This window comes from Streptacidiphilus sp. MAP12-33, from assembly GCF_041261265.1.
In the GTDB taxonomy this organism is placed as follows: Bacteria; Actinomycetota; Actinomycetes; order Streptomycetales; family Streptomycetaceae; genus Streptacidiphilus.
Genome location: NZ_JBGCCA010000009.1, coordinates 1 through 57,671, shown reverse-complemented (window position 1 = coordinate 57,671; position 57,671 = coordinate 1). Strand labels below are relative to the sequence as shown.

At 73.1% G+C, this 57,671-nt stretch carries 43 protein-coding genes and 1 pseudogene (1 of these 44 running past the window's edge); 16 read left to right on the top strand and 28 right to left on the bottom strand.

Annotation, left to right across the window (positions count from 1 at the left end; genetic code table 11):
* Nucleotides 1-1,057, top strand: partial view of a LacI family DNA-binding transcriptional regulator gene (locus ABH931_RS11445; RefSeq protein WP_370112257.1) — the 3' portion only. It extends 44 nt beyond the left edge of the window; only the last 1,057 of its 1,101 coding nucleotides appear in the window; its start codon lies beyond the left edge, outside the window; it ends in the stop codon at nucleotides 1,055-1,057.
* An 18-nt stretch (nucleotides 1,058-1,075) separates the two neighbouring features.
* Here ABH931_RS11445 and egtD read toward each other — a convergent pair whose 3' ends face one another.
* The 4 genes and pseudogenes from egtD to egtA form a co-directional block, all read right to left on the bottom strand.
* Nucleotides 1,076-2,065, bottom strand: a complete 990-nt coding sequence (gene egtD / locus ABH931_RS11440) for an L-histidine N(alpha)-methyltransferase (RefSeq protein ID WP_370112364.1) — start codon at nucleotides 2,063-2,065, stop codon at nucleotides 1,076-1,078.
* 171 nt (nucleotides 2,066-2,236) lie between these two features.
* A pseudogene (gene egtC, locus ABH931_RS11435) lies at nucleotides 2,237-2,998 on the bottom strand (ergothioneine biosynthesis protein EgtC); the annotation flags it as partial.
* Nucleotides 2,998-4,320 carry an ergothioneine biosynthesis protein EgtB gene (gene egtB, locus ABH931_RS11430; protein ID WP_370112363.1) on the bottom strand — a complete coding sequence of 441 codons (1,323 nt, stop codon included), beginning with the start codon at nucleotides 4,318-4,320 and terminating at the stop codon, nucleotides 2,998-3,000. The pseudogene egtC and the gene egtB, both read right to left, overlap by 1 nt.
* Nucleotides 4,321-4,874: 554 nt before the next feature.
* On the bottom strand, nucleotides 4,875-6,188 hold the full coding sequence (egtA, locus tag ABH931_RS11425; protein ID WP_370112256.1) for an ergothioneine biosynthesis glutamate--cysteine ligase EgtA: 1,314 nt from the start codon (nucleotides 6,186-6,188) through the stop codon (nucleotides 4,875-4,877).
* A 419-nt stretch (nucleotides 6,189-6,607) separates the two neighbouring features.
* Here egtA and ABH931_RS11420 point away from each other — a divergent pair, with 419 nt between their 5' ends.
* Together ABH931_RS11420 and ABH931_RS11415 are read left to right on the top strand one after the other, a co-directional pair.
* Nucleotides 6,608-6,931 (top strand): hypothetical protein, encoded by a 324-nt coding sequence (locus ABH931_RS11420; protein ID WP_370112255.1) that lies wholly within the window; start codon nucleotides 6,608-6,610, stop codon nucleotides 6,929-6,931.
* Nucleotides 6,932-7,005: 74 nt separating this feature from the next.
* Nucleotides 7,006-8,127: a DUF6745 domain-containing protein gene (locus ABH931_RS11415; RefSeq protein WP_370112254.1), complete on the top strand. Its 1,122-nt coding sequence runs from the start codon at nucleotides 7,006-7,008 to the stop codon at nucleotides 8,125-8,127.
* Between the two features lie 41 nt (nucleotides 8,128-8,168).
* Here the strand turns inward: ABH931_RS11415 and ABH931_RS11410 are convergent, their stop codons facing one another.
* Nucleotides 8,169-10,286: an alpha-galactosidase gene (locus tag ABH931_RS11410; RefSeq protein ID WP_370112253.1), complete on the bottom strand. Its 2,118-nt coding sequence runs from the start codon at nucleotides 10,284-10,286 to the stop codon at nucleotides 8,169-8,171.
* 154 nt (nucleotides 10,287-10,440) lie between these two features.
* Here ABH931_RS11410 and ABH931_RS11405 point away from each other — a divergent pair, with 154 nt between their 5' ends.
* Nucleotides 10,441-11,157 carry a hypothetical protein gene (locus tag ABH931_RS11405; RefSeq protein ID WP_370112252.1) on the top strand — a complete coding sequence of 239 codons (717 nt, stop codon included), beginning with the start codon at nucleotides 10,441-10,443 and terminating at the stop codon, nucleotides 11,155-11,157.
* 272 nt (nucleotides 11,158-11,429) lie between these two features.
* On the opposite strand, the gene ABH931_RS11400 is transcribed toward ABH931_RS11405, so the two are convergent.
* Together ABH931_RS11400 and ABH931_RS11395 are read right to left on the bottom strand one after the other, a co-directional pair.
* Nucleotides 11,430-12,113: a 4'-phosphopantetheinyl transferase superfamily protein gene (locus ABH931_RS11400; RefSeq protein WP_370112251.1), complete on the bottom strand. Its 684-nt coding sequence runs from the start codon at nucleotides 12,111-12,113 to the stop codon at nucleotides 11,430-11,432.
* Nucleotides 12,110-12,979, bottom strand: coding sequence for a RimK family alpha-L-glutamate ligase (locus ABH931_RS11395; RefSeq protein ID WP_370112250.1), 870 nt, complete (start codon nucleotides 12,977-12,979; stop codon nucleotides 12,110-12,112). The genes ABH931_RS11400 and ABH931_RS11395 overlap by 4 nt, the downstream gene beginning before the upstream one ends.
* Nucleotides 12,980-13,204: 225 nt before the next feature.
* Between ABH931_RS11395 and ABH931_RS11390 the strand changes: the two genes are divergently transcribed.
* A complete protein-coding gene (locus tag ABH931_RS11390; protein ID WP_370112249.1) occupies nucleotides 13,205-14,476 on the top strand; it encodes a glycosyl hydrolase family 8 in 1,272 nt (423 codons plus the stop codon).
* A 67-nt stretch (nucleotides 14,477-14,543) separates the two neighbouring features.
* Here ABH931_RS11390 and ABH931_RS11385 read toward each other — a convergent pair whose 3' ends face one another.
* The 3 genes from ABH931_RS11385 to ABH931_RS11375 all read right to left on the bottom strand — a co-directional run bounded on the left by ABH931_RS11385 (nucleotide 14,544) and on the right by ABH931_RS11375 (nucleotide 17,198).
* Nucleotides 14,544-15,038 (bottom strand): hypothetical protein, encoded by a 495-nt coding sequence (locus ABH931_RS11385; RefSeq protein ID WP_370112248.1) that lies wholly within the window; start codon nucleotides 15,036-15,038, stop codon nucleotides 14,544-14,546.
* 2 nt (nucleotides 15,039-15,040) lie between these two features.
* Complete coding sequence (locus ABH931_RS11380) at nucleotides 15,041-16,177, bottom strand: molybdopterin-dependent oxidoreductase (RefSeq protein ID WP_370112247.1); 1,137 nt, start codon at nucleotides 16,175-16,177, stop codon at nucleotides 15,041-15,043.
* A gap of 265 nt (nucleotides 16,178-16,442) precedes the next feature.
* Nucleotides 16,443-17,198: an AIM24 family protein gene (locus ABH931_RS11375; RefSeq protein WP_370112246.1), complete on the bottom strand. Its 756-nt coding sequence runs from the start codon at nucleotides 17,196-17,198 to the stop codon at nucleotides 16,443-16,445.
* A 246-nt stretch (nucleotides 17,199-17,444) separates the two neighbouring features.
* Here ABH931_RS11375 and ABH931_RS11370 point away from each other — a divergent pair, with 246 nt between their 5' ends.
* Complete coding sequence (locus tag ABH931_RS11370) at nucleotides 17,445-17,801, top strand: cupin domain-containing protein (RefSeq protein ID WP_370112245.1); 357 nt, start codon at nucleotides 17,445-17,447, stop codon at nucleotides 17,799-17,801.
* Here ABH931_RS11370 and ABH931_RS11365 read toward each other — a convergent pair.
* Nucleotides 17,773-18,174 carry an MmcQ/YjbR family DNA-binding protein gene (locus tag ABH931_RS11365; protein ID WP_370112244.1) on the bottom strand — a complete coding sequence of 134 codons (402 nt, stop codon included), beginning with the start codon at nucleotides 18,172-18,174 and terminating at the stop codon, nucleotides 17,773-17,775. The two genes, ABH931_RS11370 and ABH931_RS11365, sit on opposite strands and share 29 nt — an antisense overlap.
* 105 nt (nucleotides 18,175-18,279) lie before the next feature.
* Between ABH931_RS11365 and ABH931_RS11360 the strand changes: the two genes are divergently transcribed.
* Nucleotides 18,280-19,188, top strand: coding sequence for an SAM-dependent methyltransferase (locus tag ABH931_RS11360; RefSeq protein WP_370112243.1), 909 nt, complete (start codon nucleotides 18,280-18,282; stop codon nucleotides 19,186-19,188).
* A gap of 10 nt (nucleotides 19,189-19,198) precedes the next feature.
* Here the strand turns inward: ABH931_RS11360 and ABH931_RS11355 are convergent, their stop codons facing one another.
* The 3 genes from ABH931_RS11355 to ABH931_RS11345 form a co-directional block, all read right to left on the bottom strand.
* Nucleotides 19,199-19,579, bottom strand: coding sequence for an RNA-binding S4 domain-containing protein (locus tag ABH931_RS11355; RefSeq protein ID WP_370112242.1), 381 nt, complete (start codon nucleotides 19,577-19,579; stop codon nucleotides 19,199-19,201).
* A 251-nt stretch (nucleotides 19,580-19,830) separates the two neighbouring features.
* Nucleotides 19,831-20,535 (bottom strand): hypothetical protein, encoded by a 705-nt coding sequence (locus ABH931_RS11350; RefSeq protein WP_370112241.1) that lies wholly within the window; start codon nucleotides 20,533-20,535, stop codon nucleotides 19,831-19,833.
* Nucleotides 20,532-20,693 carry a hypothetical protein gene (locus tag ABH931_RS11345; protein WP_370112240.1) on the bottom strand — a complete coding sequence of 54 codons (162 nt, stop codon included), beginning with the start codon at nucleotides 20,691-20,693 and terminating at the stop codon, nucleotides 20,532-20,534. Before ABH931_RS11345 ends, ABH931_RS11350 begins: the two co-directional genes overlap by 4 nt.
* A gap of 404 nt (nucleotides 20,694-21,097) precedes the next feature.
* Between ABH931_RS11345 and ABH931_RS11340 the strand changes: the two genes are divergently transcribed.
* The gene (locus ABH931_RS11340) at nucleotides 21,098-21,730 is read left to right on the top strand and encodes a TetR/AcrR family transcriptional regulator (RefSeq protein WP_370112239.1); all 633 of its coding nucleotides are present in this window, start codon (nucleotides 21,098-21,100) and stop codon (nucleotides 21,728-21,730) included.
* A gap of 48 nt (nucleotides 21,731-21,778) precedes the next feature.
* On the opposite strand, the gene ABH931_RS11335 is transcribed toward ABH931_RS11340, so the two are convergent.
* The 4 genes from ABH931_RS11335 to ABH931_RS11320 are packed head-to-tail and all read right to left on the bottom strand — an operon-like array spanning nucleotide 21,779 to nucleotide 30,831.
* A complete protein-coding gene (locus tag ABH931_RS11335; RefSeq protein WP_370112238.1) occupies nucleotides 21,779-23,746 on the bottom strand; it encodes a M13 family metallopeptidase in 1,968 nt (655 codons plus the stop codon).
* 55 nt (nucleotides 23,747-23,801) lie between these two features.
* Nucleotides 23,802-27,044, bottom strand: a complete 3,243-nt coding sequence (locus ABH931_RS11330; protein ID WP_370112237.1) for an efflux RND transporter permease subunit — start codon at nucleotides 27,042-27,044, stop codon at nucleotides 23,802-23,804.
* Nucleotides 27,044-27,502, bottom strand: a complete 459-nt coding sequence (locus ABH931_RS11325; RefSeq protein ID WP_370112236.1) for a hypothetical protein — start codon at nucleotides 27,500-27,502, stop codon at nucleotides 27,044-27,046. Before ABH931_RS11325 ends, ABH931_RS11330 begins: the two co-directional genes overlap by 1 nt.
* Complete coding sequence (locus tag ABH931_RS11320) at nucleotides 27,502-30,831, bottom strand: efflux RND transporter permease subunit (protein ID WP_370112235.1); 3,330 nt, start codon at nucleotides 30,829-30,831, stop codon at nucleotides 27,502-27,504. Before ABH931_RS11320 ends, ABH931_RS11325 begins: the two co-directional genes overlap by 1 nt.
* Before the next feature lie 264 nt (nucleotides 30,832-31,095).
* On the opposite strand from ABH931_RS11320, the gene ABH931_RS11315 reads away from it, so the two are divergent.
* Complete coding sequence (locus tag ABH931_RS11315) at nucleotides 31,096-32,253, top strand: dihydrofolate reductase family protein (RefSeq protein ID WP_370112234.1); 1,158 nt, start codon at nucleotides 31,096-31,098, stop codon at nucleotides 32,251-32,253.
* 146 nt (nucleotides 32,254-32,399) lie between these two features.
* Here ABH931_RS11315 and ABH931_RS11310 read toward each other — a convergent pair whose 3' ends face one another.
* The 10 genes from ABH931_RS11310 to ABH931_RS11265 form a co-directional block, all read right to left on the bottom strand.
* A complete protein-coding gene (locus ABH931_RS11310) occupies nucleotides 32,400-32,801 on the bottom strand; it encodes a globin (RefSeq protein ID WP_370112233.1) in 402 nt (133 codons plus the stop codon).
* 26 nt (nucleotides 32,802-32,827) lie between these two features.
* A complete protein-coding gene (locus ABH931_RS11305) occupies nucleotides 32,828-33,895 on the bottom strand; it encodes an ABC transporter permease (RefSeq protein ID WP_370112362.1) in 1,068 nt (355 codons plus the stop codon).
* Nucleotides 33,896-33,908: 13 nt separating this feature from the next.
* Nucleotides 33,909-34,832: an ABC transporter ATP-binding protein gene (locus ABH931_RS11300; protein ID WP_370112232.1), complete on the bottom strand. Its 924-nt coding sequence runs from the start codon at nucleotides 34,830-34,832 to the stop codon at nucleotides 33,909-33,911.
* 57 nt (nucleotides 34,833-34,889) lie between these two features.
* Complete coding sequence (locus ABH931_RS11295; RefSeq protein ID WP_370112231.1) at nucleotides 34,890-36,083, bottom strand: FHA domain-containing protein; 1,194 nt, start codon at nucleotides 36,081-36,083, stop codon at nucleotides 34,890-34,892.
* Nucleotides 36,084-36,139: 56 nt separating this feature from the next.
* Nucleotides 36,140-37,498, bottom strand: coding sequence for a VWA domain-containing protein (locus ABH931_RS11290; RefSeq protein WP_370112230.1), 1,359 nt, complete (start codon nucleotides 37,496-37,498; stop codon nucleotides 36,140-36,142).
* 2 nt (nucleotides 37,499-37,500) lie between these two features.
* Nucleotides 37,501-39,036: a protein phosphatase 2C domain-containing protein gene (locus ABH931_RS11285; RefSeq protein WP_370112229.1), complete on the bottom strand. Its 1,536-nt coding sequence runs from the start codon at nucleotides 39,034-39,036 to the stop codon at nucleotides 37,501-37,503.
* Complete coding sequence (locus tag ABH931_RS11280) at nucleotides 39,033-41,681, bottom strand: tetratricopeptide repeat protein (protein WP_370112228.1); 2,649 nt, start codon at nucleotides 41,679-41,681, stop codon at nucleotides 39,033-39,035. The genes ABH931_RS11285 and ABH931_RS11280 overlap by 4 nt, the downstream gene beginning before the upstream one ends.
* Nucleotides 41,682-41,749: 68 nt before the next feature.
* Nucleotides 41,750-43,048, bottom strand: a complete 1,299-nt coding sequence (locus ABH931_RS11275; RefSeq protein ID WP_370112227.1) for a hypothetical protein — start codon at nucleotides 43,046-43,048, stop codon at nucleotides 41,750-41,752.
* Nucleotides 43,049-43,177: 129 nt separating this feature from the next.
* Entirely contained in the window at nucleotides 43,178-44,134 is a 957-nt protein-coding gene (locus ABH931_RS11270; protein ID WP_370112226.1) for a glutamate ABC transporter substrate-binding protein, read from the bottom strand.
* A 13-nt stretch (nucleotides 44,135-44,147) separates the two neighbouring features.
* Entirely contained in the window at nucleotides 44,148-45,503 is a 1,356-nt protein-coding gene (locus ABH931_RS11265) for a hypothetical protein (protein ID WP_370112225.1), read from the bottom strand.
* Nucleotides 45,504-45,805: 302 nt separating this feature from the next.
* Here ABH931_RS11265 and ABH931_RS11260 point away from each other — a divergent pair, with 302 nt between their 5' ends.
* The 7 genes from ABH931_RS11260 to ABH931_RS11230 form a co-directional block, all read left to right on the top strand.
* The gene (locus tag ABH931_RS11260) at nucleotides 45,806-46,246 is read left to right on the top strand and encodes a hypothetical protein (protein ID WP_370112224.1); all 441 of its coding nucleotides are present in this window, start codon (nucleotides 45,806-45,808) and stop codon (nucleotides 46,244-46,246) included.
* A gap of 56 nt (nucleotides 46,247-46,302) precedes the next feature.
* Nucleotides 46,303-47,292, top strand: coding sequence for a phosphate ABC transporter permease subunit PstC (gene pstC / locus ABH931_RS11255; RefSeq protein ID WP_370112223.1), 990 nt, complete (start codon nucleotides 46,303-46,305; stop codon nucleotides 47,290-47,292).
* A 269-nt stretch (nucleotides 47,293-47,561) separates the two neighbouring features.
* Nucleotides 47,562-50,495: a phosphate ABC transporter permease PstA gene (gene pstA, locus ABH931_RS11250; protein WP_370112222.1), complete on the top strand. Its 2,934-nt coding sequence runs from the start codon at nucleotides 47,562-47,564 to the stop codon at nucleotides 50,493-50,495.
* 44 nt (nucleotides 50,496-50,539) lie between these two features.
* Entirely contained in the window at nucleotides 50,540-53,272 is a 2,733-nt protein-coding gene (locus tag ABH931_RS11245; protein WP_370112221.1) for a hypothetical protein, read from the top strand.
* A 114-nt stretch (nucleotides 53,273-53,386) separates the two neighbouring features.
* A complete protein-coding gene (locus ABH931_RS11240) occupies nucleotides 53,387-54,373 on the top strand; it encodes a hypothetical protein (protein ID WP_370112220.1) in 987 nt (328 codons plus the stop codon).
* Between the two features lie 73 nt (nucleotides 54,374-54,446).
* A complete protein-coding gene (locus ABH931_RS11235; RefSeq protein ID WP_370112219.1) occupies nucleotides 54,447-56,051 on the top strand; it encodes an Ig-like domain repeat protein in 1,605 nt (534 codons plus the stop codon).
* A gap of 141 nt (nucleotides 56,052-56,192) precedes the next feature.
* A partial coding sequence (locus ABH931_RS11230) for a hypothetical protein (RefSeq protein ID WP_370112218.1) occupies nucleotides 56,193-57,671 on the top strand: 1,479 nt, incomplete at its 3' end.

Sequence of the window (57,671 nt, the reverse complement as noted above, 5' to 3'; positions counted from 1 at the left end):
GGCGAGCCCGAACGGCGCGGGAGGTTCCGGCGGTCCGCGGCGTCGGCGACGCGGCGGGGCGACGATCGAACACGTCGCGCGCGAGGCCGGGGTCTCCCGGCAGACGGTGTCCAACGTGCTCAACGCGCCCGAGCGGGTGCGCCCGGAGACGCTGGAGCGGGTCCGCGCGGTGATCGAGCGGCTCGGCTACCAGCCGGACCAGTCCGCGCGGTCGCTGCGCACCGGTGAGCGCCGCACGCTCGCCTACCTCGCGCCCGTGGACGATCCGCACGACCCCAACCCGCTGATGGGCGGCTTTCTGGAGGCGCTGGTCGACGCGGCCGGCGCGGCCGGGTACCGGGTGCTGCTGTTCCGGCCCCGGCCCGGAACGACCGACCCGACCGCCGCCGTCGACGAGTTGATCGCCGCGCGGCAGGTGGACGGCTTCGTGCTCGCCGACGTGCTGGCCGGCGACCTGCGGGTGCGGCATCTCACCTCGACCGGGCTGCCGTTCGCGGCCTTCGGCCGCACCGGGCCGGACATGCCACAGAGTTGGGTCGACATCGACAACGCGGCGGCGATGGACGCGGTGGCGGCGCACCTCGCCGAACGCGGGCACCGCCGCGTCGGCTACCTCGGGCCGTCCGACGACGCGGACCTGCCGTGGCTGGCCGAGCGGCGCAGGGGATTCCGGGAGGCCGCGGGGCGGCACGGCCTGGAGCTGGTCGCGGAGCCCGCCGAGGCGGGTCTCGCGGCGGCCGCCCGCGCGTTGCTCCGGGCTCCGGCGGGGCGGGTGACGGCCGTCGCCGCGGCGACGGACCTGTGCGCCCTGACGGCGTACGAGGCGGTGCGGGGTGCGGGGTTGGCGGTCGGCGCGGACATCGCGGTGGTCGGCTTCCACGACCTGCCGCTGTGCCGGGTGCTCCAACCGCCGCTCAGTTCCGTGCGGTTGCCGCTGCGCAGGCTCGCCTCCGAGCTGGTGGACGGCCTGCTCGCCCAGATCCGCGGCGGCGAGGCCCCGCCCTCCGGCGTGCTGCTGGCCGCCGAGCTGATCGTCCGCGCCAGCAGCACCACCTGACCCACCCCGGGGATCGGGTCAGCGGGTGGGGACGGCGAGGAGGAGGGCGAAGCGTTCGGCGTCGTCGGTCCACCAGTGGCGGACGGTGAAGCCGCCCGTGGCCAGTTCCTCGGTCAGGGACGCGCGGCGGAACTTGCAGGAGATCTCCGTGCGCAGGTGCTCGTCCGTCGCGAACTCCACGGAGAGGTCCAGGGCCGGTATCTTGACGGTCTGGTCCCGCAGTGAGCGCAGGTGCATCTCGATGCGCTCGTGCTCCTCGTTCCAGCGCGCGACGTGCGCGAAGGCGTCGGGGTCGAAGTCGGCGTCCAGCTCGCGGTTGAGGACGCCCAGCACGTTCTTGTCGAACTCCGCGGTCACGCCGAGGCTGTCGTCGTAGGCGCGGAGCAGGACCTCGCGATCCTTGACCAGGTCGGCGCCGAGCAGCAGCACGTCGTCCGCGCTGAGGGTGAGCCGCAACGCGCGGTAGAAGGCTTGCCGTTGCGCCTCGTCGAGGTTGCCGATGGTGCTGCCGAGGAAGGCGACCAGGCGCGGGCCCGGGGCGTCCGGCGGCAGGGTGAGGTCGGTCTCGAAGTCGGTGACGGTCGCGGCGACGCGCAGCCCCGGGTAGTCGCGGATCAGCGCGGCGCCCGCCTGCTCCAGCGCGCTGGGGCTGACGTCGAGCGGGGCGTAGCAGGAGAGCGTGCCCGCGGCGGTGAGCGCGTCGAGCAGCAGGCGGGTTTTGCGGGAGGAGCCGGAGCCGAGCTCGAAGAGGGTGCCGGCCCGGGTGAGGGCGGCGATCTCGGGCGCGCGGCGGGTCAGGATCTCCTGTTCGGCGCGGGTCGGGTAGTACTCGGCGAGATGGGTGATCCGCTCGAACAGCTCGCTGCCGTGCTCGTCGTAGAACCACTTGGGCGGCAGGGTCTTGGGATCGGCGGTGAGGCCGGAGACGACGTCGTGGCGCAGGGCCTTGGCCAGGTGGTCGGCCGGGAGCCGGTTGTCCAGGGTGAAGAGCTGTCGTTGCGTGATCATGGTGAGTCTCTCCGGTTCTGTTCCGCGGTCCTGCTCGTGGGCGGAACGAGGGGTGCGGGAAAGGCTGTCGGTCGACTGCTTCGGTGTTCGCGCCGGGGGACGCAGGCGGAGGATGCGGGCGCCCGCGCGGGTCGCGAGCACCAGGGAGTGGTCGGGGACCTCCTGCCACTCGCCGCCGGTGGACCCGGTGGACCCGGTGGACCCGGCGGACCCGGCGAGTTCGTCGTCGGGCTCGGAGGCGACGAGCACTCGGCCCGGCGCGCACCGGTACCAGAGGGTGTCGCCGAACCGGGTGGCCGCGATCGACGCACCGTCGGTGAGCAGCAGGTTGAGCCGGGCGTCCGGGCGGACCGACGCCACCTGCCGCACCAGCGCGGCCAGCGCGCCCCCGGCGGGTTCGCCCCGGCGCAGGCGGCGCACCAGCATGGCCCAGAGCAGCGCGGAGTCGCTGCGTGCCTCGAGTGCGAGCAGCGCGGCGCTGTCCAACGGCGCGTCGGCGCCCGGCGTGCCGGAGGCGGCGACGGCCGCCGGGAGGCGGGTCCAGTCGGGGATCACGCCGTTGTGACTGAACAGGTAGCGGCCGTCGCGGAACGGGGCGGCGGCCGCCTCGTCCTGCGTGGTGCCCGCCGTGGCGGAGCGCACGGCTGCGAGGATCGCGCCGCTGCGGACGGCGCGGGCGAGTTCGGGGAGGTTCGGGTCGGCCCAGATCGGCACCGCCCGCCGGTAGCGGGCGGGTTCGGGCGCCTCCTCGTCCTCCTCCCGGTCCGCGGGGACCGGCTCCGGGTACCAGCCGAGGCCGAAGCCGTCGGCGTTGACGGTGCCGTGGCGCTGGCGACGCGGTGACCAGGACTGCTCGTAGAGTCCCCGCGCGGGCCGCAGCACGACCTCGGCGAGCGGTACCACCGGCCCGAGATAGGTGAGATGACGGCACATCAGCGGCGTTCCTCGGGGTCGGCGTCACGGGCGGTGCGGAAGCCGCAGAAGATCTGGCGGCGGATCGGGTAGTCCCAGTTGCGGAAGGTGCCGCGGCAGGCCACCGGGTCGACGCCGAAGGCGCCGCCGCGCAACACCTTGTAGTCCGGGCCGAAGAAGACCTCCGAGTACTCCTTGTACGGGAACGCGGTGAACCCCGGGTGCGGCGCGAAGTCGCTCGAGGTCCACTCCCACACGTCCCCGATCAGCTGGCGCACGCCCAGCGGGGAGGCGCCGGCCGGGTGGCTGCCGACGGGGGAGGGCTGGAGGTGGCGCTGCCCGAGGTTGGCGAGTTCGGGGGTGGGGTCGGCGTCGCCCCACGGGTAGCGGCGGGAGCGGCCGGTGGCGGGGTCGTGACGGGCGGCCTTCTCCCACTCCGCCTCCGTCGGCAGGCGCCGTCCGGCCCAACGGGCGTAGGCGTCGGCCTCGTACCAGCACACGTGCAGCACCGGCTCGTCCAACGGAACCGGCTCGACGACGCCGAAGCGGCGGCGCAGCCAGCCGCCCTCGACCGCGTCGGGTGTCTCGGCGCGCCGCCAGAACAGTGGTGCGTGCAGGCCCGCCTGGACGCGGTGGGCCCAGCCCGCCGTGCTCCACCAGCGGGGTTCCTCGTAGCCGCCGTTGGCGATGAACGCCTGGTAGGCGCGGTTGCTGACGGGCACGGTGTCCAGCCAGAAGCCGGGGAGGTCGACGCGGTGGGCGGGGCGCTCGTTGTCGAGCGCCCAGGGCTCGTCGTCGGTGCCCATGGAGAAGGGGCCCGCGGGAATCCACGTCTCGGGGGGCAGGTCGGCGGCGTCGGCGGGTGCGGGGGTGGGGCGGGGCGCGGTGAGGACGGCGGGGCCGCGGCGGAGTTGGTGGGTGGCGAGCATGGTCTCGTCGTGTTGCTGCTCGTGCTGGGCGAGCATGCCGAAGACGAAGCCGTCGGCGAGCAGGGGGTCCGCGCTGTCGGGGTCGAACGGTGCGGCGTCCAGGACGCGGAGGGCGCGTTCGCGGACGGCGGCGAGGTAGCGGCGGGCGGGGTCCGGCGGGAGCAGCGGGAGCGCGGGGCGCTCGGCGCGCGGGTGCTGGAAGGCGTCGTACAGCGGGTCCAGGTCGGGGCGGATCGCGTCCTGGCCTCCGGCGGCGCGGACCAGCCAGATCTCCTCCTGGTTGCCGATGTGCGCCAGGTCCCAGACCAGGGGCGACATCAACCGCGAGTGCTGCGCGGCGAGTTCCTCGTCGTCGAGGCAGTCCGTCAATGCGAGCGTCCGCCGCCGCGCCCGCTCCAGCGCTTCCCGCGCCAGGGCGCGAAGCGCCTCGGTCGAGGGCCGCCCCCCGGCACCGTCCCCAGCGGGGCCGCCCGCACCGCCCTGCGCCTGCGGCGCGGCCGGGCGGGTGTGCTCGGGTGTCGAGTGGTTTTCGGTTCTGCCTGCGGCGGGGTCGGCCGCGCCGCCCTGCGCCTGCGGCGCCGCCGGGCGGGGTGTTTCGTGGTCGGGGTGGGCTCCCCTGGTGCTTGCGGTTGCGCCGAGGGCGGGGCTTCCGGTGGTGTCCTGTGTCTGTGGCGTGGTTGGGCGGGGTGTTTCGTGGTTGGGGTGGGCTCCCGTGGTGCTTGCGGTTGCGCCGAGGGCGGGGCTACTGGTGGTGTCCTGTGTCTGTGGCGTGGTTGGGCGGGGTGTTTCGTGGTTGGGGTGGGCTCCCGTGGTGCTTGCGGTTGCGCCGAGGGCGGGGCTTCCGGTGGTGTCCTGCGTCTGGGGCGCGGTTGGGTGGGGGGTGGGCCGGCTGGGGTGGCGCTCGGTCGGGCTTCCGGAGGTGGGGGTGGCCGGGGGGCGCGCGGGCTCGCTGGGGCGGGCGGTCGCGGTCATCGGGGGAGTCCTTCCGGATGGGCGGGGCGACCGGTGGTGCGGAGGTCGTCCAGGAGGTCGTCGGCGGGACATCGTTCGCGCGCGGTGTACTGCTCGGCGAAGGCGGTCACGGCGCCGCGTAGCGTCGCCGGGACGCCCGCGCGGCCGAGGGCCGCGTCTGCGGCCTCGAAGCAGGCCAGCGCGGCCTTGGCGAGCTCGGGGCTCGATGCGCCCAGGCGCGCGGCGCGGGACCATGCCGCGAGCGGCGGGAACGGCGAGGACGCGCGGCACAGCGGCTCGGTGGCCGTCCAGGCCGCCTCCGCCGCGCGCAGGTCGTCCAGCAGCACGGTGGTCACCAGTGCCGGGACCAGCCACCCGTCGCCGGGCTGCGCGTCGATCATGCGCAGCTCCAGCCAGCCGCGCGCGCGGACCGGCGGGAAGAGGGTGCTGAGGTGGTAGTCGAGGTCCTCGCGGGTGGCCGGGCGTTCCGCGACGCCACCGTCGAGCCAGGAGGCGAAGGTGTGGCCGGGCGGGGAGGTCCAGTCGGCGGGCGCGTCGCGCCGCAGGCAGAGCAGGCCCGCGTCGAGCGCGAAGCGTGCCCACGCGTCGCGGGGGTCGGCGTCCTGGGGCAGGCCCTGCGGGGGCCTGGTGCGGCTGGGGTCGAGGTGTTCCCACACGGCCTGGCGGGTGGACCGCCAGCCGGTGGGGCGGCCCTGCCACAGCGGGGAGTTGGCGAAGGCGGCGACCAGGACCGGGCCGAGCCGGTGCACCAGCTGCCAGCGGGCGCGGTAGCCGTCGAGCCCGCCGTTCTCGGTGCCGGCGTCCAGGTTGAGCTGTACGGCCGCGGTGGCGCGCATCATCATCCGGCCCCAGGGGCCGATGCGGTCGAGGTAGGCCTCCATGGCCGCGTAGCGCGGGTGGTCCAGCACGCGCGGCGGATCGCGGAAGGGGTCCAGGCCGTAGCCGGCCAGGTGGAGGCCGTGGCGGTCCAGGGCCTGCCGGACGAGCGCGAGGTCGGTCGCGGCGGTGGTGACGCACGCCAGGGGACCGGGCGCGCAGGGGGTGCTCAGTTCGAGCTGGCCGCCCGGCTCGCGCGTCAGCGCGGTCCCGCTGGGCAGCCGTCCGTCCGTTGCCGGGAGTGACGCGAGGGCCGCGTCCAGGCGTTCGGGCGGTACGGGTCGGCGCGGCTGCGTCCGGTCGAGGACCAGCCATTCGAGCTCGACGCCCGCGTTTCCCGGCGGTCCTGTCTTGAAGCACACGCCGTGGATGTGGCCTTCGGCCTGGTCGAGCGAGAGCTCGTCCTGTGCCTCGGTGTCGGACTCAGGTCCCACGGTTCACGCCTCCTTCCATGTCCACCTAACCCCTCGGCGGCAGGAGCGGCACGCCGAGCGCGTCCATCCTCCGTGGCCTGCGGAGGGCGCGACAGCGGTGTCTGAGCCAGTCGCGCGCCTGCGCACCGGCGGGGCGATTTCACCCGATTGGTCATCGAACATCGGTGCGACAAGGATGCGTCGTATACGGATGGGGGGATGGGGGATGGCCTGAAATCGACGTTTGTGATCAAGCGCGTGCAGGGATCTGGGCTGTTGCGAAGATCGGTCGAGGGGGCTGGGATGAACCATCCGGTTTGGCACGGTTCTCCCCGGCGCGTCGCTGTCAGTCCTTCGTACTACTGTTCGGTGCTACATGGTCGGTGCATGCCGACGCGAGGGATCGACAAGGGGGCTGGTCGATGTATCGCCAAGGAGATGTGCTCCTGGTGCGGGTGGCGGCGATCGCCGTCCCCGCGTCGGTGACTGCGCTGCCGCAGCAGTCGCGGGACGCACGCGGGCGGCTGGTGCTCGCGTCGGGCGAGGGCAGTGCCCCCGTGCACGCCGTCGCCGGGCCTGGTCGCCTGCTGTGTGGGGTGGGCGGCCGCGCGGAGGAGCCCGGGCAGGCCTGGCTGGAGCTCACGGCACCGGCGCTCCTGGAACACGAGCGGCACGCCCCGATCGAGCTGCCGGCCGGCTGGTACCGCGTGGTGCGCCGGCGCGGCTACCTGCCCGCGCCGCTCGGTGGATCCGCGGAGTTCTGAGGGCGGGCCGAGGGCTGCGGGGGCGCGGGCAAGTAGCCGCGCGGCGACAGGCTGAGGCGAGGAGGGAGACGGGGATGACGACGGAGCAGACGGAGCAGGACGTCTGGGTCGGGATCGGCACGCGGGTCGGGGTGACGGACCGGGCCGCCGCGGAGGCCGGCGTGCGGGCGGCGTACCGGCAGGCGGGGCTGCCGGAGCCGCGTGCGCTGGTGTGGTGCGCCTCGCCACTGGTCGGCACGGCGGCGGCGCTGCTGCTCACCACGGGCGCGGAGGGTCTCACCGGGCCCGAGGCCCGGTGGGCCGTCCCGGAGGCCAGGCGCCTGCTGGCGGCGCAGGACGTCCGGGCGGACCGCCCAGCCGGTGCGGTGAGCGTCAAGGAGGCCGTGCGGGTCAGGCCCTGGCGGCAGGCCAGGGAGCGGCTGGTCGCCCGGCTCGGGCGGGAGGCCTGGTCGGAGCGGTGGACGGTGGCCTCCGGGCAGAGCTGGCCACGTCTGGACGCGCTGGCCGGGCAGATCCGCGTAGCCGTCGCCGACGGGCTGGCCGGTCGCGGCGCGGCGAGCGAGGGCGCACGGCCGGCCGTGGGCCTGGCGCTGTTCGACGCGGTCCCGGGCCAGCAGGACGCGGTCCGGCTGGCCGGGCTCGCCGACGATCCGGGGCTGGCCGGGCCGGTGGCGATGGCCCGTTCGTCCGGCTGGTGGTGGCCCTACGCCGAGGTGGCGGTGCTGGCCGACCTCCCCGTCGTGCTCGACCGGGACGCGACGGGCCGACTGCACGGAGTCGACGGACCGGCTCTCGCCTACGGGGACGGTTTCGCCCTGCACGCCTGGCGCGGCACGGCCGTGCCCAGGTCGCTCTTCGAGCGCCTCGGCGCGCTGACCGTCGAGGACGTCCGCGCCGCGCCGAACGCGGAGCAGCGCCGGGTGCTGCTGGAGCACTTCGGCCCCGGCCGCTACCTCGCCGCGTCAGAGGAGGCGCAGCTCGTCCACCAGGACGGGACGGGTGTGTTGTGGCGGCTCGAACTCCCGGACGACGAGCCGCTGGTGGTGGTCGAGGTGACCGACCCGGTCCCGGAGCCCGACGGGACGCGGCGGGTCCGCTGGCTCCGGGTGCCGCCCAGCACGCGCAGCGCCCGGGAGGGTGTGGCCTGGACGTTCGGGATGCCCGCCGAGGCGTACCGGCCCAAGTACGAGACCTGACGCCCCGGCGGACGAGGAGGTGCGGGGGTGACGATCGAAGGTCAGGAGAGCAGGCTCCAGGACTGCCCCGGCGCCGCCGGGTCGGCACTGTTCGTCACCACGGTGCTGCCCGGGCTCGCGCCGCCCGAGGTGTCGAGCACGAGACCGGTGGCCACGTTCGTCACCGTCAGCGCGCCTGTCGCGGTGTTCTGGAGCACCCGCCACTCCTGCCACGGATTGCCCGCCGAGTAGTTGAGCAGGTAGGCGCTGTTCCCCGGCTGGGTGCCGGCCGCGAGGACGGTGTGGACGTGGGTGGCGGTGTCGCAGTTGTCGCTGATGCGGACCGTCCCGTCGGGGTTGCCGGTGAAGGTCCACATCTCCGAGGTGTGCGTCGGCCACCAGGTGTTGACGTCCGCGACCGAGGTGAGCGGCGAGCTGCAGGTGCCGGAGACCTCCAGGACCAACCCGCCGGTGCCGCCCGCGCCGAGCGCGTGGTACTTCCCGTCGCCGACGACGCTCGCCGGCACTGTGGTCGGCAGCGCGGAGAGCCGGTAGAGCGCCACACCGTGCGGCGGGACGGACGCGCTGATCGTGCCGCCGCCCGCAGCGGTGACCTCGCCGGTGGCGCCGGTCCACAGCTCCTTGGTGGCGTAGCCGGGGCCGGTGAGGCCGAGCGCGGAGAGGCTGGTGCTCACCGTCCGCGTGTTGGCCGGGTCCTGGTTGACCAGCAGTACCGCCGTGTCACCGTCGGCCAGTTGGCGCTGGAGCACGACGGGCGCGGTGGCGGAGTCCGGGGCCGCGCCGACGAGCGTGGCGGGCCTGCCGAGGCTGTCCTGGTCGATCGCGATCACGTCGCGGTTCTTGTAGAGGGTGAGCGCGGACGCCGGGATGCCGGTGGACCAGGTCGCGGTGCCGTCGGTCCGTACCGAGTCGGCGGCGGAGCGGAAGTCGGTGCCGGAGATGAGCGGCGCGGCCATCATCGACAGGATCGAGATCTCCGTCTGCGACTCGGTGTCGGTGAACGGTTTGTGGCAGGAGCAGGTGTCGGTGACTCCCCAGTCGCCGTAGGGGTCCTGCCAGCCGGCGAACATCATGTCCAGGTCGTTCCAGCTGCCCGGCCGGACCCCCGCGCGGTACTGGAGGGCCGTCTGCAACTGGCCCTGGTAGAGCACCCCGTCCAGCTCGCTGTCGCGGTCGCCGCCGATCCGGCAGAGGTTGGCGACCTGTCCGCACCACACACCGGTGGGCGCGTAGCCGGGGGCCTGGTCGGCGGGGGTGCTCGCGGCCTCGATGACCGGATCGGTGCGGGCCGGGTCGTTCGGGTCCTCGAGGTAGGGGATGCCGCTGTGGACCGGCTGCGCCGAGACGCTGAGGGTGACCCGGTTGGCTCTGCCCTGACCAGTCGTGGCGGCGTCGAGCGCCTTCTGGAAGGTCTGGACGCGGGCGTAGATGGACTCGGTGAGCTCCTTGCCCTCCCCCTGGGTGCCGTAGTTGTGCCCGTCGGGGCCGGTGATCGGCGGGCCGTAGGGGCAGTCGTCGTACTTGACGAAGTCGACGCCCCAGGAGACGAAGTCGGCTGCGTCGGTGGCCTCGTGGCCCAGGCTGCCCGGGTGGCCCTGGCAGGTGGTGTAGGTGTCGGTGGCGTAGAGGCCGAACTTCATGCCCTTGCTGTGGGCGTACCAGGCCAGGTACTGGATGCCGTTGACGGTCTGTCCGTTGACGGTCTGCGAGGGGAAGTTGTCCGGGTCCGGGATCAGGTGTCCCGAGGTCGGGTCGATGCCCGTCCCGTCGGTTCCGCTCACCGGGTTGCCCGCGGCGTCGTAGAGCTGGAGCGAGCCGTAGGCGTCCTTGACCAGGTCGGTGGTCTGCCCGCTGCGGTGCATCAGCGACCAGCCGTCGTCGATGGTCACCGTGTCGTAGCCGGCGGCGACCAGGCCGTTGGCGGACATGAAGTCGATGGTCTGCTGCACCTCCTGCTCGTTGGTGTCCGTCCCGAAGGTGTTCCAGGAGTTCCAGCCCATGGGCGGGGTGAGGGCGGTGCCGTTGTCGAGCGCGGCGGCGGGCGCGGCCGTGGCGAGGCCGAGCCCGGCCGCTGCGGCGGCCGAGCCGGTGGCGAGCAGGGCGAAGGCGAGGACGGCGCCGCCGAGCCGCGTTCTGTGGCGGGCGTGGGGTGCACGCATGGGGAGGGCTCCAGGAAGGAGTGGGTGGGTGGTGGGTGCTCGGATGTTCGGCGTGAGTGTAATTGCACATGCCACATGACACTAGGGTTGCGACGGAACCGCTTTCGGATGGCGTCCGTCCTATCGGCACACGACGCAGGATCGGAGCGGGGGCATGGAAAGTCGCAACGTCAGAGGCACGGCCGTCATGGCGGGTTGGCTGGTCGTCGCAGTGCTGGTCACGGGCTGCGGGGGTGTGTCGCACCCCGGCGGCGACAAGGTGGTGGTGAGCGGCAAGGGGGGCTCGACACCCCCACCGGTCGCGACGACGCGCGCCACGCCGCAGCAGGCGGCGCCGGGCGCGCCGGCGCCGGGTGGCCCGTGCCCGACTCCCGCCCAGTGGCGGAACCTCCCGGCGCCCACGCACATCGACGGCACCCCTGCCTCGACGCCCGAGGCGCAGGCACTCTCCCAGGCCGTCGGCGCGGCCGGCCGGGAGTCCGCGTTCCGCGACGTGTACGGCAGCCAGATCACCGACTTCCCCGCCGGGCATGTCGCCCTCTGCGTCACCGACCTGGCCGGCGGTCGTCGGCTCGGCGCGGAGGCGAAGCGGATCGACCCGCGGGTCGACCTCGGGCGCCTCGACCTCTACCTGGCCCGCTACTCCGCTGCGCGGCTCGAATCGGCGGTCCAGCGGCTGACGCCGCTGATGCCGAAGGGTGCGCTGGGCTTCCCGATCAACGGCTTGGGCAGCGGCGCGGACTCGTCCTCGGTCGAGGTCGACACGAACGCGGCGGGGATCGCCTCGGCGGCCTTCAGGCACTACCTGGAATCCCGCACGGGCGGCATCCCGGTCACCCTCGTCAACCAGGGCCCCGCGGTCGCGTTGTAGCCGCACCCCGCGCTCGGGCGCGCCGCGCAGCGCGCGCAGTCACCAGCGGGCGGATGCCCCTCACCGAGCGGAGCCCTTCCCGCAGGGTGGTGCCCCGCGCCCCGGTGGCCCTGGCTCCGGCGCGGCTGCGCGCCCCGCTGCGGCTGCGGAGCGGCAGCGCCGTCGTGCCCCTGCGCTGCCGAGCCCCTGCTTCGGCGTGAGCCGAGCCGCGCCGAGCTCCCCGTTCCGCCGCGCTCTCGCGGCCCTGCGCCGCTGCGGTTGCGTGTCCCTGGCTAGGCTGGGAGGGTGCCGTGCAGGGTGAAGGTGGCGCGTGGTCGGGCGAAGGCGAAGGCTGCCACGTGGGCCGGTCCGACCGGGAGGTCGGTGATGGTCCAGGCGTCGGGGTGGCGGGAGGGGTCGTCGCCGAGGTAGTCGCTGGCCGGGTCGCGGCCGAGGCCGGTGCCGAGGGCCTTGAGGTAGGACTCCTTGCGCGTCCACACCCGAGCGAAGGACGCGGGCGTGGGGCCGGCCAGGGAGGCGGCGAGCTCGGCCTGCTCGTCGGGGTGGAGGGACGTCATCGTCTCCCGCGCGGTCGCGGCGGAGGGGAGGGCCTCCACGTCCACGCCGACGGGCGTGGCGTCGGGGGCGAGGCCGATCAGGACCAGGCCGCCACCGTGGGAGAGGGAGAACGCGGGGGCGTCCCCCGGTGCCGCCAGGCGGGGACGGCCGTGGAGCTCGCCGCAGCACGGGCAGGGCTCGCGCTCGAAGCGCAGCTCCGCCGCCGGCAGGCCGGTCCGCGCGGACAGGACCGCGCGCAGCCCGGCGTGGGCCACCGTGTACAGGACGCGGTCCGCCGCCCGGAAGAATCGCCCGGCGCGCTCGCGCTCGGCCGCGTCGAGGACGTCGAGGTCGAGCTCCGGCTGCGGGATTCGGGCGTCCAGCAGCCACAGCTGGACCTCCGCCGGGGTGGCCGTCACGGCAGCAGCCCGGCGAGGTGGCGGGCGTAGCGGGCGGTCGCGCCCGGCGCGAAGGGGAGGAAGAGCTCGGGTTCGATCAGCTCCAGCTCCATCACGGCGGGACCGTCCGCGAGTTCGACCAGGTCGACGCGGCCGTAGGCGACGGGCGCCGGGGCGGCGGCCAACGCGGCACGCGCGACGGCGAGTTCGGCCGCCGAGGGGGTGTGCTCCTGGACCGTGCCGCCGTGGTGCTGGTGGATCCGGTACTCGCCGGAGGCCGGCACCTTGCGGACGGCGTGGCTGAACTCGGTCCCGAAGAAGACCAGCGAGGTCTCGCCCCGGGTCAGCACCGACTCCACGAGCGGCTGCAGCAGCGCGTCGCCGCCGCGCGTCAGCTCCGTCAGGTGCGCGGCGGTCTCCGGAGCGTCGACGGGGGAGCGGAGCGCGCCGCGTGCGCCCGCGGAGACGGCCGGCTTGGCGACGGTCTCGATGGCGCCGTGCCGGTCGCGGAACGCCGCCAGCGCCGCGTCGACCTCGGTCCGGTCCGCGCCGCGCGGCAGCAGGGTGGTGGGGATGACCGCTATGCCCTGCGCGCCGAGGGCGGGCAGGTAGCCCTTGTGGTGGTTCCAGGCGATGACCTCGGCCGGGTTGCGCAGCGTGGTCAGCTTGTCGGTCCGCCCGGCCCAGGCCAGGAACTCCTCCAGCCGGTCCCAGTAGTCCCAGGTGGTGCGCACCAGCGCCATGCCGTGCGTGCCCCAGTCCAGGGGCTCGTCCCACGGCTGGATCTCGGCGCTGACGCCGAGTGCCCGCAGCTCGGTCGCGAGCAGGTCGTTCTCGCTGGCCTCGCGCGGCATGGTGCGGCCGGTGAGCAGGACGATGTCGGACACGGGCAAGCCGCCTCTCGGTCGTGCGGGGGTCGGGTGCGCGGGAGGTTTCCCGGAGGTTCCCGGGGGCCCGGAATCGAGCCTAGCCGGTCCCCGATCCGGATGGATCTTGAGCCTGCCCCTTCTGCCGGGCAGCCGCCGACTCCACGGGTATTGACGCTCCGCCAGGCGGACGGGAGACTCCCAGAATCTGGTTAGGAAAGTTTCCTAACTTGGAAGGGAGTGTCGATGTCCCGTACTCCGCAACGCCTCGTGGCCGCCCTCGCCGCCACCGCCGCCCTCGCCGGGGGTGCCTTCGCCGTCGGCGGCAACGCGGTCGCCGCCGCCACGGCCACGCGCGCCGCCACGGCCGCGAAGCTGGCCTTCCCCCAGCACCAGACCTACCGGACCGGCGTGATGCCCTCGGCCTCCCAGGCCACGCGCGACGCGGCCGTCGAGAAGCAGTACGACTCGTGGAAGGCCACCTACCTGCACCACGGGTGCGCGAGTAACGAGTACTACGTCTCCACCAAGGGCGACGGGGACGCGACCAACAACGGTCCGGTCTCCGAGGGTCAGGGCTACGGCATGAACATCGTGCCGCTGATGGCCGGTTACGACGCCAACGCGCAGACCGAGTTCAACGGGCTGTGGCAGCTGGTCAAGGACCACAAGGACCAGTGGGGCCTGATGCAGTGGCAGTTGGACGGCAAGACCTGTAAGTACTACAGCTCCGGTACGCCGGACGCGGCCACCGACGGCGATCTGGACATCGGCTACGGCCTGGTCCTCGCCGACAAGCAGTGGGGAGGCTACACCGCCGACGCCAAGGCCTGGCTGGCCAGTGTCTACGCCCATGACGTGACCTCGGACGGCCACCTCAAGTGCGAGGACGACGGCCCGTCGACCGACACCCGCCCGTCCGACAACATGCTGGACCACCTGCGGGCCTTCGCCGCCTACGACACCGCGCACGACTGGACCAAGGTCGTGGACCGGATGCAGGCGGTGGTCGGCGAGTTCACCGCGGCGTACTCGTCGAGCGCCGGCCTGATGTCGGACTTCGTCATCCACGCGAACACCACCTCGCCCTCCCCGGCGCCCGCGAACTACCAGGAGGACCAGCCCGACAACATCGTCGGCTACAACTCCATCCGCGTCCCCTGGCATCTCGGCACCGACGCGCTGCTCTACGGTCCGACCACCGCGGCCGTCTCGCTGGGCGACGCCAAGAAGTGGTCCGCCTGCACCAAGAAGCTCGCCGGCGGAGACCCGGCCAAGGTGCAGCCGCACATCAAGCTCAACTGCGCCAACGGCAACGTCTCCGGCGACACACAGGCGGAGGAGGCCGGCGACTCGATCGGCCCGGCGGCGATGGCCGCGGGCGACCAGGCCTGGACCGACGCCATCTGGAAGCAGTTGCAGAGCAACCCGTTCGGTGACGGCTACTACGGCGAGACCATCAAGACGATCGTGATGATCGTGATGGCGGGCGACTACTGGAACCCCAGCCAGCACTGACGCGACGTCAGAACGGCGCTCCACCCGCGGCCCGGGTGGAGCGCCGTTCGCACCTGTGGCTTGCGCCTCAGTCCCGCAGGCGACGTCCGCGGACGGGACGGTGCCTCCACGATGCCAGGCTCCGCCGGACGAAGGCGGCCACCGCTCGCAGCGCGCCCGGCACGTGCGGCGCCGCCGCCATCACTGCGACGGCCACGGCCACGGCGGCCAGCAGCAGGAGGTAGTTGCGCAGGTAGGGCAGCGGCAGCAGGCTCGGGTTGCCGTGGTCGACGCCGGCGCGCAGCACGGCCGGCAGGCCCACCGCCGTCAGCGCCGCCACGACCACCAGCCCGCCGCGCAGCAGCGGCCGCCGGACCAGCGCGGTCCCCGCCAGCAGCACCAGCGGCAGCCAGAAGCCGTCGTGCAGCACCACCGCGCCCGCGCCCCAGACGAGCACGTCCAACGGGTCCCGGATATAGGGGTCGTGGAGCAGCCCGTAGACGCCGTAGCCGATACCGGCGATCCCGAGCAGGGCGAGCGCGGTGCGCAGCGTCCTGGCCGTCCTGGCCGTTCTGGCCGTCATTGTCACAGCACCTCCAGCCGGGAAACCCACTTGGTCTGCAGCACGCCGGGCCGGTTGGGCGCGATGATCCGCGCCGGATAGCCGTGGTCGGGGTGCAGCGCCTGGCCGTTGACGCGCAGCGCGAGCAGGGTGAGGGGGTCGCGCGCGTAGGTGTGGGGCATCGTCATCACGGCGTAGGGCCCGTTCCGCTCCAGGGAGGTCACCCGGACCAGCGCGCCGTGAGCGGCGCCCGCGCGGTCCAGCAGGTCCCGCAGCCGCACGCCGCCCCACCGGGCGGACGCGCTCCAGCCCTCGACGCAGGCGATCGGCAGGTCGACGTCGGTCTGGGGGAGCGCGAGCAGCTCCTCCATGGTGAGGCTGTACGGGCGCGGTCCGTCGACCCGCAACCGCCAGTCGGCGGGCGTCGTCACCGTCCCCGCCTGCGCGGCGGTGCGGTTGACCGGCAGCCCCTGCGGCCCGAGGTCGGGCCTGCGCGGCGCGAGCAGGTCCAGGGAGCGCAGCCACGGCACGGTCTGCCCCGCGGTCACCAGCGTCACCGCGCCGACGGCGGCCGCCACCGACCCCAGCAGCGCCCGCCGCCCCGGCAGTGCCGGCTTGGTGCGCCGCCAGTGCGCGGCGATCTCCGGCGCCTTGGCGGCGATGTGGAGCAGCAGTCCGCCGACGGCGATCCAGGCCAGCCAGAAGTGCGTCTGCCGGAAGGGGAACGGCCACGGGTACCACTGCAGGGTGTTGAGCAGTCCGGTGAAGAGCTCCAGCAGGAGCGCGGCGAGGAGGAGGGCGATGCCGAGGCGCTCGAGGGCGTGCCGGACGGTGCGGGCGGGCGGCCACGAGAACAGCCGCGGGTAGACCACCCACAGCTTGGCTCCCAGCAGCGGGATCGCGGCGATGCCGCTGATCACGTGCAGGCCCTGGGTGACACGGTAGCCCTGGACGGGCCGGCTCGGCAGGTGGTCGCGCAGCCAGGTCGGCGGCTGCTGGAGCAGGTGGCTGATCAGGCCGGTCACGAAGCAGATCAGGACGGCTGCGCCGAGCCACCGCCCGAGCACGACCGCGGTCCGCGGCTCGTGCAGGCGTGACCGGAAGGTCCCCTCCTTGAACGGCCCCCGCCGCAGGGCCTGCGGCGGCGCGGGCAACGTCACATCGAGGGGATTACGGAGGCGGAGGCGTCTCATGTCTCCATGAGACGCCCGCAAGCAGGGTCTGAAGCCGATCAACCCGGCTACGGAAGTCTTACGTCAGAGGGACGTTGCACTGACCTCGGGGCCGCGGGGAACTGCGCGGCAAGCCACTGGTGAGCGGACGGTCCGGGGTGCCCAGGGCCATCCGCACGCCAGTGGTTGTTCGCGCCCACGCGGCGGAGCCGCATATCGGCAGAGCCTCGCGCCCCTGAAGGCGCTGCGCGCCTTACCGCAGCATGCCGCCGATGAGGCCGCCGACGCCGGCGGCCTCGACGTTCTCGCCGGACTCGGCCGCGAGGTACGGGGCGAGGGAGTGGGCGAGGTTGGGGAGCGGCATGCTCTGCAGCCAGATCTGGCCCGGCCCGGTCAGGGCCACCAGCAGGAAGCCGTCCTGGCCGAAGATCTTGTTCGCGATGCCGGGGATCCGCGTCATCGAGAACTGGACCGACTGGTCGAACATGCCGACGTGGCCGGGGTGCGCCAGCATCGTCTGGCCCGGGGCCAGCGTGTAGGTGGTGAGCTCGCCGGAGAGCTCGATCCAGGCGCGGCCCTGACCCTCCAGCTTCTGGAGCAGGAAACCGTCGCCGCCCCACAGCCCGCCGCGGATGCTCTGCTGGAAGCCGACGGACGGGGTGATGCCCGGCGTCCCGGCCAGCCAGCCGTGGCGGTGGACCATGACGCTGCGGCCGGGGGTCAGGTCGATCGGCACGATGTGCCCCGGCACCTTGGACGCGAAGGCGACCAGGCCGGGTGCGCCCTGCGCCTGGTACTGCGTCAGGAACAGGCTGCCGCCCCCCATGACGCGCTTGATCGCGCCCATGAAGCCGCCGCCGTTGCCCGGGCCGCCGCCGGACATGGTCTGCGACATCTGGATGTTCCCGGACATCCACGACAGCTCGCCGTGCGGCGTCACCACGTACTCGCCCGGGCCCAGCTGCACCTCCAGCACCGGCATGGTGGTGCCCTTGATCTCAGCCTGCATGGCGGCTGCCCCCTCCAGATCTCGTCGGTTCTGTCCGCACCGTAGCGCTCCGCGCCAGGGCCGCAAAGCCAGGTCGGAGGACTGTTGCCGGACCGGGACGGGACGTGGACGCACGGCGGACGCTCGGATGGTTCGCGATCTGTCGGGCGGAGGGATTCCGGCCTTACAGCTTGCCCGTGGCTGTCCGGGCAGTGGATTTGGCAGCGTGGTGGCCCGACTGTCCCGATCCCCGAAGGAGCCACCGCCATGGCCATCGTCCTGCACCGCGCCGACCGAGCCGAGCTCGGTGCGTTCGCGCCCAAGCCGACCAGCACCACCGAGGGCCAGCAGGAGGCGCTGCACACGGTGTGGACGTCACCCGAAGGAGCGGAAGCCGGTGTGTGGGAGGCGACACCCGGACGGTTCACCGCCACCCGGGAGGGTTACCACGAGGTGTGCCAGATCCTCTCCGGGCGGGCGACCCTGACGCCGACCGGTGGCGAGCCGGTCGAGATCGGGCCGGGGGACCTGCTGGTGACGCCGGCCGGGTGGACCGGCGTCTGGGAGGTCCACGAGACGCTGCGCAAGACCTACCTCACGATCGATCTTCCTCACGAACTCTGAGCCCGGGCCAGTCGAGCAGCAGCTGCTGCTTGCGCGGCAGCGAGGCGACGACGAGGTCGTAGGAGTCCTCGACCATCTCCCGGACCAGCCGGTCCGGGAGGGACCCGTCCAGTAGGACGGTGTTCCAGTGCCGCTTGTTGAGGTGCCAGCCGCCGGTGATCGCCGGATGCTCCGCGCGCAACCGGACCGCCAGGTCCGGGTCGCACTTGAGGCTGACCCGCAGGGGTTCGGCGTCCAGCGCGGAGAGGGCGAAGACCTTGCCGCCGACCTTGAAGACGGACGTTTCCGGATTGAACGGGAACGTCTCCTCCGCGCCGTTGAAGTCCAGGCAGAAGGCATGGAGTTGAGGAGAGGTGAACGGTCCGTGATGCATGCCACCAGTCTGCCGCCTCACAGATAGCATGATTGGGATCTCCGGGATGACGGTATGTCACCCCGGAGCGGGGTTGCTGTTGGTTGCTGCTGGGGAGGGGCCGACGTGGCAGAGAACGCGGACATCGACGCGGAGTCGGAGTCGGAGTCGGGTTGGGACTGGGCCGAGGCGGAGGAGGGCGAGGCGGAGCCGCGCGCCGAACTGCGCACCGACGTCCCGCACCCGGCCCGGATGTACGACTACTACCTCGGCGGCAAGGACAACTTCCCGGCGGACCGGGCCGCGGCCGAGAAGGTGGTGGGGCTCGTCCCGACCGTCCTGGACGCGGCCCGCGCCAACCGCCGCTTCCTCGGCCGGGCCGTCCGGCACGCGAGCCGCCTGGGCATCCGGCAGTTCCTCGACATCGGCACCGGCATCCCGACCGCGGAGAACACCCACGAGGTGGCGCAGCGGATCGCCCCGGAGTCGCGGATCGTCTACGTCGACAACGACCCGATGGTCCTCACCCACGCCCGCGCGCTGCTCAGCAGCACGCCCGAGGGCCGGACCGCGTACGTGGACGCGGACTTCCACGAGCCGGACGCGATCCTGAACGCCCCGGTGGTCAAGGAGCTGATCGACTTCAGCAAGCCGGTCGCGGTACAGGTCGTCGCGCTGCTGCACTTCGTGCCGGACTCCGACGAGCCGTACGCGCTGCTGGACCGCTACAAGGCCGCCCTCGCACCGGGCAGCGTCCTGATCCTCTCGCACGGTACCGCCGACCACTCCGACGACGAGGACACCAAGAACGCGGTGACGGGCATCTACCAGGCGGCCGGCATCACGGTCGCCACCCGCAGCCACGACGAGATCCTGCGCTTCGCGACCGGCGCCGACGGGTGGGAGCTGATCGGTCCGGGCGCCGTGTCGATCCACGAGTGGCAGGCCGAGGAGGAACCGGTCGGCGAGGAGGACCAGCGCCTGACCCGGGCGCAGGTCGGCGGCTACGGCCTGATGGCGGTGAAGCGGGGCTGAGGCCCGGCGCTCAGAAGCCCCGCAGGCGCTCGGTCTCGCGACGGTCCCGCTTGGTCGGGCGCCCGGTGCCCCGGTCGCGGACCGGGACGGCGGGGGCGAGCTCGCGTGGGAGCGGGGGCGGACTGTTGTCGATCAGGCACTCGGCGGCGACGGGCGCGCCGACGCGCTTGGCGACGGTGCGCTGGACGATCACGATGCGTTCGCGTCCCTCCTGACGCAACCGCACCTCGTCCCCGGGCCGCACGAGCTGCGCGGGCTTGGCGCGCTCCCCGTTCACCCGCACGTGCCCGGCCCGGCAGGCGGTCCCGGCGGCGGACCGCGTCTTGGCCAACCGCACGGACCAGATCCACGCGTCGACGCGGACGGGTGCGGTGGGCAGTTCCTGGGCCATGCGCCTCACCCTACGCCTCGGGTCGGTTGCCCCCTCCTCAGGCGGCGCAGCCGCCAGCGGCGCGGGGCTCCGCGCGACAATCCCCCAGCCTTCGGCCGGGAGGTGCTCCTGAGGTGCCCCCTCCGGCGTGCGGATGGTCCTCACTGAACAGGGCCATCCGCACCGGGTGGCTGCTCGCGCCCACGCAGGGGGCACCTCCCGAAGGCTGGGGGAGGAGCCGCAATCAGCAGAGCCCGTGCCCCTGAGGGGCTTCAGCTCTCGCCCTGTCCCGTGAGGCGGCCGAGCTGGAGTTGGAACCAGTCCAGGCGCGCCTGCAGCAGCGCTGCCTCCGCCGCGAGTTGGGGAACGAGGGTGTCCGGGTCGGCGTTCGCCGGCGGGGTGTCCGCCGGGGCGCGAGGGGGCGGGGGAGCGAGGCGTTCGTCGCAGGTGGCGAGGGTGCCGGGGCCGGCCAGCGCCGCGTACGCGGCAAAGCGCAGGAGCGGGCGGTGCCCCGCGCAGACGGCGCACGTGCCGCTGATCGCGCGCCAGCCGAGAATGCCCTCGCCCGTGTCGAGGACCCCCTCGGACGCGCGGCCGCAGGCGCAGCGCGGGAAGCCGATCCGCCGGACCCGCTGCCGCTCGAAGCGCATGCCGCGTTCGTGGCGGAGGTAGACGCCCAGGACGGCCACGTCCAGGAGCACGGTGTCCCGGTACTCCGTCGCACAGCCGAGCTCGATCGCCGCGCCCGCCTCGTGCAGGCAGTAGAAACCGCACGCGCACCAGCGCGACGGCGGGCGGTGACGCCGCTCGTAGCCGCAGCGGGCATCGTCGAGCGGTCCGTAGACGATGTCCCCGCCGAGCGACACGCCTCGGAAGCCGAGGCGGGTGCCGTCGGCGGAGAGCATCGGCCGGGCGATCTTGTACCCGACCGGCGGTCGGTCCGGACGCTCCCGCTGGGCGCGCCGGAAGCCGCTCACCGCTGGGTGCTCGACCCCGCGGTCACCGGCTCCATCGGCGCCGGCCGTGCGGTGTCCGCTTCGACGGTGCCGGGCTCCGATACGGGACGTGGTTCCTCGACGCCGCCGTCGAGCACGTCCTCCGCGACGCCCTTGGCGACGAGCTTGCCCAACTTCATGACGACCCCCTCCTGTCCGTGACGCGGTGACGGTTCGCGTTCCCATGGTGACTCAGCGACGGCGTCGGCGGAAGAGGCCCCAGCGCTTCGACGGGTGGTTCCCCTCGGCGGGCTTCGCCGCCTCCGGCTCCTCGGCCGGCCGCTCGTCGCCGTGCCGGAAGGTTTCGGCGAGGCAGCGGCTGTCTCGGATCGGGCTCGGGTATGGAACCGAACTCGACCTCGGCGTTCGGGAAGAACAGCCGCAGCGTCAGCACCGCGCTGGGCGACTCCACCGCGGACGCGGCCACGGAGAGCCGTGTACGGACAGTCGGCTGCTGCCTCCGTGCGCCGCCCGCCGCCCGCCGCCCGACGCCCGTCGACCGCCGGTGGAGGCGGTCCGAGGCCGCGTGTCGCACAATGTGCGGGTGCCCAGTTCTCAGAAGACGAGTTCACAGAAGAGCAGTCAGTCCGCGTCCCCCGCCCGTCGGCGGGAGATCCTGGGGACCGCCGCGCGCGTCTTCGCCGAGCAGGGGTACAACGCCACGACCGTGCGGAAGATCGCGGACGAGGCCGGGCTGCTGGCCGGAAGCCTCTACTACCACTTCGACTCCAAGGAGTCGATGCTGGAGGAGATCCTGTCGGGCTTCCTGGACGAGCTGTGGGCCGGCTACGACGAGGTGCTGGCCGCCGGGCTGGGCCCGCGCGAGACGTTGGAGGCCCTGGTCACGGAGTCCTTCCGGGAGATCGACCGGCACCGTGACGCCGTGGCGATCTACCAGAAGGAGGCCCGCCAGCTCGCCGCCCAACCCCGCTTCGGGTTCCTCGCCGACTCCCAGCGGCGCTTCGAGCAGGTGTGGTTGGAGACCCTGGAACGCGGGGTCTCCAACCAGGACTTCCGTTCGGACCTGGACCTGCGCCTGGCCTACCGCTTCCTGCGCGACACCGTCTGGGTCGCCGCCTCCTGGTACCGCCCGGGCGGCGGGCACAGCCCGGAGCAGATCGCCCGCCAGTACCTGTCCATGGTCCTGGAGGGCATCGCCGCTCAGCCCCTGCCTTAGGGCCTGGGTCGGCCTGGGTCGGCCGGGGCGTCGCGGGGGCACTGCGGATCACCAGATGCGGACGCGCTCCTCCTCGGCCAGCCACAGGCCGTCGCCCTCGGCGGTGGCGAAGGCGCGGTGGAACTCGTCCAGGTTGCGGACGATGTTGGCGCGGAACTCGGCCGGGGCGTGCGGATCGATGGCGAGACGCTGCTCGGCCTGCTCCTTGCGGCACTTGAAGCGCCAGCAGTACGCCCAGTTCAGCAGGAGCGTGCGGGACTCCGCCGGGTCCAGACCATCCGTGCCGTTGGCGTCGAGGCCGCGGGAGATCCGGTAGGCCTTGTGGCCGATCGTCAGACCGCCCAGGTCGCCGATGTTCTCCCCGACCGTCAGCGCGCCGTTGACGTGCTGGCCGGGCAGGTCGCGCGGCGAGTAGGCGTCGTACTGGTCGATCAGCGCCTTGGACTTCTTCTCGAAGGCGGACTTGTCCTCCGCCGTCCACCAGTCGTTGAGGTTGCCCGCCCCGTCGTACTGCGCGCCCTGGTCGTCGAAGCCGTGCCCGATCTCGTGGCCGATGACCGCGCCGATGCCCCCGTAGTTCTCCGCCGGCTCGGCGCCGGGGGAGAAGAAGGGCTCCTGGAGGATGCCCGCCGGGAAGCAGATCTCGTTGGTGCCCGGGTTGTAGTAGGCGTTGACCGTCTGCGGCAGCATGAACCACTCGTCGCGGTCCACCGGCGCGCCGATCTTGGCCAGCTCGCGGTCGACGTCGAAGGCCGCCGCGGTGCGGGCGTTGCCCAGCAGGTCGCCGGCGTCGGCGTCGAGCGCGCTGTAGTCGCGGAACCGGACCGGGTACCCGATCTTGGGCCGGAAGGCGTCCAGCTTGAGGAAGGCCTGCTGCTTGGTCTCCTCCGTCATCCAGTCCAGTGCGGCGATGGAGTCGCGGTAGGCCGTCAGGAGGTGGGCGACCAGTTCGTCCATCATCGCCTTGGAGGCGGGAGGGAAGTGCCGGGCCACGTACTCCTCGCCGACCGCCTCGCCGATGGCCCGCTCCACGAAGGAGACCGCTCGCTTCCAGCGCGGACGCAGCTCCGGGGTGCCGGCCAGGGTGCGCTCGTGGAACTCGAAGTGGGCCCGGACGAAGGCGGCGGACAGGAACGGCGCGGCGGAGCTCAGCACCCGGGCCATGGCCCAGGAGCGCCACTGCTCGATCGGCACCTCGCCGAGCAGCCCGGACAGGTGCTCGAAGTAGGAGGGCTGCCGCACCAGTGCCTCGGCCAGCGTGCCTGCCGATCCCGCCTCGCCGCCGAGCGCGGCGACGTACCCGCTCCAGTCGAAGCCGGGGGCGAGCGTGGTGAGGCCGTCCCAGCCGGTGAGGTTGTAGGTCTTCTGCACGTCGCGGGTCGCGACCCGGTCCCAGTGGCCGGCCGCGAGCCGGGTCTCCAGCGCCAGCACGGCGGCGGCGCGCTCGGCCGGCTCGGGCGACTCGGCCAGCGTGAACAGTTCGGTGAGGTACGCGGCGTACCGCTCGCGGACCTCGGCGAACTTCTCCTCGCGGTAGTAGGACTCGTCGGGCATGCCGAGGCCGCCCTGGACCAGGTTGACCAGGTAGCGGTCGGAGTCGCGGTCGTCGGTGTTGACGTAGGCGCCGAAGAGCCCGGAGCCACCGGCGCGCTCGAAGCCGCCCAGGAAGGAGGCCAGCTCGCGCACGTCGCCGAGACCGGCCACGGCCTCCAGCTCCGAACGCACCGGGTCCAGGCCGCGGGCCTCGACCGCGGCCTCGTCCATGAAGGAGGAGTACAGCGCGGAGATCTTCCGGGCGTTCTCGCTGCGTGGCGTCGGCTCGCTCGCGAGCTCCTGGATGATCTCACGCACCTGTTGCTCGGACCGCTCGGCCAGTTCGGCGAACGGGCCCCAGCTGGACCGGTCGGAGGGGATCTCCGCGGTGTCCAGCCAGGTGCCGTTGACATGTCCGAAAAGGTCGTCCTGCGGTCGTGTGCCGGGGTTCATGCCGTTCTTGGCGCCGTCGAGAATGCTCATCCTCGGAGCGTACGGCAGAGCGACCCGCTGACATGCGGCGTTCGCCCGGGGCCGGTCAGGGCTGGATCCCGGCCGGCTCCACCGCCACCTCCGCCCCGTCGCCGCCCTGCTTGCGCCGGGAGAAGCGCAGGTAGAGCGAGGGCACCACGAAGAGCGTGAGCAGCGTGGAGCTGACCAGGCCGCCGAGGATGACGATCGCCAGCGGGTACTCGATCTCGCGCCCCGGCTGGTTGCCGACGATGACCAGCGGGACGAGCGCGAGCCCGGTCGCGAGCGAGGTCATCAGGATCGGGGCGAGACGTTCGCTCGCGCCGCGGATGACCAGGTCGGGGCCGAAGTCCATGCCCTCCTCGGTCTCCAGGTGCTGGCAGTGATTGATCATCAGGATCCCGTTTCTCGCGGCGATGCCGAAGACCGTGAAGAACCCCACCAGCGCCCCGATGGTGACTTGTGCCCCGCTGAACCAGATCGCGATCAGGCCGCCGACCAGCGCCATCGGCATCGTGACGAAGAGCAGCACCGCCAGCCGCCACGAGCCGAAGGCCAGCTGGAGCAGCAGCAGGATCGCCACGCCCGCCAGCAACGCCGTGGTCAGCAGGCTCTGCTGGGCCGACTGGCGCTCCTGGTACTCGCCCAGTAGCGCGTAGTGGGAGCCCTGTGGGACGTGGACGTTGGCGGCGAGCTTGGCCTGGATCTGCTGGACCACGCCCGACAGGTCCGCGTCGCCCGACACGTTAGCGCCGACGTCGATGTAGCGGGAGTTGTTCTCCCGGGTGATCAGGTAGGGGTCGGGGCCGAGGGTGACGTTCGCGACGTCGCTGAGCTTGATGTGGCCGCCGCTCGGGGTGTCCAGTGGCAGCGCCGCGATCGCGCCCGGGTCGGAGCGCACGGAGGGCATGCTCCACACGTAGACGCCGTAGACCTGGTTGTTCTCGAAGACGTTGCCCATCTCCGTGCCGGCCACCAGCGTCGCCGCCTGCCGGCGCACGTCGCCGGGCTTCAGCCCGTACTTGGCGGCCTTGTCGAGGTCCACCGTGACCTGGATCTGCGGGGTGTCGACGGAGAGGTCCATGTGCGGGTCGACGACGCCGTTCACGCCGGCGACCTGGCTCAGCACCGACTGGGCCGTGCTGCGCATCTGCGCCAGGTCCTGGCCGTAGACGCGGACGGTGATCGCCTGCTTGGACCCGCTGAGCACCTCCTCGATGCGCTCGTTGAGGTAGGTCTCCACGTCCCGGTACAGGCCCGGGTGGCTGTCGACGACCTCGCGGACCTTGGCGAGGGTCTTGTCGTAGTCGACGTTGTCGGCGATGTGGATCCACACCTCGGCCGCGTTGATGCCGACGATCTCCTCGCCCTGCGGGGCGCGCCCGATGTGCGCGCCGAAGTCCTCGACGCCGGGGATCTGCCGCAGTTCCGCGTCGAGCTGCGTGGTGGTGCGGATGACCTCCTGGTCGGAGGTGCCTGGGATGGCGTCCCAGTGGATCAGCAGGTCGCGCTGCTGGAACGTCGGGAAGAGCGACTGCCCGAGCTGGGGCGCGATCAGCGCCCCGCACAGCACGACGGCGGCGAAGACGGAGTAGGCCGCCGTCGGCCGGGCCACGATCCGGTTCAGGAACGCCGAGTACCAGCGGCGCAGCACCCGGACCAGCGGCGACTGGAACCGCTTGAGCGGCGCCCGCCGCAGCAGGATCAGGGTCAGTGCCGGGGTGACGGTGAGCGCCACCGCCATCGAGGCGATGATCGCCAGCGTGTACGCGAAGGCGAGCGGGCGGAAGAAGGCCGCCGTCAGGCCGTTGAGCAGGAAGACCGGCACCGCGGCGGCGACGATGATCAGCGTCGCGTAGACGATCGGGCTGCGGACCTCCAGCGAGGCGCCGAGGATGATCCGGGCCGTGGACCGGGTCGACTTCTCGCCGTCCGCGCCGGTGCGGCGGGCGATGCGCAGACGCCGCAGGATGTTCTCCACGTCGATGATCGCGTCGTCGACGACCGCGCCCAGCGCGATGATCAGACCGGCCAGCACCATGGTGTTGACGGTCGTGTTGAGCGCCCGCAGCACCAGCACCGCCGCCGTCAGCGACAGCGGGATGCTGACCAGGCTGATCAGCGCCACCCGCCACTCGAAGAGGAACAGCACCAGGATCACCACGACCAGCAGGAAGCCGAGCAGCAGTGAGTCCAGGAGGTTGTGGATCGAGTCGTCGATGAAGTCGGCCGGCCGGAAGATGTGGGTGTCGAAGGCGACGCCTGTCAGGCCCGGTTGCATGGCTTTGAGCGCGTCGTCGACCTGTGAGGTGATCTTGAGCGTGTTGCCCCAGGGCAGCTTCTCGACGACCAGCAGGATGCCCGGCTTGCCGTTGATGATCGCGTCGCCGATGAGCGGCTGGTAGCCCGAGACGACGTTGCCGATCTGGCCCAGTGTCACCTTCTTGCCCTGCGCGGCCTGGTCCTCCAGCGGGATCTTCGCGAGGTCGGCCGGGCTCTGCACGGACAGCTGGTGCGCGACGGAGAGCCGCTGGTCGCCCAGCCCCGGTGCCGCGCCGCCGTCCAGGAACCCGCCCGCGCCGACGACGGCGCCGTTGGAGAACTGCAGCGCGCCGGAGTCCAGGGCGTCGGCGGTGGTGCGTTCCACGTTGTCGAGGGTGACCTGCTGCGCGGCCATCTTCTTCGGGTCCACCTGGACCTGGAAGGCCTCCGGCCGCTGGTCCCAGATCGACACGTCCGCGACGCCGTCGACGTGCAGCAGACGCGGCTTGATCGTCCAGTAGGCCAGCTGCGACAGGTCCTGCGGCGTCAGCGGCTTGCCGTTCGGGCCGTTGCCGCTGGCGGTCATGCCGATCTGGACCACCCGCGCCGTCGCGGAGACCGGCGCGAGCATGACGGGCGGGCTCGCCCAGCGCGGCAGCGTCGGCCGGACGGTCGCCAGGCGCTCCTGCACCAGCTGACGGGCGTGGAGCAGGTTGGTGTTCGGGGAGAAGACCATGACGATGGAGGAGAGCTGCGGCACCGAGGTGGAGCGCATCTGGGTGAGCCCCGGCATGCCGTTCATCGCGAGTTCGAGCGGGACGGTGACCAGCTGTTCCACGTCCGAGGTGGACAGGCCCAGGCTCTCGGTCTGGATCTCCACCTGCGGCGGGGCGAACTCCGGGAACACGTCCACGGGCGTGTTGCGGACGGTGGCGATACCGATCGTCATCATCGCGACGGCGGCCGCGACCACGAGGAACCTGAAGTTGAGGCTCCACGACACGATCGACCGCATCACCCCGCCGCGGCCGTGCGGCTGAGCGCGCATCACTCTTCCCCCACTCCGTACTCGGTGCCGAGGAGCTCGGCCGCGCCGACCACGACGACGGGCGTGCCCGCGGCCGGTCCCGCGCTGAGGGCGACGGTGTCGCCGGTGTACCGCGCGATGGTCACCGCGTGGCGGGTGTACGCGTGCCCGCCGTCCGGGACGTACACCCAGGGGACCCCCTCCGGGTCGTAGATGATCGCGGTGATCGGCACGTCCGTCTCCCCGCCCGTCCCCGGGAGGGAGACCACCGTCCGCAGGCGCACGCGCTGTTCCGCGAGCGGGGTCAGCACGACGGTCTGGACGTGCCCGTACCCGGGGAGGGTCGCCGTCGCGCTGGGCAGCGGCCGCAGCGTCGCCGGCGTGTAGGCGGCGGGGGTCTGGTCCTTGGGCCCGCAGGCCGTGAGCGAGGCGGTGGCCAGGGCGGCGACCAGTACGGCGAGCACCCGTACCCGCGACATCAGGCTGCGCCTTCCTCGGGGTCGGTCGCTGACGCGGGCGAGCTGCCGTGCAGCCCCTCAGGGGCGCGAGAACCACCGGCGTCCGGATGGCCCTGCTCGTGCGGCGCGCCACCCTCATCGGTGGCTTGTCGCGCCCCGCCGCGCAGCGGCTGACCGGCAGAACCTCGCGCCCCTGGGGGTACCGCCAGCGGCACGGCCTCGTCCTCCTCCGAGGGCCCGCGGCCGGCGAACGCGGGGAGCAGGAAGAGCGTGACGACCGTGGCCGTCACCGCGCCGCCGATCAGGACGAAGGAGAGCGGACGGACCAGCTCCAGGCCGGCGATGTCACCGCGCACGGTGAACGGCGCGACCAGCAGGATCAGGCCGATCGCCGAGGCCGTCACCGGGAAGGCCGCCTCCCGGGCCGCCACCCCGGCCGCGCCCGCGTGGCCGGAGAGCTCCAGCTCGCGGGTGCGTCGCAGCACCCGCAGGCCGCCGCGCACCGCGAGCGCCAGCACACCGAGGAAGCCGATCAGCTCGCCCGCGCTGATCTCGCGGCCCGCCGCGAACGCGGTGAGCGCGCCGCCGGCCAGCGAGAGCGGGAGCGTCACCAGCAGCAGTCCGGCCCGCGGCCAGCTGCGCAGTGCCGCCTGGAACAGCAGCAGGGTGCCGATCGCGCAGCCGATCGCGACCAGGATGATCTGCAGCGCGGTGCTCTGCTGGTCGGCGATGCCGCTGGAGACCTCGGCGTGGTAGCCCTCCGGGAGGGTGACCTGACGGACCGCAGCCTGGACCTTGGCGACCGCGGTGTCCGCGTCGATGCCGTGGAGCGAGGCGGTGATGTCGAGGTAGCGCGAGGCCTGGTCGTGGTCGATCTCGGTCGGCGAGGGCGCGATGGTGACGGTGGCGACGTCCTTCAGCGGGACCTGGCCGCCGCTCGGGGTGTCCAGCAGCAGGTTCTCGATGTCGCCCAGGTTGGCGCGGACCGTCGGCACGCTCCACACGGCGACGTCGAAGATCTGCTGCTGCTGGTAGTAGCTGCCGACGGGGATGCCGGAGATCAGCACGGCCGTGTCGCGCCGCACGTCACCGGGCTTGAGGCCGTAGTTCGCGGCCTTGTCCACGTTCGTGTCGATCAGGATGGAGGGTTCCTGCACGGGCTCGTGCACCGTGGCGCCGCTGACGCCGTGGATGCCGTCGACGACGGCCTTGAGCTTGTCCGCGTTCGCGGTCAGCGCTGTCCAGTCGGTGCCGTAGAGACGGACCGTCAGGGGAGAGCTGTTGCCCGGCGAGGTGTCCGACTGGGGTGCCTGGGCGAGGGCCGTCTGCGCGTACGTCAGGAGCTGGTGTCTCAGGGCGGGGTAATGGGTGAGCACCTGGCCGATCGCCGCCTTGGTCCTGCCGAGGTCGGCCTTGCCGGAGACGGTGAGCCAGGTCTGCGCGGCGTCCACGCTGACGATCTGGTCGCCCAGCAGGGCCTGGCCGATGTCGCTGGCCACGCCCGTCACGCCGGGGACGGCGCGCAGCTCGGCGCCCGCGGCCTCGGTGGTCTGCCGCATCGCGGGCAGCGAGGTGCCGGGTGCGGCGTTCCACTGGACGACGAGGTTGCGGTCCTGCGGGGTCGGGATCAGGCTGTCGCTGCCGAACTGCGGGACGATCGCCAGCGCGGCCAGCCCGAGGACGGCGGCCAGCGCGAACGCGGGGGCGCGGCGGCGGGCGAAGAGCGGGGCGAGGCGGTCGTAGGCGCCCTCGATCCAGCGGGCCACCGGCGGCACCGTCCGGCCCTCGGGGGCGCGGCGCAGCAGCAGGAGCGAGAGCGCGGGGGTGACCGTCAGTGCGACGGCGGCCGCGGCGACCATGGTGAGCACGTAGGTGAAGAGCATCGGCCGGGTCAGCTGGCCGTTGCTGCCGGGCACCATCAGCAGCGGCACGGCGGCCAGCAGCAGCACGGCCAGTGCCCAGCCGAGGGGGCGTCGCACGCCCAGCAGGGCGTCGGTGATCGCCACCGCGCGGCCCTCGCGACGGGCCCCGGGGGAGTCGTCCTCGCCCGGTGGCGCCAGGTCGAGCCCGCGTTGGACCGCGGTGACCGCGGAGACCGCGTCGTCCACGACGACGGCCAGCGCCACGGCGAGTCCGGCGAGGGTGAACCAGCTGAACGTCGCGTCGCGCAGCTCCAGCACCCAGGCGGCGGTGACCAGCGGCAGCGCGATCGCGACCAGACCGACGAGGGCGACCCGCCAGGAGCGCCAGGCCAGCCCGAACCAGAGGACCAGCAGCACCAGGCCGGCCAGTGCGGCCCAGCCGAGGTTGCTCATCGCGGAGTCGAGGTAGGTCGCGGGCCGGTAGACGTCGGTGTTCACCTTGACGCCCTGCAGGCCCGGGGCGAGCTCGGCCATGGCCGCCCGGACGCCCTTGTCCACCGCGAGGGCGTTGGCGCCGGGGAACTTCTCCACGACCATCAGGAAGCCGGTGCCGTCGGCGGACTGCGAGGTCAGCACCGCGTCGCCGCGCAGCGCCGGGTGGTCCTCGACGACCTTTGCCACGTCGCCCAGCCTGAGCTTGCTGACGCCGGTGTCGACCTCCATCGGGACCTTGGCCAGGTCCTCGGGCGTCTTGATCGGCAGGATGTGCTGCACCGAGATGCGCTGGTTGGGGGTGTCGATGAAGCCGTCCGCGCCGGGGGTGGAGGCCTCGACGAAGGTGAGCGGCGAGGTCCACATCGCGTCACCGGTGGTGTTGATCACCTGGGACAGCGTCACGCCCTTGGCCCGCAGCTTGGCGGGGTCCACCAGCACCTGGAGCTGCTGGTCGCGCTGGCCCCAGATGGTGACGTTGGCGACGCCGGGAACGGCCAGCAGCCGCGGCCGGATCCGCCAGCGGGCCAGCGTGGACAGGTCGATCGGGCTGATCGTGGAGGAGGAGATGCCGACCATCAGGCCGCGGTCCTCGGCGGACAGCGGCTGCACCATGACCGGCGGCGTGCCGACGTTGACGACGGCCGGGCCCTGGTTGACGCGCTCCTGCACCAGCTGGCGCGCGCTGTAGATGTCGGTGCCGGGCTTGAAGGTCAGCTCGATGTCGGAGAGCCCCGGCAGTGAGCGCGAGCGCAGGTGGTCCAGGAAGGCGACGCCGTTGAGCTCGTCCTCCATGGGCACGGTGATCAGCTGCTCCACCTCGGTGGCGGAGAGCCCGAGCGCCTCGGTCTGCACCTGCACCTGGGGCGGCAGGAACTCGGGCAGGGTGTCCACGGCCGCGTCGCGCAGCGACCAGATGCCGAGCCCGGCCACCACCAGGGCGGCCACCACGATGACGGCGGCGAGACGCAGGCAGGATGCGATGAGCCAACGCACGAGACGTTCCCCCGTTTCTTCGTTCCCCCACGGCGGCAGCCACTGACGGCATGTCAGGGATGGCGGATGCCGTGTTCTCTCCCCCGGTACGAAAGTCGTCTAACGCAACTACCCACGTTCGGCCGAGCACACTCGGTTCCCATGTGCTTGCGGAGCGTGGTCCCCTAGTTCGTGAAGATGACGTGAAGTGAGTGTGTCATCACGTTCAGTTTCCTGCCAAGACTGCGGGGCATATCGGGACGGCAACGATGGTTGGACCTGTTCATGACCCCTGAACCGCCGCCCACCCGACCGTTCGTGCTGATCAGCGCGGCGATGTCCGTCGACGGGCACATCGACGACACCTCCCCGGAGCGGCTGCTGCTCTCCTGCGCCGAGGACTTCGACCGGGTTGACGCGCTGCGGGCGGAGTGCGACGCGATCCTCGTCGGCGCCGGGACGCTGCGGGCGGACGATCCGCGTCTGGAGGTCCGCGGCGCCGCGCGCCGCGAGGCCCGCGTCGCGCGTGGCCTGCCGGAGCACCTGCTCAAGGTGGTCCTCGCCGGACATGGCGGCCTCAGCGCCGAGCTGCGGCTGTGGCACAGTGGCGGCCCGAAGCTCGTCCTCGCGCCGGACGCGGCGGTTCCCGGGTTGCGGGCCGAGTTGGGGGCGCTCGCGGAGGTCGTGGGCACCGGCGTGGAGCTCGATCCGGCACGCGCCCTCGACGCGCTGGCCGCGCGGGGCGTGCGCCGGCTCATGGTCGAGGGCGGGGGCGCCATCCAGTCCCTCTTCCTGACGGCGGGTCTGGTTGACGAGATTCAGCTGGCCGTGGCCCCGTTCTTCGTCGGTGAGGCCGCGGCCCCCCGCTTCGCCCCGGCCGTCGGCAAGCCGTTCCCGCAGGACGCCGCGCACCGCATGACGCTGCTGGGGGCGGAGCCCCTCGGCGACATGGTCGTGCTGCGCTACGCCGCGCGCCGCGCGGACGCGTCACGGGTCACGGCGGCCGACCTCGGCTGGATGCGCGTCGCGATCGACCTCTCCCGCCAGTGCCCGCCGTCGGAGTCCGCGTACTCGGTCGGCGCGGTCGTCGTCGCCGCCGACGGCACCGAGATCGCGCGCGGCTTCTCGCGCGAGAGCGGGGACGACAAGGTCCACGCGGAGGAGTCCGCCCTGGGGAAGATCGACCTCGCCGATCCCCGCCTTCGCACGGCCACCATCTACTCGACTCTGGAGCCCTGCTCGGTCCGCGCCTCCCGCCCCTCGCCGTGCGCCGAGCTCATCCGCTCCGCCGGCATCGGCCGCGTGGTGCTGGCCTGGCGCGAGCCGGCCCTGTTCGTGGCGGACTGTCAGGGCGTCGAACTGCTGGAGCAGTCGGGCGCGACGGTTGTCGAGACCCCGACCCTCGCCGAGGAGGCGAGGGCGGTCAACGCGCATCTGGTCTAGTCGGCGGTTCTGCTCCCCGGCGTCACCGCCGGCCGCGCTGGGCCGCCTTGATGCCGACACCTACCAGGGCGGCCCCAGCCGACGGCCGGCGCGCAGCCGAGGTCGAGCCTGGCGAGTGTCGCCCACGGCGGCATCCTGGCGGTGGATCAGTCGGAGTTGATCATGCTCTGGGCGGCGTAGACGAGGTAGTTCCACAACTCGGCCTCGTGCTCAGGCTCCAGATCGAGCGAGTCCACCGCGTCGCGCATGTGGCGCAGCCAGGCGTCGTGGGCGGCGCGGTCGACCTTGAACGGGGCGTGGCGCATGCGCAGGCGCGGGTGGCCGCGCTCGTCGCTGTAGGTGCGGGGGCCGCCCCAGTACTGCATGAGGAAGAGCGCGAGGCGCTCCTCGGCCGGGCCGAGGTCCTCCTCGGGGTACATGGGGCGCAGCAGCGGGTCCGCGGCCACGCCCTCGTAGAAGCGGTGGACCAGGCGGCGGAAGGTCGGCTCGCCGCCGACCTGCTGGTAAAAGGTCTCGGTCTGCAGGGTTCCTCGCTTGATCTGGTCCACGCGTCCATCCTCTCAGACCGCGGAAGTCACGCGTCGTCCCACCGGAAAAGCCGGAGCGAGACCGCGCAGAGCAGCACCGCCGCGGCCAGCAGCCCGCCGATCGTCGGCAACGCCGCGCCGACGCCCTTGCCCCGGCTCAGCACGTCCTGCATCGCCACCGAGAGGTGGTGCAGCGGCATGACCTGGGCGACCGACTGCACCCAGCCCGGGGCGAAGTCGAGCGGGAAGAACGAGCCGGACAGGAAGGCCATCGGCAGCACGATCAGCTGGGCCGCGCTCTGCGCCGCGTTCTCGGTCCTGGCGAAGGAGCCCGCCAGCAGGCCGATGGACATGAAGCAGAGCGAGCCGCTCAGGACCAGCGGCACGGCCAGCCACCACTCCCCGGTGAGCTTCAGCCCGTAGTACGGCAGCGTCGCGACACCCAGGAAGACGGCCGTCTGCACCAGCGCGACCAGGAGCGTCACCGCCGTCGGCGCGGCGATCACCGCCGCCAGGCTGACGGGCGCGAGCCGCAGCCGGCGCAGGATGCGCTTGCGGCGCCAGGCGACGAGGGTGAGGGCCGCCGAGAAGGTGCCGGAGGTGGCGATCGCCCAGCCCAGCAGACCGGGCGTCAGGTACTGGATCGGCTTGGTGGAGCGGTCCTCGACCTGCGCGGTGGTCAGCGTCCAGGCGGGCGGACGGCCGGTCGCGTCCTGGTTGGCCTGCTGGACCACCGCGTCGACCAGGCCCTGGACCGTCGCCGCGCGGGTGGCGTCCCCGGCGGAGAAGTGGAGCACCAGCTGACCGGAGGCGGTCTGCTGCAGGGCGCCGTCGTCGGTGCCGTCGCGGACCTTGCCGAGCGCGTCGGCCAGGTTGTCGTCGCGTTTGACCGTCAGGCTCTGGCCGAGCTGGGCCCGCTGCGCCGCGGTCATCGAGTCGAGGACGCGGACCGGGCCCACCTGCAGCACGGTCGAGTGCGCCGCCGAGCCGGACTTGAACAGCACGCCGAACAGCAGCAGGAACATCAGCGGGAAGAGCACGGTGAAGAACAGCCAGGTGCGGTCCCGCGCGTTGCTGACCAGCAGCGACCGGGAGAGCGAGAAGAAGGCCTTCATTCCCTGCACCTCTTTATTCTCGGTAGGCCCGTCCGGTCAGGTGCAGGAAGACGTCCTCGAGGGTGCCGCCGCGGGCCTGGAGGCCGTGGAGCGCGCCGCGCTCGCCGAGCAGGGCCAGGACGGGGGCGGGGGAGCGCGTGGCGAGGACGAGGGAGACGCCGTCGTCGGAGACCTCCACCTCCTCGTCCAGGGCCGCGCTGGCCTCCGCCGCGCTCAGCGCGCCCGAGGGGACGCTGATCCGGGTGGGCGCGTCCAGCTCGCGGATCAGCGTGGCGGGCGGGCCGGTGCGCAGCAGCCTGCCGTGGTCCATGACCGCGACGCGGTCGCAGAGGATCTCGGCCTCGTCGAGGTAGTGCGTGGTCAGCACGACGGTGCGGCCGTCGGCGTTGATCTCGCGCAGCAGGTCCCACAGGTTCCGGCGGGCTTGCGGGTCCAGGCCCGTCGTCGGCTCGTCCAGGAAGACCAGCTCCGGCTCGTGGACCAGCGCGCAGGCGATGGACAGGCGCTGGGCCTGGCCGCCGGAGAGCTTCTCCGCCTGGGTGCCGGCGAACTCGGTCAGCCCCACACGGGCCAGCATCTCCTCGGCCCGGCGCGTGCCGACACCGTAGAGGGAGGCGAAGGCGGCCAGCTGTTCACGGGCCGTCAGCCGTTCGAAGAAGGCGGAGGCCTGCAACTGGACGCCGATCCGCGGCAGCAGCCGCGGGTTGCGCGGCCACGGGCGCTCGCCCAACAGCGTGGCGGTGCCCTCGTCGGGCTCGCGCAGGCCCTCCAGGATCTCCAGGGTGGTGGTCTTGCCGGCCCCGTTCGGGCCGAGCAGGCCGAAGAACTCGCCGCGTCGGACGGTGAGCGAGACCCCGTCGACGGCCTGCACCGCGCCGTAGCGCTTGCGCAGGCCGTCAGCCGTGATCGCCGCCTCGTCGTCCCCTGTCACCGTCACGTTGTCCCCCGTTCGGTGGTCGGGTATGCCAGAGGTGCTGCTGTGCCGCTGTGTGACTCAGGCGCAGTGCACCGTGATGGTGGTCCACGCGCCGACGTGGATCCGGTCGCCGTTGTTGAGCTGGACCGGGGTGTGCACCGGGATCGGGTCCGGGCTGCCGTTCAGCGTGGTGCCGTTGGCGGAGTCGCGGTCCTCGACCACCCAGCTGCCGTCGGGCTGCTCGCGGAGCAGCGCGTGCTCGTGCGAGACGCCCGGGTCCTCCGGGGCGATCGACAGGTCGATCTCCGGGAGGGTGCCGCGCTGCTGGCTGCGGCGGCCGATGCGGAGCTCCCGCTGACCGGTCATCGGGACCCGGCGCTCGGGGGAGTAGGGGGGGAAGTAGAGCCCTGAGGCGTCCGGGCCGCTGCGGGACATGATGTCCTGGAAGTAGTCGCGGTCGGCGGCGATCACGGCGATCCAGGTGCCCCGGTAGGCGGGCGCGGCGGGCTGCTGCGGCTGCCCGCCGGAGCCGGAGGACGGACCGAAGGGGTCCATGCCGCCGAGGCCGGGGTTCGCGCCGGGCATCCCGCCCGGGCCGCCCTGCGACGGCGGGGCGAGGACGTACTCGGTGTTGCCGCCGTTGGTGTCCCCGGTGATGTAGGAGCCGTAGCCGCCGCCGTTGGTCACCGGCCCCGGAACGGGTGCGGAGACCGGTGCGGACACCGGCCCGGACGCGGGCTCACCCGGGTACGCGCCCGCGCCGGGGAACGGCTGCGGCGCGAACTGCGGGTCGGGTTGCGGCTGACCGGGCTGCGGCTGACCGGGGTATGCGCCGGCGCCGGGGAAGGGCTGCGGGGCGAACTGCGGGTCGGGCTGCGGCTGACCCGGCTGGCCCTGCGGCTGGCCGGGGAACCCCTGCCCGGGGAACGGCTGCGGCGCGAACTGGGGGTCGGGCTGCGGCTGACCGGGCTGCGGCTGACCGGGGTATGCGCCGGCGCCGGGGAACGGTGGCGGGCCAGGGTTCGGGGTCGGCTGCGGCGCAGCCCCCTGCGGTGCCAGGTCCCAGTCGTACCCGCATTCCTCGCAGTACCGGCCCGTGCGCGGTGTCGCGCAGATCGGACAGACCGGCAGACCGGCGGTCGGCGCCGCCGGAGCGTGCGCAGGCTGCCACGGCTGGGCCGGCGCCGGCGCCGGCTGCCCGGACATGGGCGTCCCGCAGTAGTCGCAGTAGTCGGTGGTCTGCGAGGTGTGGCCGTTCGGGCAGATCGGCATCGTGGCAAGCCCCCCTCGGGCAAGCTAAGTGGCGTTCGGCAGCGGAGCGGACTCCGCTACTTCTTCACCCGGACAGTCTTGGTCGATCGGGTTTCGAGTGTCATCGAATCCTCCTCGCTCACGTTCTTACGGAAGCGAACGGTACCTTCCTTCGCGTCGACCACGTCGACCACCTTCGACAGCAGCTTGAAGGTGTCCTCGTTGCCGGACTCGGCCGCGAGCTGAACGGCCTTGCCCAGCTTGGCCGTCGCCGCGTCGAGGTCGCCGCGGCGGTGGGCGTCGAGGCCCTCCTGGATGGCGCCCGCGAGCTCCGCCTGGCCGGTGTAGTGCGCGACCTGCGGGTTGATCTTGGTCGAGGCGTTCAGGTCGTCCGTCCACACGGCCTTGACCAGACCCTGCGAGAGCACCTCGGTGGTCCCGTCCGGTTGCGGCACGACCAGGCTGATCCGCCCGGCCAGCATCTCGTCGCCGACGCCCGCCGGGGGCACCTCGATGCAGACGTGGTAGTCGCGGCTCTCGTCGCCCCAGGAGCCGGTCGGGTAGTCGCCGGCGCGCGGGCCCGCGTCGACCCGGCGGCCGCTGAGGTCCTCGACGACGGGGGCGACCTGCTTGACGAACTTGACCGAGGCGTTGGCAGGCGTCCAGACGCGCAGCGCGACGTCGGCGACGGCCTTGCCCATGGCCTTCTCCATCATCGCCCGGAAGTCCTCGGCGAGGCCCGAGGGGTCGGCGACGATGTCGACGGAGCCCAGCAGCGCGGACGAGATCCGGCGCAGCTCGGCGACCTCCCAGTCGGTCCCGACGCCGCGGCAGTCCGTGGTGAAGCGGCCCTGGACGCGGTCGAGGGTGTGCTGGAGCTGCTCGGGGCGCTCGTGCTCGTTGCGGCCGTCGGTCAGCAGGATCGCGTGGCGGATGGAGATGTCAGGCCGGGTGGAGAAGATCTGGTCGGCCTTGGTCAGCCAGGTGCCGATGGCGGTGCCGCCGCCCGGGGTGAGGCGGCGCAGCGACTGCTTGGCCTCCTCGCGGGTGCCGGGGGAGGAGATCGCCAGCTGCCCGGCGCCCGGGTAGACCTCCTTGGCCTCGTGCGTGCCCGCGACCACGGCGAACGCGACGCCGTCGCGGACGGAGTCGATCGCGACGGCCGTGGCCTCACGGGCATTGCGGATCTTGGTGGGCGGGTAGTCCATCGAGCCGGAGCAGTCCACCGCGATGACCACGGCCGCGTCCGGGCCGTCCGCCATGCCGCCGTAGCCGCCCGCGTACGCGGACGGGCTGGGCAGCGCGGCACTGGTGCCACCGCCGGTCGCGGTGACCGTGACGATCGCGTTGACCTCGTTCGCGCCCTGCGCGAGGTACGCGTTCTGGAAGATGTCGACCGAGAACTGCGGGAAGTTGGACTTGGTGAGCTTGGCCATGGTCAGCTCTCCCCCTCGCGTAGCTGAATGGTGGGTGAATCGAGGCCCTGGTCGTCGAGGGCCTGGCCCACGAGCGTGGGCGGGTGGTCCGGCAGCGCGGGCTCGGGCGGCTCGACCGGCAGGAGGGCCACGGTCACGTTGTCGTGCCCGCCCCGGTCGCAGGCGTAGCGGGCGAGCGCCTGGGCGGCCTGGAGCGGCTTGGTCCGGGCGTCGGCGGGGACCACCGCGGCCAGGTCGGCGGCGCCCTCGGCGTAGTTCCACAGGCCGTCACTGCAGATCAGCACGGTGCCCGGGGTGGTCGGGACGAAGCTGGTGAGGTGCGGCTCGACCTCGATCGCGTCCGCGCCGAGCCAGCCGGTGATCGCGTGCGCGCGGGGGTCGGCGAAGGCCTCCGCCTCGGACATCAGGCCCGCCTCGACCATCCGGGTCGCCCAGGAGTCGTCCACGGTCAGGCGCTGGGAGCCGGAGCGCTCGTCGGGGAACCAGTAGGCGCGGCTGTCGCCGACCCAGCCGATGGTCACCCGGCCCTCCGTCAGCACCGCGCTGACGATGGTGCAGGCCGGCGCGTTCCGGCTGGGCTCGCGCTCGAACTCGTCCGCGAGCTCGTCGACGCGCTGCGCGGCGACCATGATCGCGTTGGTCATCGCCGCCTCCGGCTCCTCGCCGGCCTCCAGTGCCTCCAGCAGCGCCTCGCTGGCGCTGTCGGCGGCCGCCTGGGACGCGTCGTCGGGACGCGTCGCGGAGGAGACGCCGTCGCAGACGACGGCGACGACGGCGGGGACGCCGTCGGGCCGGGAGGTCGCGGCGACGGCGAACGCGTCCTCGTTCCGGTGGTGCCGGTGCCCGCGGTCGCTCACGCCGCAGACGCCGTTGAGTGCCCGCTCCTGATGGTCCCGCGGCCGCGGCTGCGCCAACCCGCACACCTCGCAGTAGCCGTCGGTGTCGATCCGCTGCGCCCCGCAGCCGACGCAGACGCGGCTGTCGCCGCTGGGCACCCCGCTCCAGGGGTCGGCCCCGGCGGGCGTCTCCGTCTCGGTCGCCAGCACGGGCGCGGCCAGCACGAAGTCGCCCGTGGCACCGGACGGCACGGGCGCGACCGCCGCGGAACCGAGGGGGTGGTCGTCGGCCCCGCCGAAGGCGGGGAGCTCGACGGTGGGTGCCTCCGTGCTCGCGCCGACGCCCGCGGCTGCGCCGGGCGTGCCGGCCCTGGAGGCTGTGCCTGCGGCGACATGCCCGGCGGAGCCGAACGGAGCCCCGCCGGGCATGGCTGCGCCGAAGGCCGGGCCGCCGTGGGTCCCGGCTGCGCCGGGCGTGCCCGTGGCGAGGGCGTGGCTCGGGAGCGCTCCGGCGGCGTGGCCGCCGAACGACGCGTCCCCGGCGACCGCGGCGGAGCCGTCGGGCGCCGTCGCCGGGTCCGCGCCAAAGGCGCGGGCTGCCGTGAGGTCGATGCCGCATTCCTCGCAGTAGCGGTCCGACTCGGCGATCGGCTGGGCGCAGTTGGGGCAGGAGAGGGTCAGTTGGTCCATGCGCTCGGTCACACCCACGTCCTCGGGCGCGTGCGGTTGGCCCGCTCCACCCATGCGATCCGTTGTTCCGGGGTTTCGGCCAGTCGGGCCAGCTTGCGGTACGAGTCCTCCAGCGCGAAGCGCAGGGCGCGCTCCTCCGCCGGGCGGCCCAGCAGGGTCAGCGGGGCCGAGGAGGCCGCCGGGCCGGAGGCGTCCTGGCGGCCGGCCAGGACCCAGCCCAGGGCCTTGCCGAGCACCTCGACGGAGAGCTCCTCGCGCCGTCGCGCGTCCAGGCCGAGGCCGCCCAACTGCTGCGAGGCCGCGTCCAGGTCGAAGCGCAGCGGCTCCTGCGGGGACCGCTCGCGCAGCCGCGCCCGCACCGAAGCGACGCGCGCCGCGACGTAGTGGGTGGACGCCTCGGGCACCGACTCCAGTGCGGCCACCGAGCCCGGACGGTCGCCGGAGGCGAGCAGCACCCGGGCCAGGCCGAACGCCGCGCTCACGTAGGAGCGGTCGGTCGTCCACACCAGGCGGTAGAACTCCGCCGCGTCCTCGCGGGTGCCCAGCGCCTCCGCGCAGACGCCGAGCGCCAGCTTGGGCGCGGCCTCGCCGGGGAACGCGTCGTAGACCGCGTCGAAGGACTCCGCCGCGGCGCGCAGCGCGGCGGCCGGGTCGGCGCCGCCGGGCATCGCGGAGTCGGCCAGAGCGGCCAGGCCCCGGTACCAGACGACCCGCCAGTCGTCCGGCGCGTCCGTGCCGAGCTCGATCAGCGCCGCGTGGACGGCGCCCTGGTCGCCCTTCTCGATCAGCGCCCGCAGGCCGCGCAGCCGCAGCTCGACGGAGTTGACCGGCGCCGCGCCGAGGGCGGTCAGCACCTCGTCGGGGGCGGTCGCCATCAGGGAGGCGAGGAAGCCCGCGTTGGGGTCGCCCGGGTCGATCCGCGGGACCGGCAGGGCCAGCGCCGCGGCGCGGGTGTCCAGCGGCAGCATCCGGGGCGCGAGGACGCCACCCGGCAGGGCGATCGTCGCGTTGCCGGGCGTCGGCAGGGCCGCCTGCTTCTTGCGCCCACCGCGCGTCGACGCCGGCGGCTCCTCCAGCTCGGCGTGGAGCAACTCGGTGTCCACGACCCGGAGCTCGGGGCCGAACAGGGTGGAGAGCGCCGGACGCGCCTTGCCGTCCTGGAGCGCCAGCACCTCTCGCAGTACGCCGTGGAGCTGCTCGGCCATCTCCTGCGCGGAGGAGAAGCGACGGCCCGCGTCCTGGTCGGTGGCCCGGACCAGCAGCCGGTAGTAGGACTCGTAGCGGTCGAAGACCTCGACCTCCTCCGGGCCGGGCAGCGAGTCCCGGTAGACCGTGGAGAAGCCCTGGAAGTCGAAGCTCATCACCGCGAGCGCGCGGGCCACGGTGTAGAGGTCGGACGCGGGGGAGACGCCCTCGGCCGCGACCTCGGGGGCCTGGTAGCCGATGGTGCCGTAGATCGCGCCGTCGTCGTCCTGGCGGCGCACCGCGCCCATGTCGATGATCTTGAGCTGGTCCTCCGACTGGATCACGTTGTCCAGCTTGAAGTCGCAGTAGATCAGGCCGCGCTGGTGCAGGTAGCCGAGAGCCGGCAGGGCCTCCAGCGCGTAGGCGATGGCCTGCTCGACCGGCAGCGGCTCACGTCGGCCGTCGGGCAGCCGGCGCGCGTCGGCGATGTCCTTGAGGGACTTGCCGCCGACGTAGTCCATGACGATGTAGCCGTCCCGGGTGCCCTTGCGCGGGTCCGGGTGCTCGACGAAGTTGATGATGCGGACGATGTTGGGGTGGTCGACCTCGGCCAGGTAGCGGCGCTCGGCGATGGCGACGGCCAGCGCCTCCTCGTCGCCGGTGTCCAGCAGGCCCTTCAGCACGATCCACTTGTCGTTGACGCGCCGGTCGATGCCGAGGTAGATCCAGCCCAGACCGCCGTGCGCGAGGCAGCCGACCACCTCGTACTGGCCGCCGACCACGTCGCCGGGGAAGAGCTTGGGCGTGAACGAGTAGGCCGTGCCGCACTTGGTGCAGAATCCCTCGCTGCGGCCCGGGACGCCGTTCTTGGAACGCCCGACCGGTGACTCGCAGCTGCTGCAGTAGCGCTTGCGCTCGGCCACCTCGGGGTTGGCGAGCACCTTGGTGCGAGGGTCCTCCTTGGGGATCGGCGGCACCGTGACCAGGCCCGCGCCGAGCGCGCCGCGCTGGCTGCGGGTGGTGCTGCGGGTGCTGCGCACCGAGACCGAGCTGCTGCGGCCGGTCCGCGAGGAACGCGAACGCCCCGACATGGTGCGGGCGCTGCGGGAGGTCGAGCCGGTGCGGGTGGACCTCGAGGTCGAACCGCTGCCGCCGTTGCCGCCACCGCCCTGCGCCGGGACGGAGACTGCCAGCGGTGCGAGTCCGCACTCGGTGCAGTATCCGTCCGCGTCGATCACGCCGGTGCCGGTGCAGTCCGGACGCACGCAGGGCGCGCCCGGTCCGGTCGGTGCGGCCGTGACCGTCGCCGTGGCGCTCCCGGGCTGACCGCCCACCTGTCCTGTGCCGGTTCCTGCGGACGGTGCAGCCCCGAGCGGTGCGAGCCCGCACTCGGTGCAGTACCCGTCCGCGTCGATGACTCCTGTGCCGGTGCAGTCCGGCCGTGTGCACGGTACCGCGTTCATCCCCGCCATCCCCCTGCGGCCGGAGCCGCAAAAGTCGTCAGTTGCTGTGCCTTCATGATGCTTCCCCCCGATGACGCTCAGGCACCGTAGGGCCGTCCGTCGACCGGACCGGCGGTGTGCTGTTGCTGGACCGCCCGTAGACCCTGCTGGTAGCGCTGGACCGCGTAGTCCGCGGCGCGCAGGTCGCAGGGGGCACTCCAGAGCATCCGCCGGGCCTGGTCGTACCGCTCGATCAGTTCCGGATCCTCGGCGACGCGGAGTCGCGCCGCCATGGCCTTGTACGCGTCCAGACGCCCCCGCAGTTCCGCGCGGACCGCCAGCGGTGCGGTCACCGCGGTCAGCGACTCCCGTGCCCGCTCCAACTCCCGCTCGGACGCGGCCTCCAGGGTGTCCAGCAGCGGGCCGAGCTGCGACCACAGGCCGTGCCGGCGCAGCTGCTCGGCCTGGGCGAGCCGCTCGCGCATCGCGCTCGCGGGCCCGGGTACGGTCGGCACCTCGGTGGCGGCGATCTTCGCCAGCACCTCGCCGCGGGCCCGGCGGGCCTCGGCCAGGGTGGCGTCGGCGCGGGCCAGTGTCTCGCCCACCCGGTCCATCCGCTCGTCCGCGTCGTCGCGCAGCCGCACCAGATCGGTGAGTTCGAGCCGGATGTCCTCCACCGCGCGCTCGGCGCGATCGTAGCGGCCGGTCTCCACCGAGCCGCCCGCCGGAGCGCGGCCGGGCGCCGGAGCGCCGATCGGACGCGGGGTCCAGAAGCCGAGCGGATCGGTGACGACCTCGTTGCGCAGCGAGGCCAGTTCCTTGCCGAGTTCCTCCAGCGCGTCCCCGGCGGGGTGTTCGCCGGGCAGCACGCCGACCGAGCGGGCCAGCGCCTGCACCCGGCCGAGCTCGGCCAGCAGCAGGTCGATCCGGGCCGGCAGCGCCGACCAGACCGCGTCCGCCGCGGAGGAGACCTCCATGATCCGGCCGTACCACTCGTTCATCCGGTCGACCAGCTCGCGCAGGCTCACCTGCTCGCTGAGCCGCGCCCCGCCGGTGAGCGAGGGCACGCCGCCCGGCAGCTGGCTGCCGGCGACGGTGACGCCCTTGCCGCGCAGCAGCTCGGTCAGCTCGATCAGGTCGGACTGGGTGGGCCTGGTGCGGCGCGAGCGCACCGCGCGGGCGGCGGCCAGCGCCTCGGAGTAGGTGTCGAACAGGGTCCACATCAGCTGCAGGCCGGGCTCGGCGGCCGACCAGCGCTCGGCGGTCAGGCCGCTCAGGTGGGCGCCCTCGAGCAGGCGTCGGCCCGGGTGGTCCTGCAAGGCCAGCAGGGAGGATTCGACGGCCTCGCGCTCGTCACCGAGCCCTTTGAGGGTGCGGTCCACCTCCTCGCGGGTCATCACGGGACCGTACGGTCCGGTCAACGCCATGCTTGCCTGTCTCCCTGGTGGTCGTGCCGGTCGTCAGATTGTCAGAACCGGATCCGAAGGGGCACTTCGGGGCCGGACCTTGTTGCAACCTTGACGCGGTCAGCCGGTGTAGTGCGCGGCGGGCGGGGTGGCCTCGTGTCCGGTGTAGGACTTGAGCCAGGTGTCATAGCTCTGCTGCCAGCCGCCGTTGGCGATGTAGGACTGCAGCACCGCGTTGATCCGGGCGACCAGGTCGCGCGAGCCGAGCTTGACCGCGACCGCGTAGTACTCGGTGTCCAGCTGGCCGGGCACGATCTGCAGCGAGTGGTCCTGCGCGTGCTGACTGACGGCCAGTGCGCCGTCGGTGATGGTCGCGTCGACCTGGCCGAGCTGCATGAGCACCAGGCAGTCCAGCTGGTTGGCGACCGGAACCTCCTGGGCCTTGTAGGGGGTGGCCTGCAGCGTGCTCTCGGCCGTCGAGCCGGTGGCCGTGCAGATCCGCTTGCCCTTGATGCTGTCGTTCAGGCCGCTGACCTGGGAGCCGTGCGGCACCAGGATCTGCTGGCCGGTGGTGAAGTAGTCCGCGGAGAAGGACACCTGCTTCTCGCGCGCGCAGCTGTGCGTGAAGGTGCGCACCACGACGTCGACCAGGCCGCTCTGCAGCGCGGGGATGCGCTGGTCGGTGGGGACGGCGAGGAGCTGCACCTTGTTCGGGTCGCCGAGGATGGCGGCGGCGAGCGCGTGCACCAGGTCGATGTCGAAGCCCTGGATGGCCCCGTTGTCCGGGTCGCGCGAGCCCCACAGGTAGCTGTTGGTGTCGATGCCCGCGACCAGCTTGCCGCGCGCGATGATCCGCTGGACGTCCAGGCCGGAGTCGGAGGTGCTCGGCGAGGCGGTGGCCAGTTCGTCGCACTTGGGCGCGTCGGCCGGCGCGCGGTCGATCCGCACCTGGGACTGCCGCGCGCCCGCGTCGTTCGGCGCGGCGGCGGAGCTGCCGGCGAAGGCGAACCCGCCGAGCATCAGTGCAGACGTCACCGCCCACACGCCGGGGCGCCGCAACCAGTTGGTGGTCTTCATCTCTGCTCTCCCCCTACCGGTACTCGGCCACACGCCGGTTGACGCCCATGACCACGCCCGCCGCGGCGAGTACCGCCAGCACGCCCGCGCCCGGCGCGAGCAGGGAGGTGGCGCCGCGGCCGCTGTCGGCGAGGCTGCGGAACTGGTCCTGCTCGTGCGCGGCCGCCGTGTCGAGGCTGCCCTTGAGCGAGGTGAAGGCCGCGTCGATGGTGCCGGTGCCGCTGCCGATGGTGTCGCTCAGGGCGGTGTCGTAGTTGCCGTTCTGGTTGGCGTCGTGGGCCGTGTCGTGCCGGGACTGCCAGTCGTGCCAGGACGTGAGCGCGGCGCTCATCGACTGCTGCGCCGTCGCGTCGCCGGAGGTCGTGGACTGCGCCTGTGCGAGCCGGCCGCTCAGGGTCGTCTTGTCCTGGTCCCAGGCGGTCTCGTAGGCGGTGGTCGAGCCGCGGGCCACCAGGTTGAGGTTCTCGGCGGCGCGGCACTTCAGCGCCTCGATCTCCGCCTGGTTGAGCACCTGGAGCGGAGTGGCGCCCTTGCTGTCGCTGTCCGCGAGGTAGGAGGAGGCGACGGCCTGCCCGACCCCCAGCCAGAGCAGCGCCACCGTCGCACCGAGGGTGGCGAGCACCAGGCCGGGGTTGAAGACGCGGTTGGTCTCGCGGAAGAGCCGGACCTGCGCGCGGACCAGCGCGGCCAGCAGCACCAGGCCGAGACCGAGCGCGGCCCAGGGCAGCGAGCGGGCGTCGGCGTAGTCGCTGTGCAGCCGGGCGGTCTCCGCGGTGTAGAGGTTCTGCGCCTCGCCGAGCATCTGGGTCTGCATCTGCGCGGAGGCGTAGCGCAGGTAGGCGCCGCCGAGCGGGTAACCCTGGCGGTCGTCGGCCTTGGCTGTCTCCACCAGGCCCGCGTAGACCGGCAGCTGGGCGTTGAGCTCGGTGATCCACTGCTGGCCCGGGTCACCCGCGCCGCTCTGTGCGGCGGCCTTGGTCAGCAGCTGCGACGCGGTCGCGATGTCGCCGGTGTACTGCGCGCGCACGGCCGCCGTCTCCGCGCCGGCCTGGAGGAAGGCGGTGGCCGCGGTGGTGTCCGCGTCGGCGAGGGAGCGGAAGATCTGCGCGGCGTCGTCGCTCAGCGGCTGGCTGTGGTTGACCACGTTGTCCGCGGCGGAGGAGCGCGAGCTCACCTGCCAGACCGTCAGTACACCGAAGAGCAGCGCGAGCAGCGCCAGCAGGGCGGCTCCGGTCTGCAGGCGGCGCGGCGGCGTGCCCGTCAGCGCGGCGGTCAGGCCGCCGCCGCGGCGGGCCGCGACCTGCGGCCCGGCCGGTCCTGGTACGTCCGGTCGCGTCGGCGCCGGTCGCGTCGTGGCCGGTGTGGCCATGCTGTGCGCCCCCTTCCCCCTGTGGCATTCGTCGGGAGAAGTATGGCCGTCCCGGAGGGCAGGTCACACCCAAGATGCGTCGATCTTGAGGATTCGCGGCAGAGCTGTGACACATCGGGCCGGATCGATCGTGTCCGGAATTGGCGAGGCGTGTACACAACTCTCCGACATCTATGACATTCCTCGTTCACCTCATTCATGTCCGGCGTTCCTGGCTCCGATTCTGTGAATCCGTCTGGAGGCTCGACCGTCTCCATCGGCCGATCGCGACCAGTGCGGTCCAGCGCGGGAGATGAGGAACCGTGAGCGGAGCCAGATTCCTGATCGTCACCGGGACGGACCGGGACAGCGGTGGGGAGTCGCCGTGGTTCGGTTGGCGCCTGCTCAGCGCGAACAACCGCGAGTTGGGACGCAGCGCCGGGTTCTTCCCCGGGCGTCAGGACTGCGAGGCGGCGGTGACCCGGCTGCGTGCCGAGCTCGACCGGGCCGTCCCCGTGGTCTACGTCGTGCGTCCCGACTCGCTCTGGCGCTGGCGCCTCGACGTCGACGGCGCCGAGACGGCGCGGTCCGGCCGGGCATACCACCGGCTGCGCGAGTGCCGGTACAACCTGGCACACTTCCTGGCCGGGGTGCCGCAGGCGGACGCCGCCGCGCACTCGCTGCCGGAGCAGCGCTTCGCCGTCCGCCGCGGCGGCGGCTCCGGGCACGCCTCCGGCGGCCTCGCCCGGGCGGTGCTCCGATGAGCGGCGGCACGTTGAGCGGCGGCACGTTGAGTGGGGGTCCGTCGGGCGGAGGGCCGGTGAGCGGGAGCCCGGCGGTCGGGCGGCGGCCCGTCGTGCGTGCGGGCCTCTCCGACCGGCTCTTCCGCGGCGGCCTGCGGCTCAGTGGCGGCGTGGTGCTGACGGTGATGCTCGCGATCGGCTTCTTCCTGGCCTACCAGGCCGCGAACGCCCTCCGGGTCGGCGGATTCGCCTTCCTGACGACCCAGACCTGGGAGCCGGACGCCGGCCGCGGCCACTTCGGCATCGCCGCCGTGCTGGTCGGCACGATCCTGGTCGGCCTGCTCGCGGTCTCACTGGCGCTGCCGATGGCCCTGTGCGCGGCCCTCTACATCTCCGAGTACGCGCCGCGCGGCATCCGGCAGACGCTGATCGCGTTGGTCGACCTGATGGCGGCGGTACCCAGCGTGGTCTACGGCCTGTGGGGCTTCTTCTTCCTGGAGCCGCGGATGACCGGACTGGCCCGCTGGATCTCCACCTACTTCGGCTGGATCCCGATCTTCAAGGTCGACGGCGCCGACCCGCACGACCCGCTGGCGCCGGTCGCGGCCTACACCTCCTCGACCTTCATCGCGGGCACCGTGGTCGCCTTCATGATCACCCCGATCATGTGCTCGGTCATGCGCGAGGTCTTCGGCCAGGCGCCGGCGGGAGAGCGTGAGGGCGCCTACGCGCTCGGCGCGACCCGCTGGGGCATGATCCGCTCGGTCGTGCTGCCCTACGGTCAGGGCGGCATCATCGGCGGCACGATGCTCGGCCTCGGCCGCGCGCTGGGCGAGACCATCACCGTCTACATGATCATCTCGATGGTCTTCGCGATACAGCCCCACGTGCTGCAGAGCGGTGCCAGCACCGTCTCCGCGCTCATCGCCCTGCACTACGGCGACTCCACGCCCTTCGGTGTCTCCGCGCTGATGGCTGCCGGACTCGCCCTCTTCCTGATGACCCTGGCGGTGAACTTCGCGGCCTCGGCCGTGGTCGCCCGCAGCCGCTCCGGAGCCGCCTCGTGACCACCTCCACCCCGCCTCTTCCGGCCGAGCCCGACGCCGCTGCCGAGGCCGTTGCCGCCGCCGCTTCCGTGCCGGAGTCCGATGGCACGGCGGTAGCCGTTGCCGCGCCCGCAGCTGCCGCTTCCGTGCCTGAGCCCGTTGCTGCCGCCGGTTCCGCGCCCGAGGCCGTTGCCGCAGCCGCAGCCGCCGCTGCTTCCGTGCCTGAGCCCGTTGCTGCCGCTGCTTCCGCGCCCGATGCTGTGGAAGAGGAGGAGCCCCGGACGACTGTCGTGCTGCGTACGCCGCCGCCGCCAGGCGGGCAGCAGCGCCGCCGTCCGGGCGGCGCCAAGCCCGCCGACCGTTACGCCGTCGTCGGCGCGCTGGCCGGCTCGCTCGGGCTCGCCACCCTGCTCTTCCACTACCTGCTGCCGTTCGACGGTCCGCTCGGCTTCGTCGTCACCACCTGGCTCTGCTTCCTCGGCCTCTACGCCCTGCTCGTCGCCCAGGAGGAGAACGGCCTCGCGGTCCGCGACCGGCTCGCCTCCGCGGTCGTGCACAGCGTGGCCGCGCTGGTGCTCGCGGCGCTGGCGCTCGTCGTCGGCTACGTCGCGACGCGCAGCTGGAACGCGCTGCCGCACGCCAACTTCTACACCCAGGACATGTCCTCGGCGGACTCGCTCACGCCGCTCACCACGGGCGGCGTGCTGCACGCGGTCATCGGCTCGCTGGAGCAGATCGGCATCGCGCTGGTCATCACCGTGCCCCTGGGCATCGGCACCGCGGTCTTCCTGACGGAGGTGCCGGGCCCGTTCAGCCGGTTCGTCCGCACGCTCGCCGAGGCGATGACGGCCCTGCCGTCCGTGCTGGCCGGGCTCTTCATCTACGCGGTCTTCGTCCTCGTCCTGGGCTGGGGCCGCAGCGGCTTCGCCGCGGGCTGCGCGCTCTCGGTGATGATGCTGCCGATCATCATCCGCGCCTCGGACGTGGTGCTGCGGCTGGTCCCCGCCTCGCTCAAGGAGGCCTCCTACGCGCTGGGCGCGGGCCGCCTGCGGACGACCCTCCGGGTCGTCCTGCCGACCGCCCGCTCCGGACTGATGACCGCAGTGATCCTCGGCACCGCGCGCGGCATCGGCGAGACCTCGCCGGTCCTGCTGACGGCGGGCTACAACAAGGGCTTCAACGCCGACCCCTTCAGCGGCCCCCAGGTCTCCCTGCCGCTGCTGGTCTTCACCCTGGTCCGGCTCCCCTCGCAGACCCAGATCACCCGCGCCTTCGGCGCGGCGATGGTGCTGCTGGCGCTGGTCATCTCCCTCTTCATCCTCGCCCGCGTCCTCGGCGGCCGCCCGGCCGGCACGCTGACGGCCGGCCAGCAGCGCCGCCGCATGGCGGCTTCCGCCCGTCTCGCCCAACGGTTCGTTGCCACGCCCGCTCGGGGGCGCGGGGCCCTGCTGACGAGGGGCTGCGCCCCGGGGCGCGAGAGACCACCCAGTGCGGACGGCCCTGCTCGTTCGGCGCGCCAGGTGGCTGGGTGGCTTGTCGCGCGGTTCCCCGCGCCCCTGGGTGGTGCGAAGTCCCCCTCCGACAGAAAGGTGACCGGCGTGCGTCGCCGAATCCTCGCGCTGCTCACGGTCGCCGCGATCGTGCTTCTCTGGGCCGCGGCCCCCCGCGCGCTCGCCAGCAACTACGTCCCGATCTCGGGCGCGGGCAGCACCTGGAGCAGTAACGCCATGGACGCCTGGGCCACCAACGTCAAGCAGTACGGCATGCAGATCAACTTCGACGCCACCGGCTCCTCCGACGGCCGCGCCAAGTTCAAGAACGGCGCCGTGGACTTCGCCGTCTCCGAGATCCCGTACGGCGTCACCGACCAGGGTGTCTACGAGGCGCCGCCCTCGCGCAAGTTCGCCTACATGCCCATCGTCGCCGGTGGCACCTCCTTCATGTACAACCTGAAGATCAACGGACGCCGGGTCACCAACCTGCGCCTGTCCGGCGACACTCTCGCCGGCATCTTCACCGACACCATCACCAAGTGGAACGACCCGGCGATCGCCGCGGACAACCCGGGTCTGACGCTGCCGGCCCGGCAGATCGTGCCGGTCGTGCGGTCCGACGGGTCGGGCACCACAGCGCAGTTGACCACCTGGCTGAGCAAGACCGACGAGGCGTCCAAGTGGGACGCCTACTGCGTCAAGGCCGGGCGCAGCGCGCCCTGCGGGATCACCTCCTTCTACCCGACCATCCCCGGCTCCGGCTTCATCGCGCTGAGCGGCTCGCAGGGTGTGTCCGGGTTCGTCGCGCAGGACCAGAACGAGGGGTCGATCACCTACGTCGAGTACTCCTACGCGCTCAACACCGGCTTCCCGGTGGCCAAGATGCTCAACGCCTCGCACTACTACGTCGAGCCGACGGCCCCCGCCGTCGCGGTGGGGCTGACGACGGCGCGGATCAACTCGGACCTGACGCAGGACCTGGCCGGCGTCTACAACAGCTCCGACCCGCGCGCCTACCCGCTGTCCAGCTACAGCTACATGATCCTGCCGACGGCCGTGGAGAGCGGGTTCAACACCGACAAGGGCCGCACGCTCGGCGCGTTCGCCTACTACTTCCTGTGTCAGGGGCAGCAACAGGCCCCGGCGCTCGGGTACTCGCCGCTGCCGATCAACCTGGTGCAGGCCGGTCTCGACCAGATCCGCCGGGTGCCCGGGGTGCAGGCGCAGAACATCACCATCAGCAACTGCAACAACCCGACCTTCTCCTCCGACGGGACCAACACCCTCGCCAAGACCGCGCCGTACCCGCCGGCCTGCGACAAGCAGGGCACGACGCAGTGCGACACCGGCACCGGTGGCGCGGGCGGCAGCGGGGGAGCGGGTTCCGGCGGATCCGGTGGGTCCGGCGGGTCGGGTGGCGCCGCGGGTGGCGACACCGGCGCGACCTCGGGTGGGGCCACCGGCGGGGCGGCCGGCGCGGGCGGGACGACCGCGGGGACGGGCGGCGCCGGGCCGGCCGCCGACCCCGGACTGGTCGGCGGGTCGAGTGGCGGCGGAGCGTCGGGTTCCGGCGGTACGCAGGTGAACGCCGATCCCGTCGCCATCAGCGCGAACGACACGAGCGACCTGGAGCACGTGCTGATGGCGCTGGCGGCGGTCCTGCTCGCCTGCGTCGTGGCGCTGCCGCCGGTGATCGCCCGCCGGATGGCCCGCAAGAACGGCGGCCTGTGATGCTGCGTCGAATCCGAAGCGCTCCGAAGAGCAGCGCCGCCCCCGTGCGGCCGCGCTCCCGCGCGCTGTCGCGCGCCCTGCGCACCGGCGTGGCCTGCGCCGTGCTGGCGGCGGTCGCCGCGGGCGTGGTGACCTCCGCGTCCTCCGGCGGCGCCGACCGCACCGCCACTGCGCTGCCCACCGGCGGACCCTCCGTCCAGGTCGACCCGATCACCGGCAAGCCCGTCCCGGTCGGCTCCGGCGCGAACGGTTCGACCGGCGCGAACGGCGCGACGGGCGCGACCGCTGTGAGTGGCGCGAGCGCGACGGGCACGAGTCCCAACGGCTCGACCGGCGCCGTGCCGGGCACCGAGCTGAGCACCGTCGGCAGCAGCGACCCGCGTCTGCCCGGCTCACCGACCCTGGTCACCCCGGCCGGCTCCGGCTCCGCCGTCAGTGTGCACGGCACCGGCCCGTTCGCCGGGCTGACGGTGACCGTGGCGCAGACCACCGACCTGACCGACCAGGTCGTCAAGGTCGACTGGACCGGCGGCGAGCCCACCCTGCCGAACCCCTCCAGCTTCGCCCAGGACTACCTGGAGCTGATGCAGTGCTGGGGCGACGCGGCCACCGGGCCGGACCGCACCCAGTGCCAGTACGGCGGCCTGCGCGGCGACAGCCGCGGCGGCGCCTACGTCTCCACCCGCCAGCTGAACTACGGCTCGCTGGTCGACCCGCTGGAGCCGATCAAGCAGACGCAGCCCAACGTCAACGTCTACACGCCCTTCCACGCCGTCAACGGCGTCGTGGAGACGACGGCGGGCAGCCAGTTCTTCGACGTGGAGTCCACCAACGAGGTGCCCTTCGCGCCCACCCGGGCCGACGGCACCGGCCAGGTCTACTTCGAGACGCAGACCGGCATGGAGGCGCCCGGCCTCGGCTGCGGGGAGACACCCGACAACCTCAAGGTGCCGCCGAAGGAGGGCCGCCAGTGCTGGCTGGTCGTCGTTCCGCGCGGTGAGGTCGACGTCGACGGCAGGACCCCGACGGGCAACTCGGGCCAGCTGCAGTCCTCGCCGCTGTCGACGAGCAACTGGCGCTACCGCATGGTCGTGCCGCTGCACTTCACCCCGCTCGGCCTCAACTGTCCGATCGGCAGCGACGAGCGGCTGACCTACGGCACCGAGATGGTGCAGGAGGCGATCACCCGCTGGCAGCCGGTGCTCTGCCGGCAGACCTCGTCGATCTTCGGCTACACGAAGATCGACGACAATCTGGCCCGCGGCAAGCTGGTCAACGACGCCGACCCCGGCCTGGTCTACGTGGCCGATCCGGTGCCCGCCGACCAACTCCCGGCCGGGCGCTCACCCGTGTACGCGCCGGCGGCCCTGTCCGGCGTGACCGTCGCCTTCGACATCCAGAGCCAGTCCTACACCAGCGCCCCGGCCGACGTGCGCCAACGTGAGGGCCAGCGCATCAAGAGCCTCAACCTGACGCCGCGCCTGGTCGCCAAACTGCTGACGCAGTCGTACCGCTACGCCGTCGGCTACGCGGCGACGGACGTCCAGAACAACCCCCCGGACCTCACCACCGACCCCGACTTCCTGGCGCTGAACCCGGACTTCAAGCCGCTCGCGTTCCTCTCCCGGATCCCGGACATCCTGGTGCCGCTCGGCCAGTCCGACGCCGCCCGGCACCTGTGGGCGTGGGTCGAGGCCGACCCGGACGCGCGGGACTTCCTGGCCGGCAGGAAGGACCCGTGGGGGATGACCGTCAACCCCAACTACACGGCGAGCCAGCTCAACCTGCCGCGCGACGACTTCCCCAAGAGCGACCCGTACTGCCAGACCTTCCCCGGCGACCCGTACAACCGGCCGCCGCTGTGCACCCTGGACGCCCACCCGTACGCGGTCGGCATGCACGACGCGGCGCGCTCCGCCGCCCGCGGCGACACCCTCGCGAAGACCATCTGGGACGCCACGGCCACCCCGCCGCAGCTGAAGAAGGCGACGCCGCAGCCCCAGGGCCAGATCGGCATCCTCGCGGTCACCGACACGGCGACGGCGGCCCGGTACGGCCTCGACACGGCCAACCTGCTCAACGGGGCCGGGCAGTTCGTCGCGCCGACCACGGCCTCGATGCTGGCCGCCCAGGCGGCGATGACGCCCGTCGGCACCACCGGCGTGAGCCTGCTGCCGCCGGACAGCAAGGCCAAGGGCGCCTACCCGCTCACCGTCGTCAGCTACGCGGCCACCGTGCCGTCGCTGCTGACCAAGTCCGAGGGTGCCGCCTTCGCCTCCCTGCTCCGCTACGCCGCCGGTCCGGGCCAGACGCCCGGGGTGGCACAGGGGCAGCTCGTCCCCGGCTACGTGCCGATGCCGCAGGCGCTGCGCACGAAGACGCTCGCCGCCGCCCAGACCATCGCCGACGGCGCGGGCAAGCCAGGCGGCGGCACCACCGGCGGCACGGGCTCCACCACCGGTTCCTCCGGCGGCACGACCGGCGGGGCGAGCGGTGGCACGGCCGGGGGGCTCGGTTCCTTGGGCGGGGCGAGCGGCAGCGGCGGCGCGAGCGGCGGATCGGGGGCGTCGGGGGGCGTCTCCGGCGGCTCGTCCGCGACGCCGCACGGCCCGCCGACGCTCGCACCCAGCGCACCGGCCGTGCAGAACGTCGCCCGCACCGCCGCCACGCCCGTCGGCTCCGCCCAGTACCTGTTCGTGGTGCTGCTCTGCGTCGCCGTGCTGGCCGCCGGAGCCGCACCGCTGCTCACCCGCTTCCTGCGGCGGTCCCGGGGCTGACCCCGCGTCCCGACTGTCCCCCCGGACCGCCCTACGGATCACGACCTGACGCCCAGCCCGACGGCCGGAACCCTCCGCCCGTCCACTGCTCCACCGTCGAAAGGGAACCGTTCCATGACCGGCAAGTACAGGCTTCTCGCCGCCGCCGCTGGTGTCGCCCTCCTCGCCGTCGGCGCCGGCACCGCGCACGCCGACCCGGTGGGCGCGCCCACCTACCGCCCGCTCGCGGGTGTCGGCTCCGACACCACCCAGGGCGTCATGAACGCGATGTCGAACGCGATCACCATCAACGGCCAGAAGGTGATCGGCTCGTACGACGCGACCGGCTCGGCGACCATCGCCACCCAGTCCGCGGCTGCCTGCCAGGCCGAGGCCCGCCCGAACGGCTCCGGCGCGGGCCGCACCGCGCTGCTCAACTCGCTGGGCGCGAACGACGGCTGCCTGCAGTTCTCGCGCTCCTCCAGCCTCAACCTGACCTCCGCCACGCCGGGCCTCACCTACGTGCCCTACGCCATCGACGCGGTCACCTACGCGATCACGCCGACCAGCTCGCTGCCGCGCTCGATGACCCTGGCCGACCTGCACGGCATCTACACCTGTGACCCCAACTACGTGGGCACCGCCCCGAACTACTCGATCCACCCGCTGCTGCCGCAGGCCGGTTCGGGCACCCGCTCCTTCTGGGAGACCGCCGTCGGCATCGCCGACGCCGACGTGGTCGCGGGCAAGTACCCGTGCATCAGCGACACCAAGAACGGCAAGCCGATCGAGGAGCACGACGGCCGCGTCCTGGACGACAACTCCATCGCGCCGTTCTCCATCGCCCAGTACATCGCCCAGGGCGCGGGCACCCTCGCCGACCTGCGCGGCTCCGCGCTGCTCGGCAGCATCAACGGCACCCCGTCGCTGCTGCTCAACACCGGCTCCGCGGCCACCCGCGAGGTCTACAACGTGATCCCCTCCGCCAGTGTCGGGACCGCCCCGTGGAGCACCGTCTTCGTCGGCTCCAACTCCCTCATCTGCCAGCAGGGTTCGATCATCAAGAACTACGGCTTCGGCATCGACACGAACTGTGGCGACACCTCCAAGGTGACGGGCTGACCCTGCCCGCCCGCACGGAACCACCCACCTGTCCTCGTACGCACACACGCAGACTCACGAAGGCGAGTTCCCTGTGTCGACCCTCCGTATCTCCCGGCGCGTGGCGCTGGCGACGGCCACGCTGCTGGCGTCCGGCGCCACCACCCTGATCGGCGCGGCCGCCGCGCACGCCGACACCCAGCTCGGCACCATGACCGCGACGCCCGCGAGCGGCGCCGACAACGACGCGATGAGCTTCACCACCTCCGGCGGCTGCACCGGCGGTGGGACCAACCTGATCATGTCGGTGTCGGGCGCGGGCTTCCCGGCCACCGGCACCCAGGTCGTCGGCAACTCCGCGACCTCGGTCTACCAGCAGACCGCAGCGGGCGGCTACGTCGTGCCGCTGGCCAACACCATGCGCTACTTCGCCCAGCAGGCCGGGATCACCGCCCTGTCCGGCGAGTACGACTTCACCCTGACCTGCCGCAACGCCTTCGGTGCCACCACCTTCGGCGACTACGTGGGCAAGATCTGGTTCACCAGCCCGACCGCCTACACCTCCACCAACCCGACCCAGACGGCCACCACCACGACCCTCGCGGTGACCCCGGCCGGTCAGGCCACGGTCGGCGGCGCGGTCACCCTGACCGCCACGGTCACCCCGGCCGCCGGCGGCAACGTGCAGTTCTACGACGGCGCCACCCCGATCGGCACGCCGGTCGCGGTCGCCAACGGCACCGCCACGCTGACCACCTCGGCGCTGACCCAGGGTGCCCACCAGCTGTCCGCCGCGTTCACCTCGACGGACCCGGCGTTCGGCAACTCCGCGTCCACCGCCACCTCCTACACCGTCAGCCCGCCGAGCGCGCAGGCCACCACGACGGCGCTGGCGGTCGCGCCCGGCAGCTCCTCGGCGGCCGGCACCGCGGTCACGTTGACCGCCACGGTCACCCCGTCGAACGCGGACGGCACGATCACCTTCACCGACGCCACCACCGGCACCGCCCTCGGCAGCCCGGTCGCCCTCGCCAACGGCACCGCCACGCTGACCACCAGCACCCTGCCCCAGGGCGACCACCAGCTCACGGCCGCCTTCACGCCCACCGACGCCACCAAGTTCGCGGCGTCCACCTCGCAGGCCGTCACCTACACGGTCAGCGCCCCCGGCGGCGGTGGCGGCACGGGCGGTGGCACCGGCGGCGGCACCGTGACCGGTACCGAGAACATCACCACCACCGTCGCCCCCGGCGCGCTGGTGCTGAGCGTCGCGGGCAGCACCGTCGCCCTGCCGCCGCTCACGCTGAACTCGGCCAGCACCCTGTTCGCCTCGGCCGGTCCGATCCAGACCGTCACCGTCACCGACACCCGTGCGGGTGCGCCCGGCTGGTCGCTCAGCGGCCAGGTCGTGGACTTCACCGACGCGGGCGCCGACAAGATCAACGGTGAGAACCTCGGCTGGATCCCGCGCCTGGTCAACAAGGTGGACGGGCTGAACGTCACCCTCGGCGGCGCGGTGGCCCCGGCCAACGCGGTCGCGGCCGGCGACGGCGGCGCGCTCGGCCTCAAGTCCTCCCGGACCCTGGCCACCGCGACCGGCCTGGGCACTGCCCAGCTCGGCGCCGACCTCTCCCTGGTCGCGCCCACCTCCACCAAGGCGGGCACCTACACCGCGGTGCTGACGCTCACCGCGATGTGACCAGCGCTCCTCGTTCCACCCGACCGTGATGTGACGTTCCGTCGCTGATGGCCGCCCCGTCGCACCGCGCCCCTCGTCCGAGCGCGGTGCGACAGGGACAGCCTGCCCAGTCACCCCCCGTCCGCGCAAAGGACCCCCGCCATGACCCGCCCCCCGACGAGAGCGCGCCGCGCCCTCCTCGCGCTGACGGCGCTGCTCACCGCCGTCCTCGCCGCGCTCGCGCCGACCGTCGCGGCGGCGCTGCCCGCTCCCGCCTCCTTGCCCGCCGCTGCTCCCGAGGCGCAGCAGCAGACCTTCGGCATCCAGCCGGCCTCGGCGTCCGGCCCCGACCAGCGCGCGGCGCTCACCTACGCGGCCACGCCCGGGGCACAGCTCAAGGACCACGTCGCCGTCTACAACTACGGCGACGACCCGCTGACCCTCTCCCTCTACGCGGCGGACGCGTTCAACACCTCCACCGGCGGCTACGACGTGCTGCCGGCCTCCAGGACCTCCACGGACGTCGGCGCCTGGATCCACCTCGCCGTCGGCACGATCACGCTGCCGCCGCGCACCCGGCAGATCGTCCCCTTCACCCTCGCCGTCCCCGCGAACGCCTCGCCCGGCGACCACTCCGGCGGCGTGGTCCTGGCCCTGCGCCGCCACACGACCGATGCCAAGGGCAACGACATCACCGTCGACCAGCGCGTCGGCACCCGCGTCCACCTGCGCGTGCCCGGCGCGCTGCGGCCCAAGCTGGTCGTGGAGTCGGTCGCGGTGAGCTACCGGGGCACGCTCAACCCCTTCGGCACCGGGACGACGACGGTCAGCTACACCGTCCGCAACGCCGGCAACATCCGCCTCGCCGGGCGCCAGGCGGTCCGCGTCCACAACGCCGTCGGCGGCCTGACGACGGCGAGCGGCCCCGGCGCGCTGACGGAGCTGCTGCCGGGCAACACGGAGACCTACACGGTCCAGGTCCGGGGCGTCTTCCCGACGCTCTGGTCGACGGCGAGCATCACCGTGGACCCGATGGCCGTCCCCGGCGACGCGGACCCGGCGCTGCCGTCGGCGATCAGCGACCACGTCTACGCGACGATCTCGTGGACGCTCGTCGCGGTCGTCATCGTGCTGCTGGCGATCGCGGTCAGCCTCTTCCTCCGCTTCCGCCGTCGCCGCCGCTACGGCCCCACGGGCACCCCGGGCCCCTTCGGCGGCCCGCCTGCCGGCCCCTCGTCCCCGCCCACCGGCTCGCCCGCGCCCGTGCCGGTCCCGGCGCCAGTGCCGTCGCTCCCGGCCCCCGCTTCCGGTGGTTCGGTCGGGGAGGCGGCTGGGCCGGTGGCTGTCCCCGTGCCGGTCCCCTCCGGCCCGCCCGCGTCCGCGCCGACGCCGGAGGCGTCGGGCTCGGCGGCGGCGTCGCTGTCGGCTCCTGCCTCCGGTGGTTCGGCCGGGGAGGCGGCTGGGCCGGTGGCTGTCCCCGTGCCGGTCCCGTCCGGCGCGCCCGCGTCCGCGCCGACGCCGGGGGCGTCGGGCTCGGCGGCGGCGCCGCTGTCGGCTCCTGCCTCCGGTGGTTCGGCCGGGGAGGCGGCTGGGCCGGTGGCTGTCCCCGTGCCGGTCCCGTCCGGCGCGCCCGCGTCCGCG

Coding starts and splice junctions, on each gene's coding strand:
- ABH931_RS11355 (WP_370112242.1), bottom strand. CDS start 19,579: ATGGCCCAGGAACTGCCCACCGCACCCGTCCGCGTCGACGCGTGGATC.
- ABH931_RS11280 (WP_370112228.1), bottom strand. CDS start 41,681: ATGGCGGGGATGAACGCGGTACCGTGCACACGGCCGGACTGCACCGGC.
- ABH931_RS11295 (WP_370112231.1), bottom strand. CDS start 36,083: ATGCCGATCTGCCCGAACGGCCACACCTCGCAGACCACCGACTACTGC.
- ABH931_RS11365 (WP_370112244.1), bottom strand. CDS start 18,174: ATGCATCACGGACCGTTCACCTCTCCTCAACTCCATGCCTTCTGCCTG.
- ABH931_RS11275 (WP_370112227.1), bottom strand. CDS start 43,048: ATGACCCGCGAGGAGGTGGACCGCACCCTCAAAGGGCTCGGTGACGAG.
- egtD (WP_370112364.1), bottom strand. CDS start 2,065: ATGATCACGCAACGACAGCTCTTCACCCTGGACAACCGGCTCCCGGCC.
- ABH931_RS11385 (WP_370112248.1), bottom strand. CDS start 15,038: ATGACGGCCAGAACGGCCAGGACGGCCAGGACGCTGCGCACCGCGCTC.
- ABH931_RS11415 (WP_370112254.1), top strand. CDS start 7,006: ATGACGACGGAGCAGACGGAGCAGGACGTCTGGGTCGGGATCGGCACG.
- ABH931_RS11265 (WP_370112225.1), bottom strand. CDS start 45,503: ATGGCCACACCGGCCACGACGCGACCGGCGCCGACGCGACCGGACGTA.
- ABH931_RS11270 (WP_370112226.1), bottom strand. CDS start 44,134: ATGAAGACCACCAACTGGTTGCGGCGCCCCGGCGTGTGGGCGGTGACG.
- ABH931_RS11330 (WP_370112237.1), bottom strand. CDS start 27,044: ATGCGCGCTCAGCCGCACGGCCGCGGCGGGGTGATGCGGTCGATCGTG.
- ABH931_RS11405 (WP_370112252.1), top strand. CDS start 10,441: ATGGAAAGTCGCAACGTCAGAGGCACGGCCGTCATGGCGGGTTGGCTG.
- ABH931_RS11305 (WP_370112362.1), bottom strand. CDS start 33,895: ATGAAGGCCTTCTTCTCGCTCTCCCGGTCGCTGCTGGTCAGCAACGCG.
- ABH931_RS11370 (WP_370112245.1), top strand. CDS start 17,445: ATGGCCATCGTCCTGCACCGCGCCGACCGAGCCGAGCTCGGTGCGTTC.
- ABH931_RS11375 (WP_370112246.1), bottom strand. CDS start 17,198: ATGCAGGCTGAGATCAAGGGCACCACCATGCCGGTGCTGGAGGTGCAG.
- ABH931_RS11315 (WP_370112234.1), top strand. CDS start 31,096: ATGACCCCTGAACCGCCGCCCACCCGACCGTTCGTGCTGATCAGCGCG.
- ABH931_RS11325 (WP_370112236.1), bottom strand. CDS start 27,502: ATGTCGCGGGTACGGGTGCTCGCCGTACTGGTCGCCGCCCTGGCCACC.
- ABH931_RS11335 (WP_370112238.1), bottom strand. CDS start 23,746: ATGAGCATTCTCGACGGCGCCAAGAACGGCATGAACCCCGGCACACGA.
- ABH931_RS11240 (WP_370112220.1), top strand. CDS start 53,387: ATGACCGGCAAGTACAGGCTTCTCGCCGCCGCCGCTGGTGTCGCCCTC.
- ABH931_RS11290 (WP_370112230.1), bottom strand. CDS start 37,498: ATGGCCAAGCTCACCAAGTCCAACTTCCCGCAGTTCTCGGTCGACATC.
- ABH931_RS11345 (WP_370112240.1), bottom strand. CDS start 20,693: ATGAAGTTGGGCAAGCTCGTCGCCAAGGGCGTCGCGGAGGACGTGCTC.
- ABH931_RS11410 (WP_370112253.1), bottom strand. CDS start 10,286: ATGCGTGCACCCCACGCCCGCCACAGAACGCGGCTCGGCGGCGCCGTC.
- ABH931_RS11390 (WP_370112249.1), top strand. CDS start 13,205: ATGTCCCGTACTCCGCAACGCCTCGTGGCCGCCCTCGCCGCCACCGCC.